This window comes from Rhizobium azibense (assembly GCF_004342325.1).
Taxonomy (GTDB): Bacteria; Pseudomonadota; Alphaproteobacteria; order Rhizobiales; family Rhizobiaceae; genus Rhizobium; species Rhizobium etli_B.
In genome coordinates, this window is record NZ_SMBJ01000004.1 from 505,356 (window position 1) to 561,722 (window position 56,367).

The window sequence follows — 56,367 nt, forward strand, 5'->3', positions numbered from 1 at the left end:
GGGCGGAGAATGCCGAGATCTGGGACAAGGAGGGACGCCGCTACATCGACTTCGCAGCCGGCATCGCAGTGCTCAACACGGGCCACCGCCATCCGCGGGTGATCGCCGCGGTAAAAGATCAACTCGACCACTTCACCCATACCTGCCATCAAGTCGTGCCTTATGAAAGCTACGTGCATCTCGCCGAACGTCTGAACGCGCTGGCGCCCGGAAGCTTTGCCAAGAAGACGATCTTCGTGACGACGGGCGCCGAGGCTGTCGAGAACGCCGTGAAGATAGCGCGTGCCGCCACCGGCCGCTCCGCCGTCATCGCCTTTGGCGGCGGCTTCCATGGCCGCACCTTTATGGGCATGGCGCTGACCGGCAAGGTCGTGCCCTACAAGGTTGGCTTTGGCGCGATGCCGGGCGATGTTTTCCACGTGCCTTTCCCCGTCGAGATGCATGGCGTGTCAACTGAACAGTCGCTTGCCGCCCTGAAGAGGCTTTTCGCCGCCGATGTCGATCCGCAGCGCGTCGCCGCCATCATCATCGAGCCGGTTCAGGGCGAAGGCGGGTTCTATCCTGCACCGGTCGCATTCATGAAGGCGCTACGCGAACTTTGCGACCAGCACGGCATTCTGTTGATTGCCGACGAGGTGCAGACGGGCTTTGCGCGCACGGGCAAGATGTTTGCCATGAACCACCATGAGGTCGCGCCCGACCTGATGACGATAGCAAAAAGCCTTGCCGGCGGCTTTCCCCTGGCTGCCGTCACCGGCCGCGCGGAAGTCATGGATGCACCGGGCCCGGGCGGTCTCGGCGGCACCTATGGCGGCAACCCTCTCGGCATCGCCGCAGCGCACGCCGTGCTCGACGTCATCAAGGACGAGGACCTCTGCAACCGGGCCAACCAGCTCGGCAGCCGCCTGAAGCAACGGCTGGAATCTCTGCGCGACAAGGTGCCGGAAATCGCCGACATCCGCGGCCCGGGCTTCATGAACGCCATCGAGTTCAATGACAAGGTGACAAACCTGCCGAGCGCGGATTTCGCCAACAAGGTCCGCCTGATCGCGCTGGAGAAGGGTCTCATTCTTTTGACCTGCGGCGTGCACGCAAACGTCATTCGCTTCCTTGCCCCGATCACCATCCAGGACAATATCTTCGTCGAAGCGCTCGATATCCTCGAAACCTCGATCCTTCAAGCAAGTGCGGGCAACTAAACCGCCCTTCGGAGTTAATGACATGTCATTCACGACTGCACTGACCAAGCATGTGCCCTTTTCCTCGCCGTTCCTTCGCGACTGCGGATACGTCAAGGGCGAATGGACGAGGGGCGAAGCGACGAAAACCTTCGACGTCTTGAACCCGGCAACAGGCGAAGTGCTCGCCTCGCTGCCGGACATGGGTGCTGCCGACACCCGCAAGGCGATCGAGGCGGCCCATGCGGCGCAACCTGCATGGGCAGCACGTCCTGCAAGGGAGCGTAGCGCCATCCTGCGCAAGTGGTTCGACCTGATGGTCGCCAACGCCGATGAGCTGGCGGCGATCCTGACGGCGGAAATGGGTAAGCCCTTTCCTGAAGCACGCGGCGAGATCCTTTATGCCGCCGCTTATATCGAATGGTATGCAGAGGAAGCCAAGCGCATCTACGGCGAAACGATTCCCGCTCCTTCCAACGACAAGCGCATGATCGTCATCAAGCAGCCGGTCGGAGTCGTCGGCACCATCACGCCCTGGAACTTCCCGGCGGCGATGATCACCCGCAAGATCGCTCCGGCGCTAGCTGTCGGCTGCACGGTCGTGTCGAAACCCGCCGAGCAGACCCCGCTCTCAGCGATCGCGCTCGCAGTTCTTGCCGAACAGGCCGGCGTCCCGGCTGGTGTCTTCAACGTCATTGTCGGCCAAGACGGTCCGGCGATCGGCAAGGAGCTTTGCAGCAACGACAAAGTGCGCAAGATCAGCTTTACCGGTTCGACGGAAGTCGGCCGCATCCTGATGCGCCAGTGCGCCGACCAGATCAAGAAGGTCAGCCTCGAGCTCGGCGGTAACGCACCTTTCATCGTCTTTGACGATGCCGATCTCGATGCCGCCGTCGAAGGTGCGATCGCCTCGAAATATCGCAATGCCGGCCAGACTTGCGTTTGCGCCAATCGACTCTACGTCCAGTCAGGCGTCTACGACGCTTTTGCGGCCAAGCTGGCAGCAAAGGTCGAAGCCATGTCCGTCGGCAACGGCTTCGATGCAGGCGTCACGATCGGACCGCTGATCGACGCGCAAGGCCTTGCGAAGGTCGAAGATCACGTCAGCGACGCGCTTTCCAAGGGCGCCAGGGTGCTGACCGGCGGCAAGCGCATCGCAGGCGCCGGCACCTTCTTTACGCCGACCGTATTGACTGATGTTGCCCGCGGCATGAAGGTAGCGCGTGAAGAGACTTTCGGTCCTGTTGCTCCACTCTTCCGCTTCGATACTGTTGAAGAGGTGATTCAACAGGCGAACGACACCGAATTCGGCCTTGCCGCTTATTTCTTCGCCGGTGATCTTAAGAAGGTCTGGAAGGTTGCCGAAGCGCTGGAATATGGCATGGTCGGTATCAATACCGGCCTGATGTCGACGGAAACGGCGCCTTTCGGTGGTGTCAAGCAGTCCGGGCACGGCCGCGAAGGTTCGCGCCATGGCGTCGACGATTATCTCGAAATGAAATATCTCTGCATCGGCAATCTCTGAGCCCGAAAAGGGCGCCGTGGAGGCGCCCTTTTTACTGCCAGTCAATAATGCGGCGGGCGCGTAATCGCCGGGGCTTCGAGAGCTTGCTCCTCAAGGGACAGAAAGCGTTCCGTCAGCCGGTCGAGCTTGGCGCGCATCTGCTCGACTGCCTTCCATTGCTCCGCGAGTTGATCGGAAAGCTCCTCGATCGTCTGTGCCTGATGGGCGACCATTTCCTCAAGTTTGGTGATTCGACCTGTCTCGTCGGACATCGGTTTTCTCCCGGCAATTCCTGCCTTTCCAAAGCGGAAAAAGATCCTTGCGTCAATGCTTTCGAGGCTTGCAAAAATCGATCCCGAAAGTGAACCGTTTAGTTACTAATAGGGCTTGCCGTCCATGCTCAGGTGGGATAGGCCCTGTTTATTCAGGGAGGAAATCTGATGGATGTAGGAAACGGCTTTCTTCATCCGGACCGGCTCTTTCCGGCCGATCCGGCAACGCGAACCGTCGCGCGCGACCTTTACGAGGCGGTCCGCAATCTGCCGATTGTCAGCCCGCACGGGCACACCGACCCTTCATGGTTTGCCGAGGACAAGCCTTTCGAGGACGCGGCTTCACTGCTTGTCATTCCCGATCACTATCTTTTCCGCATGCTGCACAGTGCAGGCGTCAAGCTCGACGATCTCGGCGTGCCGCGGCTCGACGGCAGGCCGGTCGCAGAAGGCCGGGCCATCTGGCGGGCCTTTTCTGCACAGTATCACCTTTTCCGCGGTACGCCTTCCAGCCTCTGGGTCGATCATGCGATGTCGGCCGTACTTGGCTGTAGCGAGCCGCTGACCCCCGATACCGCCGACAGGCTTTACGACCACATCAACGCACAATTGGCGCTGCCCGAATTCCGCCCGCGCGCGCTTCACAAGCGTTTCGGTATCGAGACGATTGCGACGACAGAAGGCGCGCTCGACCCGCTGACCCATCACCAGAAGATGGCGGCGGAGGGCTGGATCGGCCGTGTGCGCACCACATACCGGCCAGACAGTGTCACCGATCCGGATGCCGTCGGTTTCCGTGCCAATCTCCTTCAATTTGGCGAGATCACCGGCACCGACACTACCCGATGGGATGGAATGGTCGATGCGCACCGGAAGCGCCGCGCCTATTTCCGGCAGTTCGGCGCAACAGCCACGGACCACGGGGTGCCGACGGCCTTTACGGCAGATCTGCCGCTTGCCGACAAGCAGGCGCTGCTCGACAAAGCCCTGAGCGGACCTCTTTCTGGGTCAGATGCCGAGCTTTTCCGTGGCCTGATGATGACGGAGATGGCAGGCCTCTCGGCCGAAGACGGCATGGTGATGCAGATTCATGCCGGCTCCCGCCGAAACACCGACAGCGGACTATTCCAGACGCGCGGCCCGAACATGGGCGCCGACATTCCCACACGCACAGACTGGGTCGGCGGTCTGAACGCCATGCTGTCAAAATACGGCCATGCGCCCGGTCTGAGGGTTTTGCTCTTCACGCTCGACGAGACGACCTATGCCCGCGAACTGGCACCGATGGCCGGGCACTGGGAGTGCCTGATGATCGGTCCACCCTGGTGGTTCCATGACAGCCCGAACGGCATTCGCCGCTATCTTGACCAGGTCGTTGAAACGGCCGGCTTTGCCAATCTCGCCGGCTTCAACGACGATACGCGCGCACTGCTTTCAATCCCCGCCCGCCACGACGTCTGGCGTCGCGAGGTCTGCCGCTTCCTCGCGCAGCTCGCAGCCGAGCACCGGATTTCAAAGAAGGATGCCGAGATCGTCGCGCGCGCGCTTTCCTACGACAATGCGAAGAAGGCATACAAGCTGTGACCAAGCGACTGCAAAACCTGACGGGCCTCGCGCCGACGGCAAAGCTTCCTGCCTATGACCGAAGCAAGCTGAAAAGCGGCATCCTGCATCTCGGCCCGGGGGCCTTCTTCCGCGCGCATTTTGCACCTTTTACCGATGCCGCACTTGCGGCCGCCTACGGCGACTGGGGCATTGAAGTCGCAAGCCTGCGCACCGCCGATGTCGCCGATCACCTGAACGAGCAGAACGGCCTGTATACGATGCTGATCCGCGATACGTCGGCAACGACAGCGCAAGTGATCGGCCCGATCCTGAAGGCCCATGTCGCAACGCGCCAACCGGCAGTGTTGCTTGCTCGCCTGGAAGATCCGGGAATTCGCATCGTCAGCCTGACGGTGACGGAGAAGGCCTATGGCCTGGATACCCTTACCGGCGGCCTCGATCTCAACCATCCAGACATCGCCGCCGATCTTATCCATCCGCATACGCCGCGCGGCGTCGTCGGCTATCTTGTCGAAGGCTTGTCTCGCCGGCGTAAAAAGGGCATCGCGCTCTTCACGCCGCTGAGTTGCGATAACCTGCCGGGCAACGGCGCAGTCCTCAAGCGTCTGGTTCTTGAATTTGCGAGCCGGGTCGACCCTTCGCTGCACGACTGGATCGAACAGACCGTGCCCTTTCCCTCAACGATGGTCGATCGCATCACCCCCGCCAGTACCGATGTTACCTATGCCGATGCCGAGCGCCTGACGGGGCAGCAGGATCTTGCGGCGATCGAGACCGAGCCATTCACGCAATGGGTGATCGAAGACCATTTCGCCAATGGCCGCCCAGCCTGGGAGAAGGCTGGCGTGTTGATGGTCGAGGAAGTCTCGGCCTACGAGAAGATGAAGCTTCGCATGCTGAACGGGGCTCATTCGCTGCTCGCCTATCTTGGATATATAGGTGGCTATGAATACATCCGCGATGTCATGGATGACGCCGGCTTGTCAGCGCTTGCGCGCCGGCACATGAGCGCGGCGGCTGCAACCCTCGATCCCGTTCCAGGAATCAATCTCGAGCACTATGCCGAAGAACTCATAGCACGCTTTCAAAATAAGGCGATCGCGCACCGCACCTATCAGATCGCCATGGACGGGACGCAGAAACTGCCGCAACGTCTCCTGGAGCCGGCAACCGAAGCGCTCGCTCATGGAAGCAAGGCGGAGACTTACGCAATCGCAGTTGCCGCCTGGATGCGCTATGCGCTGGGGATAGACCGGAATGGCAAGACTTACGAGTTACGGGATCCGAGAGCTGGTGAAATCGCAGATATCCTTAGAGATGTCCCGCGAAACGGCGCTGCGGTAGCGACGGCGCTTTTCAGCCTGCCTGGGCTCTTCCCTGCGGGACTGGCCAAAAACGCCGCCTGGACCGAGGACGTGGCGAACAAGCTGGAGATTCTGATCCAGGACAACAGGCTGCCGCTGATCTGAGTGGAGCACGCCGTGTTGGTCCGCCGCCACAGTGCCAGGTCTTTGGCTATCGAAGGCTTCCTGGCTGGCCTCCTGCCAGCAGAACAAGAGTGGCTTGGCAAAATCTCGCAGTACAGCCGCGTATGAAACCCCTATCAGGCCTTGATGCGCTTCATCTCCGGATCATAGAGCGGCTTCAGCGACACAGTGCAGGCAACACGCTCCCTCGCTACGTCCAGTTCATAGGTTCCCGACGAAATGAAATCCCCGGTTACGCCGTCAGGATCGCGGATGTAGCCGTAGCCGATCGGTTTGCCGATCGTGTAGCCGAAGCCGCCGCTGGAAAGCCAGCCGACACGTTTGCCGTTCCGATAAATGGTTTCACGGCCAAGAAGGACTGTCTGCGGATCGTCCGGCACGACGCAGGCGAGCATCTTCTTCACACCCCCTGAAAGCTGGCGCTCGATCGCCTTGCGGCCGCGGAAGTCGACGTTCTTCTTCGTTTTGACTGCCCAGGCGAGCCCCGCCTCGATCGGTGTATGATCCGGGCCAATGTCCGAACCCCAAGCACGATAGCCCTTTTCCAGGCGGCAGCTTTCGATGGCACGGTAGCCGGCATTGACGAGACCGAAACCGCTGCCAGCCGCCATCAGGGCATCATAGACTGTCGTTGCATATTCGACAGGGACATGGAGTTCGTAGCCCAGTTCGCCCACATAGGTGATCCGCAACGCCCTGACGGGGCAGCCGACGATGCCGATGGTCCTTACCCGGCTGAACGGGAAGGCGGCATTGGACACATCAGTGGTCGTGACTTTCTCAAGGATAGCGCGGGAATTTGGCCCCATCAGGGAAAGCACCGAGTATGCCGACGTCACATCGACAAGCTCGGCCCGCATATCTTCCGGAATATTGCGGGCGATCCAGTCGAAATCGTGAGTGGCAAAGCCGGTCCCGGTAACGATGTAGAATTCGTTTTCGGCAATGCGGGCAACGGTGACATCGCATTCGATGCCGCCCTTGTCATTCAGCATCTGCGTGTAGGTGAGCGTTCCTGGAGGTTTGGCGACATCATTCGAGGCGATCCACGAAAGAGCAGCCTCCGCATCCCTCCCCTTCAGAACAAACTTTGCGAAAGATGTCTGATCGAAGATCACAGCCGCCTCTCGCACGGCATTGTGCTCGCGGCCAACGGCATCGAACCAGTTCTGTCGCCCGTAGGTGTAGACGTCCTTTGGCTCCTCGTCGGCAAAGAGGTCGGCAAACCAGTTCGGACGCTCCCAGCCTAGCTTTTCGCCGAAGCAGGCGCCCTGAGCCTTGAGGCGGTCGTAAAGCGGCGACTTGCGGCACGGGCGGCCGCTCGAATGCTCTTCAAAGGGCCAAGCCATCGCATAATGCTTGCCGTAGGCCTCCAGCGTGCGAGTACGCACCCAGTCGGTGTCGAAGTGGGGGCGGCCGAAGCGGCGGATGTCGACCGGCCAGAGATCGTAAGGCGGCTCACCTTTTGCGACCCACTCGGCAAGCGCCATGCCGGCACCACCGCCGGAGGCAATGCCGAAAGCGTTGAAGCCGGCGCCGACGAAGAAATTCCTCAGCTCCGGCGCTTCGCCAAGAATGAAATTGCCATCGGGCGTGAAACTCTCAGGTCCGTTGAGGAGCTGCTTGACACCCGCTTTCTGCAAGCCTGGAACCCGTTCGAGGGCCTGCTCCATGATCTGCTCGAAGTGATCGAAATTGCTGTCGAGCAGCGTGTAGTGGAAACCTTCCGGAATGCCGTTCACCGCCCATGGAACCGGATTGGGTTCATAGCCGCCCATGACGAGCCCGCCAACTTCTTCCTTGTAGTAGGTCAAGCGATCCGGATCGCGCAGGGTCGGCAGATTGGAAGGCACGCCGAAGGATTCGGTGATGATGTACTGATGCTCGACGGAGACAAGCGGCACGTTGACGCCGAAACGAGCAGCGAAAGCCCGGGTCCACTGGCCGGCGCAGACGATGGCGCGTTCGCATTCGATGCGGCCCCTTTCGGTGATGACGGCGCGAATCTTTCCTTGGTCGATTTCGAGATCGAGGGCTTCCGTATCCTCGTAAATCGACACGCCCGACATCCGGGCGCCTTTCGCCAGCGCCTGCGTGATGTCGGAAGGATTGGCCTGGCCGTCGGTCGGCAGATAGGCTGCGCCGACAAGATCGTCGATCGTCATCAGCGGCCAGAGTTCGAAGGCTTCCTGCGGAGTGAGCAATCGCATGTCGAGACCGAAAGATTGCGCAGTCGTTGCCTGGCGCTTCACTTCCGTCCAGCGCTCTTCATTGCAGGCAAGCCGCAATCCGCCGTTCATCTTCCAGCCGGTGCCAAGACCGGTTTCGGCTTCAAGTCTCTTGTAAAGATCGACGGAATAGCCAAGCAGCTGGGTGATGTTGGCGCTGGTGCGCAGCTGGCCGACGAGGCCCGCCGCATGGAAGGTCGTTCCGGAGGTAAGCTTCTTTCGCTCGAGCAGCACCGTATCAGTCCAGCCGAGCTTGCCCAGATGATAGGCGGTCGAGCAACCGATTATGCCGCCGCCGATGATCACGGCTTTCGCCGTCTTCGGTAATTCCTTCGCCATATCACCGGTCCTGTTCAAATGCCCTGTGAGCACGCTCGAAACGCGCGATGTTTTCGGCTGTGTAGGCCGCATAATTGAAATCGATGGTCGAATGGATCTCGGAAACCATGCTCCAAAGCGTTTCGCGCAGCAAAGATGCACATTTCATGGCGCTATAGCGCTGAAAGAGGTCCCGCGTCAGCGGCCGGCCGAAATAGGTTTCCAGCATTTGCCGCTCGGCACCTTCCTCAAACTCGTTGTTCGAGGCGAGGCCGCCGAGATCAAAGAGCGGCGTGTTGAAACCAGCATAGTCCCAATCGATCAGCCAGAGACGCTTGCCGTCATCAAGGAAGTTTGCGGCGAGAAGGTCGTTATGGCAGAAGGCGATATCGAAAGGTCCGGCCGTCTGCTCGAGGATTTCGGCCTTCTCGAGCAGCGCGGGAAGCATCGGTGTATAGCCGCTTTCCGCTGCAACCAGCGTGGCCGCATAATCGCGGATGACATGGAAGACCCAGAAGATCATCGCCTGGCCACGGAAATGAAGGGCGACGTCATGATGGCAGGCGCGAACCAGTGGCACGATGCGTGCGAGCATTTGCGCATCCTGGATGTCTTGCGCCGTCAGAGGCCGCGCGTCGATGAAATCGAGGACGAGCACGCCGGGCTCATGGTGGATGACCGCAGGCGACAGTCCGGCGGCGTGGGCTGCCTGGCTGGCCGCAAGCTCGTTCTGACGGCTGATATGATGAACCGGTATATCGGCGCCGAGGCGCACGACGCGGCGCGACATGCGGTCGGTTACGAGATAATTTCGGTTGGTAATGCCGCCGGCAATCGGTGCGATTTCGATCGGGCCTTGCCAGATGCCAAGTGCATGAATCCGATCTTCAGGCGTCACGCTTACCCCCTCGCAACCCACCTGCAAAGGATGGGCCAGAGCAGGCTTGGCTGTCAAGCAGAGCAGGCTTTATATCGTGGCGCCCGAAGCATCGAAAACATGACAGCGCGCAGGGTCGAAGGACGCCGTCACATTCGTGCCGCCCGCCACCTTCTGCTGGCCGTCCAGGGCCACCGTCAGGTGCTGGCCGTCCGGCGTCGCCGTATAGAGCATGGTGGCGCCGCCAAGGTTTTCGACCAGGTCGACGTCGACGGTTGCAAGTGCGATGCCACCATCGACCACCGACAAGTGTTCGGGACGAATGCCGAACGTTACCTCCTGACCGGGAGAACCTTTCAAGCGGCGTGGCAGGCGGATTGAGCTGCCGCAGACATTGATCGTCGTGTCACCGTCATTGACCCGCTCGATCTTCGCCTTCAGGAAGTTCATCTTCGGACTTCCGATGAAGCCTGCGACGAAGCGATTTGCCGGATTGTTGTAAAGGTCGAGCGGAGCGCCGACCTGCTCGATGCGACCCGAATTCAGTACCACGATCTTGTCCGCCATGGTCATGGCTTCGACCTGATCGTGGGTCACATAGATCATCGTGTTGCCGAGATTGCGGTGCAGGCGGGAAATTTCGACGCGCATCTGAACGCGCAGTTCTGCATCGAGGTTCGACAGCGGCTCGTCGAAGAGAAAGATTCGTGGCTCGCGCACGATGGCCCGGCCGATCGCGACGCGCTGGCGCTGACCGCCGGACAAGGCCTTCGGCTTGCGCTCCAGGAGCTTCTCGATCTGCAGGATTTCAGCGGCACGGCGCACCTTCGGCTCGATCTCAGCCTTCTTGTAGCCGGCTGTCTCCAGACCAAAGGCGAGGTTCTTGTAGACCGACATATGCGGATAGAGCGCATAGGACTGGAAGACCATGGCGATGCCGCGCTTGGCAGGTGCAACTTCGTTCATGCGCTCGTTGTCGAGCAGCAGGCCGCCGCCTGAAATCTCCTCGAGGCCGGCGATCATGCGCAACAGCGTGGACTTGCCGCAGCCCGACGGGCCGACGAAGACCACGAACTCGCCGGGATCGATCGTGAGGTCGATGCCATGAATGACATCCAGCGACCCGTAGCGCTTTTCGACCTTCTGAAGAACGACACTTGTTGCCATCTTCTAACCCTCTCCTGGTCCGTTATCTCGTTTTTGCACGCCAGTCGGCGTATTTCGGGCTGTCGCGACCAATGGGCAGCGCTATGTCTGCGCCGCTATCGGACGATTGATAGATTGCTGTTACCAATTCCAGCGCCCGCCGCGCATCGGCGCTGGTGACCGGCAGCGGGCCTTTCCCGCTGAGGTAATCATGAAATCGGGCCATTTGCGTGTTGAACCGCGGCGCAACCGGTCGCCAGTCGCCAACCGCAGCGTCGATCCTTGCCTGCACTTCGTCATTGGCGGCGATGATCTGCCACGGCCCCTTGCCCGGCGCGTACGGATCGTGGTTGCTTTCGAAAGTGACGTTCTCGAAATGCAGCCGCAGCCGGCTGATCTGCTGTTGCGATCCCAGCGTGCAGGACAGTGAAACGAAGGCGCCGTTCTGCATCAGAAGGCTGACGGAGGCGCAATCTTCCACCTCGATGTCATTGACCCGGGTGGCAACCCTGCCAAAGACGCGGGCGGCCGGGCCGGCGAGGTGGAAGAGCATATCGTGCAGGTGCAGCGCATGGGTTACGAGTACGCCGCCGAGTTCTGTCGCCCATTTGCCGCGCCAGGGAACCGCGTAATATTCGGGCTTGCGCAGCCAGAAGGTCTCGACGGCCCCCATGTAGAACTTGCCGGCTATGCCTGCGTCGATGATATATTTCGCCTTCTGGATTCCGTCGCCATAGCGATATTGAAAAATCGGCATCAGGGTGCCCTTGGCACGTCTTTCGGCCTCCACGATCTCATCGACGGCGGCAAGGGAGCCGGTGAGCGGTTTTTCGCAGACGACATGCTTGCCCGCCGCAAGAGCTGCCACGACCTGTTCGCGATGAATGCCGGGCGGCGTGCAGATATCGATGATGTCGATCTCCTCGTCGGCCAGAAGCTCCGTAAAGGAGGTCGTGCGCTTCACGATCCCAAACTCGTCGCCGACGGCTTTCAGGCGCTCCTCATTGAGATCGCAGATGGCTGCGATCCTGAACTTGTCCGGATGCGGGAGATAGCCCTCGACGATGTGAGAACGGCCGATACCGCAGCCGACGATGGCAACAGTCTTGATGCTCATATCGCTTTCCATCCGCATCAGCGCTTCATGCCGGTCGTGGCGATGCCTTCGATCAGCAGGCGCTGGAAGAAGAGGAAGAAGAAGAAGACGGGCACGAGCGAGAGCGTCGACATGGCGAATAGGCCACCCCAATCCGACGCACTGGTCGAGTCGACGAAGGTTCGTAGACCGAGTTGGATCGTGTAAGTGTTCATGTCATTCAGGTAGATCAGCGGACCGAAGAAATCGTCCCAGGTCCAGATGAACGAGAATATTGCGGCCGTCGCCAATACTGGCAGCGATAACGGCAGCATGATCTTCCAATAGATGCGCCAAGCGCTGCAGCCGTCCATCATCGCGGCCTCGTCCAGTTCGCGCGGAATGCCCCGGAAAAACTGCACCATGAGGAAGATGAAAAAGGCGTCGCTTGCCAGGAACTTTGGCACCACCAGCGGCAGGATGGTATTGACCCAGCCGAGGTTCAGGAAGAGCACGTATTGCGGGATCAGCGTCACGTGATAGGGAATCATCAGCGTGCCGAGCATGATCGCGAACCAGAAGTTCCGGCCAGCAAAGCGCAGGCGTGCAAAGGCGAAGGCAGCGAGAGAGCAGGCAATGACGTTGCCCACCACCGTCAGCACCGAGATCACCAGCGAGTTCCAGAAGAAGCGACCAAAGCTGACGTCGAGGCCGACCCACCCACGAAGATAGGATGAGAAATCGATGGACGACGGAAAAATCGAGGTCGACGTGAAGATCTCGTTTTCCGGTCGCACCGAAGCCGAAACCATCCAAAGCAACGGATAGAGCATCAGGAGCGAGCCGCCGATCAGCAGGGCATGCACCAGGACCGAGCCAGGCAGGCTGCGCTTGTTGACGTCAGAGGGCGGCTGCGGGGCGGTGACAATGCCAGTCATCTCAGTCATCGTAGTGCACCCAGTAACGCGAGGACAGGAACGAGAAGGCGGTGAAGATCGCGATAATGATCACTAGGATCCAGGCAAGCGCCGAGGCATAGCCCATGCGGAAGTTCCCGAAGGCTTCCTGGTAGAGATAGAGCGTATAGAACAGCGTCGAGTTGATCGGGCCGCCGGTGCCGCCGGAGATGATGAAGGCGGGCGTGAAAGCCTTGAAAGCGTCGATCGTCTGCACGACAGCATTGAAGAAGATGACCGGCGTCAGAAGCGGCAGCGTGATCTTGTAGAACTGTCTAAATTTCGAGGCGCCGTCGAGACTGGCGGCCTCGTACATGTCCTGCGGGATCTGACGCAGGCCGGCAAGGAAGATGATCATCGGCGAGCCGAACTGCCAGACGCTGAGCGCAACCAGCGTATAGATTGAATAGTTCGGATGCGAAATCCAGCTCGGCCCCTGAATGCCAAATTGTGCAAGTGCTGCATTGACCAGGCCGTCACCGGCAAAAAGCTGGCGCCAGAGGACGGCGATCGCCACGCTCGCGCCGAGCAGCGAAGGCAGATAAAAGATAGCGCGATAGATCGGTAGGCCTTGGATGCCCCGGTTCAACGCCAGCGCAACCATCAGCGCAAAGGCAAGCTTGAAGGGCACGGCCAACATTACGTAGGTCAGCGTGACCGACATCGCCGAGGCGAATTTCGGATCGGCAGTGGCGATGCGCACGTAGTTTGCCGCGCCCACCCAGCCCGGCGACCTCAACATGTCGAAGTCGGTGAAGGACAGGTAGAGCGACATCAGGGCAGGTCCGAGCGTCAACCCGAAGAAGCCCAGAAGCCAGGGCAGCAGGAAGAGATAGCCTGGTGCATTGGCATTCCACAGCCGCTTGAACCGGCTGTCGGCCACCGCCCCCCGATACCGTTCTACCGTCGCCGCCTCTGCAGACATCGTGCGCATCGCATTATTCATATGGATCAGCCCCGCGCGAGAATGCGCGTAAGTTCGTCCACGAGCTGCTTGGCGCCGTCTGCCGCTGTCAACTGACCGAAACCGACCTGCTCGGAGATGTTTCGAAGCGTGAGCTCACCTTCACCGGCACCCGCAGGCGGCGGTGGCGGCAACTTTCCGGCGAGATCGCCGAGGCCAGAGACGTATTCCAACGGCACCTTCCCGACAGCGTCGAGCTTGGCTGCCACGACCTCACGCATCGCTGCCGATTCCGGAATGCCGCGTTCAACACCCAGCGCCAGCGCAGCCTCAGGATTGGTGACGAAGAAGTTCACGTAATCGACTGCCTGATCGACGACTTTCGACTGAGATGAAACCGAAAAGAACATCGAAGGTTTGCGGTAGTGGCCGCCTTTCGAGTCCTTGGTCACTCGCATGTGGTTTGCCAGGGTGAGCTTGTCCTTGTTCATCTGCTGATATGCCACGAACTGGTTCGAGTGCGCGAAACCAGCGGCAGACTTGCCAAGGGTCAGCGTATTCGTCTCGATGTCGTTCTTGTCCAATGCCTGAATGTCAGGGGGAACGCATGCGCCGCTTTCACGGAACTTGTTCCACATATCAAACCATTCGGAAGCTTCTTCGACGCCAAAGCCAACCTTTGCATCAGCAGTATAAAGCGCCTTTCCGCGTTGGCGGAGATAGTTTTCAAAAAGCGGCTCCCCACCACTGCCATCGGCCATTCCGAACAGGCCCTTACGCTTGCCGGCCTTGGTCAGTTCGGCTGCCATCCTGCCGAACTCCTCCCAGGTCGTTGTCTTCGACGGTAGGTCGATGCCCGCTTCCTCGAACGCGGTCGTGTTCAGCATGGTCGCCGCCGAATTCGCACCCAGGCTCACGCCATAGAGATGTCCATCGACGCTGCCGCCCTCGATCTGCGCCTTGTCGAAGTCACTGAGATTAAGCTTCGAGGGCATGTAGGAATCGAGAGGCGCAAGTGCGCCGCGGTGTGCATACTCGACGATGTAACGGTAATCCATCTGGATAACATCGGGGGCATTCTTGCCAGCGACCTGCGTTGCAAGTCGAGGCCAGTAATCACCCCAGCCGAGAAATTCGCCGGTAATCGATGTACCTGGATTCTTCGCCTTGTAGAGCTCCGACACCTTGTTGGTGCGGTCTGCACGTGGCTGGGATCCCCACCACAGCAGGCGCAGGCGTTTATCCTGCGCAAAGGCGCCTGAACCAAATGCCGAAAGCGAAAGAAGCGTTGCCCCGCCCGCCATGAAGTTACGTCTGCTTACGCGTAGTGTCATCTGTTTTTCTCCTCCCTTGGGGAGCGCCTCCACACGCTCCTTGCTGGTTTCTCTTGCAACAAATAACTAATTGGTTACAAGCTATGGACAAGCATCGGGCCTGTCAAGCGGTGATAATTTCGCGAGGTTCTCCTCCGGGATTGTCGCTTTTACAATCTCGCACCGAAGCCTTATGAGCGCAACAGAGCGTCTGGGGAGATGAGCGGATGGATAATAGCGGCGAGACCGGTGAAAAGAAGAAAGCCAGGCGGGTGGCCGGTGGACGCGTATTGCAGCGCGACCCCGAAAGAACCAAGGCCGCGATCCTGGAAGCCGCGACCCGCGAGTTCGCCGAAAACGGCATGGGCGGGGCGCGCGTCGACGCGATTGCAGAGCGAGCCGGCACCAATAAGCGCATGCTCTATCACTATTTTGGCGACAAGGAGCAGCTCTACCTGCGTGTGCTGGAGGAGGCTTATGTCGACATCCGTACAGCGGAGCGTGCCCTGCATATCGGCGACCGCAGCCCCGAAGAAGGAATCGGCGAGCTGGCTCTCTTCACCTGGCGCTACTTCCTCAAGCATCCGGAGTTTCTCAGCCTTCTCGGCACGGAGAACCTGCACCGAGCCCGCTGGCTTCGCCAGTCCGTCCGGCTCAAGGAACTGCATTCTCACCTGATCGGTGAGCTTGCGCGGGTTCTCGAGCGCGGCAAGAAGGAGGGCGTCTTCATCGAAAACGCCGATCCCCTTCACGTCTATCTGACGATCGCATCTCTCGGATATTTCTACCTTTCGAACCAGCATACGCTCTCGACGATCTTCGGGCGCGAACTGATTGAGCCCTCAAATCTCGACAGCTGGGAAAAGCATATCGTCCACGTGACACTCGCCTCGATCAGGCGCTGAAAAACTCAAAATTGGATTTGACTATTGACAGCCCCGCTTGCGATCTGCCATCAAGTAACCGTTTAGTTACTGGCTTGGGAGGGCCGGGCAACCCCCACTCCCGCCGTTCGATAATTTGGCAGGGAGAAATAAGATGGCTCGTCTGGGGATCATTTTGCACGGCGTCACAGGCCGCATGGGCTACAATCAGCACCTGGTGCGATCGATCCTGGCCATCCGCGACCAGGGCGGATTGTTCCTGAAATCCGGCGAGCGGCTGGAGATCGACCCCATTATCGTCGGCCGCAACCGCGACAAGATGGAAGAGCTGGCGAAGAAGCACAACATCAAGCGCTGGTCGACAGATCTGGACGGAGCGCTCGCCAACCCCGACGACCAGATTTTCTTCGATGCCGGAACGACCTTGATGCGCGCCGAGCTGCTTTCCAAGGCACTCGATGCGGGCAAGCACGTCTATTGCGAAAAGCCGATCTCCGACGACCTGCAAGTGGCCGTCGACCTTGCGAGGAAAGCACGAGCCTCCGGGCTCAAACACGGCGTCGTGCAGGACAAACTCTTCCTGCCGGGTCTGCGCAAGCTGGCGCTGCTGCGCGATTCCGGTTTCTTCGGCAAGATTCTCTCGGTGCGCGGTGAGTTCGGCTATTGGGTCTTCGAAGGCGATTGGGGCGTTCCGGCGCAGCGGCCATCCTGGAACTACCGCAAGGGCGATGGTGGCGGCATTATCCTCGACATGCTCTGCCACTGGCGCTACGTGCTCGACAATCTTTTCGGCGAGGTGAAGGCCGTTTCCTGCCTCGGCGCAACGCATATCGGGAGCCGCGTCGACGAGCAGGGCAAGACCTACGACTGCGATACGGATGATGCGGCTTATGCGACCTTCGAGCTTGAAGGCGGCGTGATCGCGCAGATCAATTCGTCCTGGGCCGTGCGCGTGCGCCGCGACGATCTCGTGACCTTCCAGGTGGACGGCACGCACGGTTCTGCCGTCGCCGGTCTTACGAAATGCTGGACGCAGCATCGCGTCAATACGCCGAAGCCGGTCTGGAATCCGGACCAGCCGCAAACGATCGACTTCTATCAGACCTGGGACGAAGTGCCGGACACACAGTCATTCGACAACGGCTTTAAGGTGCAGTGGGAAATGTTCCTGCGCCACGTCGCCGAAGACGCCCCATGGCCCTACGGCCTGGAGGCAGGCGCCAAGGGCGTCCAGCTTGCCGAACTCGGCCTGAAATCTTGGGCCGAGCGCCGCTGGCTCGACGTTCCGGCATTGGAATTCTGATATGCAGACGGTCAATCTTCCCCTCGACGGCAGGATCGCCCCCTATACGCTGACCGGAACGCCGATCGAGATCGAGAAGCGCGACGCGAAAGACTTTCCGCGCGTGGTCTTTGCCGCTGCCCATGTCGTCGCCGACCCGCTGGCGGACAACGATCCATGGTTGACGCCCGCCATCGACTGGGAACGGACGCTCGCCTTCCGCCACCGCCTTTGGGACCTCGGTCTCGGGGTGGCCGAAGCGATGGATACGGCACAGCGCGGTATGGGACTTGGCTGGCCGGAAGCTCGCGATCTCATTCGCCGGGCGCTTTCCGAAGCGCGAACGCGCAAGGATGCGCTGATTTCCTGCGGCGCCGGTACCGATCATCTGGCTCCCGGTCCCGACGTGACGATCGACACGATCATCAAGGCCTACGAAGAACAGATCGAAGCCGTCGAAGCAGAAGGCGGGCGCATCATCCTGATGGCAAGCCGGGCGCTTGCGGCTGCTGCGAACGGGCCGGACGATTATATCCGCGTCTATGACCGCATCCTGCGGCAGGTGAAAGAACCGGTCGTCATTCACTGGCTGGGCGAGATGTTCGACCCGGCGCTGGAAGGGTATTGGGGCGATCGCGATCACATCAAGGCCATGTCCACCTGCCTGCAAGTGATCGAAGCCAATTCCGCAAAGGTCGACGGCATCAAGGTGTCCCTGCTTTCCAAGGAAAAGGAAATTGCAATGCGCCGGCAACTGCCGAAGGGCGTGCGCATGTATACCGGTGACGACTTCAATTATGCGGAACTGATAGCCGGCGACGAACAGGGACACTCCGACGCCCTGCTCGGCATCTTCGATGCGATTGCTCCGGCCGCCTCCGCCGCTATGGAAGCACTGGGCCGCAAGAGCAACCGCGAGTTCTTCGACTTGCTCGAGCCGACCGTTCCGCTTTCACGTCACATCTTCAAGGCGCCGACGCGCTTCTACAAGACCGGCGTCGTCTTCCTTGCCTATCTCAACGGCCTGCAGGATCACTTCACGATGATCGGCGGGCAGCAGAGCACGCGTTCTCTGACGCATCTCGCGGAGCTTTTCCGGCTGGCGGACAAGGCGCGCGTTCTTGCCGATCCCGATATGGCGGTCAACCGAATGAAGCGGGTGCTCGCCGTCCATGGCCTTTACTGACGCCGATCGGCAGCGGGAGGAATTCATATGCAGATCGAAGGACTTTCGATCAATCTTGCGACGATCCGCGAACAATGCGGCTTTGCCGAAGCCGTTGATGTCTGCCTGAAGCACGGCATCACCAGGATCGCACCCTGGCGGGAGCAGGTCGCGAAAATCGGGCTCGCCGAGGCCGTTCGCATCGTCAAATCGAACGGGTTGAAGCTGACCGGCCTTTGCCGCGGCGGTTTCTTTCCGGCGGCAACCCATGCGGGATGGCAGGGGAACCTCGACGACAATCGGCGCGCAATCGATGAGGCTGCCGCACTCGGCGCCGATTGCCTCGTGCTCGTCGTCGGCGGGCTGCCGGGCAGTTCCAAGGACATTGGCCAAGCGCGCCAGATGGTGTCCGACGGTATCGCTGCGGTATCGCCGCATGCAGAAGCCGCCGGCATACCGTTGGCAATCGAACCCCTGCATCCGATGTATGCGGCGGACCGGGCCTGCGTGAACACACTCGCTCACGCGCTCGATATATGTGAGCAGCTGGGCGAAAACGTCGGCGTTGCAATCGACGTCTACCATGTCTGGTGGGATCCGGATCTCGCCAAGCAGATCGTGCGCGCCGGAAAGATGAATCGCATCTTCGCCCATCATATCTGCGACTGGCTGACGCCGACCAAGGACATGCTAACCGACCGCGGCATGATGGGCGATGGCGTGATAGATCTCAAAGGCATCCGGCGCATGATCGAGGCGGCAGGCTTCGTCGGCGCGCAGGAGGTCGAAATCTTCTCGGCAGAGAATTGGTGGAAACGACCAGCGGACGAGGTCATCGCGACCTGCGTCGAGCGCTACCATAGCTGCTGCCAAGCATGATTTTATAAGTTTCAGCAGGCATGAGGAGGATCATTCGATGGAGAAGCGCCGTTTTGCACTGATCGGGACAGGAAATCGCGGAACCACCATGTGGGGCAAGGAACTGCTGGCCGGTTGGCGCGAACATGTCGATCTCGTCGCGATCGTCGAAAAGAACTGTCTTCGCGGCGAGCGCGCCCGCACGATGATCGGCAGCAATGCGCCGATTTACGAGGATATCGATGCGATGCTGGCCGAGGTCAAACCGGACCTCGTCATCGTCTGCACACCGGATCACACGCATGATGCGATCGTCGTGCGAGCATTGGAGGCCGGGATCGACGTCATCACCGAGAAACCGATGACAACCGCAGTCGACAAGATCCGCCAGATCATCGATGCCGAGAAACGTACCGGCAGGCGCGTCGACGTGTCATTCAACTACCGCTATGCGCCGACCGCAGCCAGAATCAAGGAATTGCTCGATTCCGGCGAGATCGGCCGGGTCAGTTCGGTCGATTTCCACTGGTACTTGAACACGAAACACGGCGCCGACTATTTCCGCCGCTGGCACGCCTATACCGAAAATTCCGGCAGCCTGTTCGTTCACAAGGCGACGCACCATTTCGATCTACTGAACTGGTATCTCGACAGCGATCCCGAAGCCGTTACTTCCTTCGCCGACCTACAGAACTACGGCCGCAAAGGCCCCTTCCGCGGCCCACGCTGCAAGCTCTGTCCGCACACCCATGAATGCGACTACTTTCTCGATCTGGAGGCAGATCCCTTCCTAGACACACTCTACGAGGAACCTTCGAAGATTGACGGATATTATCGCGACGGCTGCGTCTTCCGCGAAGATATCGACATTCCGGACACGATGGTCGTCAGCATCCGCTATCGAAACAACGTGCATGTCTCCTATTCCCTGAACACCTTCCAGCCGATCGAAGGCCACCATCTGGCATTCAACGGCACCAAGGGCCGGATCGAAATCCGCCAGTACGAGGCCCAGCCCTGGGAGGTGAAGAAAGAGGATGAGATCCTGCTGATCCGGAACTTCCCCAATGGCAAGGAGGCGGTCGAGCGTATCATCGTGCCGCATTCCGCCGGCGGCCATTACGGCGGGGACGACCGGATGCGCAATATGATCTTCAAGCCCGACATGCAAGACAAGCTTCATCAGCGTGCGGGAACGCGTGCCGGGGCCATGTCGGTGCTCTGCGGCATTGCAGCGCTTCAAAGTTCCCGCACCGGCAAGGTCGTCAATCTCGCCGATCTGATGCCTGAACTTGCCAATGACGGCTCACCGAATTCCCGCAGGGCTGAATAAGCTCAGGCCATCTTTTCGAGATCTGCAAGGGTGACGCCGTAACGAAGCGTCTCGCCCTTTAAGAAACGTTCGATCTCGTCCACCGCCATTTCACCGAGGCGCATCCGCTCCAGTCCGACGGCACCTGCGATATGAGGCGTCAGAAACAGATTCGGCAGATCGTAAAAGGCCGACGACGGTTCGGGGATTTCCGGGTCCGTCACGTCGATAATGGCATCGATGCGGCCGGTTGCAAGCGTCGCCAAAAGCGCAGTTTCGTCGATGATTGCGCCCCTAGCCGTGTTGATGAGCGTTGCGCCGTCCTTCATCAAAGCCAGCCTGCGCGCATCGATCATATGTCGCGTGGAAGGCAGGGACGGCGCGTGAAGCGAAACGATGTCGGAAATCCTCATGAGGGTATCGAGATCGACCTTCTCTGCTCCAAGCCCTTGGGCTTGGGCCATGCCGATCGTCGGATCGAAAAGGACAAGCTGGTAGTCGAAAGGCTCCAGCAACTCGATGACGCGACGGCCGATCCGCGACGCCCCAATGATGCCGACTACACGCCGGTAGTTGCCGATCGCCAGACGCTGCATCGGATAGGTGCGGTCACGATTGCGGTCGGCCACGTAACGGTCGCGAAAGCGGAAAATCTGTTTGCCGGCAAAGAGAATGGCTGCGAGCGTAAACTCCGCGACCGGTGTGGCATTGGCTTCCGCGGCATGGCTGACCGCAATTCCGGCCCTGAAAATCTCTTCACCGATAATGCCTTTGACGGTGCCGGCCGCATGGGCAACGATCTTCAAACGCCTCGCTGTGGCAAGCACCTCGCCGCCCACCAGCGGCGCCCCCCAGCCGGTGATGAGGATTTCAGTCTCCGGCAGCACGCGCCGGGCGCGCTCGTCAGAAAAATTCTGCAGCGGCTCGCGGTCAAGCAAGCTGCCGATGACGTCCAGGCGTTGAAGCACCGCATCCGAGATGACATATTCGGTGCGCCCCGGATCCATGGCAAGCGCTATGCCAGGACGCCTCATGGCATCTGTCCCGGCGCGACAATGGCGCTGACCGTCACGCCGTATTCCTTCACCTGCTTTTCCAAATCTCCAATATCCGGAACGACAGGACGCTTCATCCAAATTCCGGAAACAGCTTGCGGATCATTGACCGCGAGCACGGCCGTTACCAGCACGGTCTCCCCTGCAGGGATTTCGCCGCGCAACTGCGGCACCAAGGTCTTTGCAACAATGACGTTCGTATTCGGCAGGGCTTTCTGCGCAAGGCCGGCGCGCGTCACGGTCGAGCCAAGATCGGCAATGCCGGAAAAATCACTCTCGCCGATCACATGCGCGGCGCCTGTTTCGGCCGAAAGCGTATCGAGATCGAAATCCCGTTTGGCGATCGCGAAGCCGCCTTCGGAGGTCTGCAGCGCCCGCGGCGAATGGATCCTGTGAACGCGGACATGCCAAGGCGCTGCCGGCACGAGCCATGTTTCGACCGAGACATCCTGGAATGGCGACCACTTCGAATAGAGCACATTGCCGGCAATCCTGGCTTCCGCATTCGTTTCACGAACCCGGTAATGCAATCCGTCGTCACTGAAAGCCAGAGCCGAATCAAAAGCGCCGCCGGCGAAATTGCGCTCGTCGGCTTCAACACTGAATCCGTAGCGGGCTGAATATGCGAATTTTGCGTATTTCTCCGATCCAAAACGCATCTGCAAATTTTCCTGGCCGGAAGAAAGCGCCACGACATCGCCGTCCGCCCGCATCAAGACCATGCCCGGGTGGCGCTGCGGAGAGACTGCGATTGCTTCCGGCACCTTTTCCTTTGCCGTCCAGAACGGATGATCTGCTGGAATTGCAAGCGGCAAGAAGGCCTTGAAAGCCCAATAAGGCGAACCTGCAGAATTATAGCTCTCCGACATCAGCAGATTGGGATAGCCGAAACCGATTGACAGGATACCGTCCCGGTTCGTCATCGGCTTGTCCCTCCACCAGCGCAGATGCTGAAGGCAAAGATGCTTCACTTCGCCCCAGGGCAAGGCTTCGAGGTCGGCAAAGGCAAGTGCCGACCAGAAACCTGCGCAGGCGAAGCGGTATGTCAGGCTGCGGCCGAAGGGGACCGCGGCACCATCGGCTGCAAACCAAGCCCTGAAATCCTTGGCAAAGAGCGCTGCCCGTTCGCGGTAGCGCTTGGCATAATCATCATCGACCAGCTTCGAATAAATCAGGCCGTAAAAGTGCATCGCGAAGGGAATGTAGTGGTCGACACGACGAACATTGCCGTCGCGATACCAGCCATCGCCGATATAGAAGCCCTCAAGCTCTTCCAGATATTGTCGAGTAAGGCTGCGATCGAAATCCGCGCCCAATCGGTCAAGCGCGATATCGACGAAGATGCGGAAGAACTTCCAGTTGTTGTCGGCGTAATCGAACTGGCGCGCGTGTTTGAAATAGGCGATGACATTGTTGCGGGCACGCGCATCAAGTGGCTCCCAGATCTTTTCTGCAACAAGCGCCAGCGCAAAACCGAGCGCGGCAAGCTCCACCATGCGCTGGTCGCGGCCGTGGACCGTGCCCCAATATTCCGGATGCTCCGGATCCGTTCCAGTGGCGAGGCCTTCGGCGAAACGGTTCCAATGCTCGAACCGGCCATTTCCCGCACCCAATGGAGCAAGGCCCCACAGAGGCCGGGCGAAGCCTTCAAGATCGGCCGCGGCACGATCGAAATGCGCGCCGGCGCCGTCAAGCCGAACGCGGGCATTGCCCTTCGAAAAAAAGGGCAGCAGTGGATCGAAAAGATCGCGAAGCGCCCGCTCCATGTCCTTGCGGGTTTCGAGTGGATTGCATGCAAGCGGATTGGCGCTGGCCGGATCATAGGTCATCGGAATAATCACTCATGAGGTTGCAACATCAGATACGGTGCCCCCGGCAACCGGGACCACCCCGTGGCATACATGACGGGCGGGAGCCGCCCGGTCGCGAAAACGGGATATCATCAGGCCGATCGCCTCCCGGCCAAGGGCCGCGCGGTCGACGCGCATGGTGGAAAGCGGCGGATTGGTCATCAATGCGCAGGGCAAATCGTCAAACCCGACGATCGCGAAGTCTTCCGGCACCCGAAAGCCCGCTTCCGTGACGGCTTCCAAGACACCGACTGCGATAAAATCGTTCATGCAGAAGGCGGCAGTGAAACCGGCGTTCTCCGCAAGGATCGCCGCCGTCAGCTCATGCGCCTCGCGACTGGCGCTGCCGTGAAAGGTCATCGGCACAAGTCGGCCTTCGGCATCCGGAACCGAGGTTATCGCCGCGTCGAAACCGCGAACACGCTCGCGGATCGTATGGCGGTGGGAGCCGGTCAGATGGAGGATGCGGCGGTGGCCAGCCTTCAGCAGCCGCTGGGCGGCCTGGAAGGCTCCAAAGAAATTCGAAGGCGAGACGCCGTCGAGGCGGAGCTGAGGATCCGTCCCGTTGACGAGGACGACCGGAACCTTCTCTTCGTCGATCCAGCTGCGCAACGCCGCACTCGGATCGATGCCGACGAGAAAGAGGCCCTCGGCACGCGCCGACTTCAAATGGTCCCGGATGACCTCGGGTGTTGCGCGGTCTTCACGGATGAGGCGAACCTCGAAAGACATGCCGTGCTCGGCTGCTGCCGAACGCAGACCGTCGACGATGGACTCGTAGAAAACGCTCAGTCCGCCCGTGACGCCATCGCTGGCTATCATCGCAAGTCCGCCCGGAACCGCTTCGGCAGCAGACCTCACCTGGTATCCGTGCTCGGCCGCCACCTTCAGAATATGCTCGCGCACGCTCTCGCTTATGCCTGGCTCGTTGGCAAGCACCCGCGAGACCGTTGAAACGGAGACACCTGCCAAGGCGGCGATGTCGGCCTGGCGCGGCCGTTTTGGTTTGATTTCGTTCATAACTCAAATATATGCAAATCGTGCAAATTTGCAATATCAACATAATTTGTTGCAAACGGAAATTATTTGCGTAATCTAGCCCGTGACATGCTCGAGAACCGTTGGAGGACGGCACGGGCAGGCGACAAAGGAGGATCATCATGCAGATCAATCGACGTTCATTTCTGATGGGCTCGGCCGGTGTGGCTACGGGCCTTGCCTTCGGCGCGGCCAGTGCCATCCCGGCCTTTGCGGAAGACGCGCAACTGCGTGCCATGTGGTGGGGTTCTAACGACCGCGCCAAGCGTACACTGGAGGTCGCAAAGCTCTATCAGACCAAGAACCCGGGCGTCACGATCGTGGGCGAGTCGCTCAGCGGCGACGGCTACTGGACGAAGCTCGCGACGCAAATGGCTGGCCGCGCGATCGCTGATGTGTTCCAGCTCGAGCCCAGCACAATCTCCGATTACTCCAAGCGTGGCGCATGCATGCCGCTCGACGAATTCGTTCCCTCGGCCCTCAAGGTCGACAGCTTCGGCAAGGATATGCTGAAGCTGACGACCGTCGACAACAAGCTCTACGGCATCGGCCTCGGCCTGAACTCCTTTGCGCTCTTTTTCGATCAGACCATCTTTGAAAAGGCTGGGCTTCCCGTGCCGACGCCGGACCTCACCTGGGACGAATATGCCAAACTGGCCGTCGAGCTTACAAAAGCAGCTGGCAAGGACAATTACTGGGGCGGTCCTTACGGGGCACGCTATGCCTACGTCTTCGATGCCTGGCTGCGCCAGCGCGGCAAGAGCCTTTACGCCAATGGCACTCTGGGCTTCGACGTCGAAGATGCCAAGGAGTGGTACAGCTTCTGGGAGGACCTGCGCAAGAAAGGTGGCACGGTCGCGGCCGATATCCAGACGCTCGACCAGAATACCATCGACACCAATTGCCTGGCGCTTGGCAAATCGGCAATCGGCATGGCCTATTCAAACCAGCTCGTCGGCTATCAGCTGATCTCGAAGAACAAACTGGCGATCACCATGCTGCCGCGAGAAAGCAAGGGTGGCCCCTCCGGCCATTACTACCGTCCCGCGCTTATCTGGAGCATTGGTGCGACGACGAAGAACGGCGAAGCGGCCGCCAAGTTCATCGACTTCTTCGTCAACGACATCGACGCCGGCAAGATCCTCGGTGTGGAGCGTGGCGTACCAATGTCGGCGACCGTCCGCGAGGCGATCCTGCCGAACCTTAACCCGACGGAGCAGGACACCGTCAAGTACGTCAATCTTCTTAAGGATCAGGTCGGCGATTACCCGGCACCTGCCCCGCTTGGCGCGACGGAATTCGACCAGCGCGTTCTTCGGCCCCTCGCCGACGAGCTCGCGTTCGAACGAACGACGCCCGCCGATGCCGCCGCTCGCTTGGTGGAACAAGGCAAGGCAACGATCAGAAGCTGAATCGAAGTCTCCTCCCGGAAGGCCCCGACCTCGTTAACCGACCCCTGAAGGTTGATTTCCAACTTCCAGGGGTCGGTTGAGCGTTGCGGGCTTTTCGACGAGGCGGCGGGTGCGGGCGCAAGCCGAACTGATTTTCCAACTTCCGGATCCGCCGATCGGCTGGGCGCGCCGAGACTAAGGGCGACCGATAAGCGGGCGCCCCCGAATGCTAGGGATGTGCGGGTTTGCCCTGCTCCAGCCTCTCTGTCGGGATCCGGAACCATGCCACGTAGAGTGCTGGAAGGAAAAGAAGCGTCAGTGCAGTACCGACGACAATGCCCCCCATCATGGCGTAGGCCATGGGACCCCAGAAGACTTCGCGGGAGATCGGAATGAGCGCGAGGGTCGCGGCCGCCGCCGTCAGCATGATCGGACGCATGCGGTGCTCCGTCGCCTCGATGACGGCGCGCCATGGAGGCACGCCTTCGCTGCGAAGCTGTTCGATCTGCACGACAAGTATGACAGAGTTGCGGATGAGGATCCCAATCAGCGCAAGCACGCCAAGAATTGCGACGAATCCCATGGGCGCGTTACTGGCAAGCAGTGCTATCACCACACCGATGAGTGCCGTCGGAGCCACTGCGAACACCAGGAACAACCTGCTGAAGCTTTGCAACTGGATCATGAGGATCGTCGCCATGGCAAACAACATCAGCGGCGCAACCGCAGCGATCGGCCCTTGCGCCTTCGCGCTTTCCTCGACGGAACCGCCATTGGCGATGCTGTAGCCGGCTGGAAGGCTCTTGCGGAACGCATCGACCTTGGGCTGCAGTTCGGTGACGATCGTCGCTGGCTGTGTCGGCCCGACGACGGCAGCCTTGAGGGTGATTGTCGGGGTGCGCGTGCGACGCCAGATGGTCGGCTGCTCCAGCTCGTAGCGGAAATTGGCAACTGCCGAGAGCGGTACCGATTTTCCGTTTGAGCCAGGCAGCTGAAGGTTCTGCAGCGTCTCGATGGAACCACGCTCCGAGGTTTGGGCCCTGCCGATCACGTCGATGAGATAGATGTTGTCCCTGATCTGCGTGGCCGACGATCCCTCCACGATCCCGTTAAGGGTCGTTGCAATGTCTTGCGACGATACGCCAAGTTGCCGCGCCTTGTCCTGCAGAACATCGACCTTCACCACACGCGACGGTTCATTCCAGTCAAAGGTCATGTTGGAGAGCAGTGGATGCTGGCCGACGATGCCGGCAAATTGCTGGGCGATATCGCGAACCTTCTGGATATCCGGCCCGCTGATGCGATATTGCACAGGCTTGCCGACCGGAGGCCCGATGTCGAGGAGCTTTACGAAGGCATCGGTTCCGGGGAAGGTTTTCGTCAGATAGTCCTGCAGTTCGCTCTTGACCTTGTCGCGAACATCAAGCCCCTTGGTCACGATGATCGTCTGCCCGAACGACACGTCGGGCGTCTGGACATCGAAGGACAGGATGAAGCGGGGAGCACCTTGTCCGACATAGCTCGTCCAGTGCTCTATATCCTTGTTGTTCGCGAGCATCTCCTGCTCGAACTTGGCCATCTGCCTGTTCGTCTCGGAGATCGAACTGTTGTGCGGCAAGTTCCAGTCGACGATCAGTTCAGGTCTGTCCGAGGAAGGGAAGAACTGCTGCTGCACAAGACCCATTCCACCGATGGAGAGCGCGAAAGCAACGACTGTCGCGCCGATCGTCATCCAACGCCACCGCATCGAAAGGTTCAAAAGCCAGGAAAAAGCTCTCGCCAGCCGGCCTTTCCGATCATGATGCGACTTCATCGTCTTCGGAAGGATGCTCACCCCTAAAAGTGGCGTGAACAAAACGGCGACGATCCATGAGACCAGGAGCGAGACGGCAATCACGACGAAAAGCGTGAAGGTAAATTCGCCCGCGGCACTGTTGTTCAAGCCGATGGGAATGAAGCCGGCGACCGTTACGAGCGTGCCCGTGAGCATCGGGAAGGCCGTAGACGTGTAGACGTGTGTTGCTGCCTTTTTCAGATCGTCTCCTGCCTCCAGCCGGGCAACCATCATCTCGACGGCAATCATCGCATCGTCGACAAGAAGGCCAAGTGCAATAATCAACGCGCCGAGCGAGATACGCTGCAGCGAAATGCCCGAATAGGCCATTACGAGGAACGTGATCGCCAACACGAGAGGGATCGAGATTGCAACGACCAGACCCGCGCGAACGCCAAGGCTGATGAAACTGATCGCAAGAACGATGACAACCGCCTCGAACAGGGCGCGCGTGAAGCCCGAGACTGCCTCGTCCACCACCTCGGGCTGATCGGAAACGCGTTGAACATCAACGCCGATCGGCAAATCGGTCACGACTCGCTCCATCTGCAGGTCGAGTGCCTTGCCGAATTCGAGCAGATTTGCCCCGGTCTTCATGCCGATGGCGAGACCGATCGCGGGCTGGCCATTGTATCTGAACAGTGATGACGGAGGATCGACATAGCCGCGCTTGATCGTGGCAACATCGGTCAGCGGAAAGAATCGGTCGTTAACACGCAGATTGATCGACCTCAGGCTTTCCTCAGACGTAAACTGACCGCCCACACGCAAGGCGATACGCTCGGGGCCGGCGTCGACGAAGCCCGACTGAGTGACGGCGTTCTGCGCCTGCAGCGTATCGATCACCGATTGCTGGTCGATACCAAGGGCCGCAATCTTTCGGGTCGAGAATTCAAGGTAGATCGCTTCGTCTTGCGCGCCGATAATGTCCACCTTTCCCACATTGGGAACGGTCAAAACCTTTGCGCGGGCGGATTCGACAAGGTCGCGAAGCTGGCGCTGCGTGAGTCCGTCGCTGGTGAACGCGTAGATATTGCCGAAAACGTCGCCGAAGCGGTCGTTGAAAAATGGCCCGACGACGCCGCTCGGAAAATCGCCTTTTATGTCGTCGATCATGTTGCGCACGCGCATCCAGGTCGGATTGACATCCCTGGCCTTAGTGGTCGGCAACAGTTCCACGAAAATCGTTGTCCGTCCGGCAACCGTCTCGCTGCGGGTGTAGTCAAGCGATTCCAGCTCTTCGAGCTTCTTCTCGATACGGTCGGTAACCTGCTTGGTCACTTCCTCGGCGGATGCACCTGGCCATTGCGCCTGGATGAGCATCGTCTTGATGGTAAACGCAGGGTCTTCTTCACGGCCGAGACCGATGTAGGAAAACGCGCCCGCAAGAATGAAAACGATCATGAAATACCAGACGAGCGAACGGTGCTCGAGCGCCCAGTCAGAAAGATTGAACTGCTTCACGGGTTCTCCCCTTGATCCACCCTGACAGCCTGGCCGTCGGTAAGCTTGTGTACACCGGCAACGACGACGCGTTCGCCCGGATTGACGCCTTCAGCGACGCGAATGTTGCCTCCTTCGGCAACGTCGGCGTCCATCTTGATCGCTCGCATGGAGACCTTGCCGGCCGTCGTATCGACGACCCATACATTGGGTTTCCCATCCTTCACCAGCACCGCGGACGACGGGAGCAGGATCAGTGGCTTAGCGGCAATGGTCGCAGTTGCCGTCACGACCGAGCCCAGGCGAAAAGCCGCCGGCGGATTGACGAGCGTTATCTTCGTTCGGCGTGTACGGGTCGTCGTCTCGGCTTCGGGTGCGATTTCTCTCACGACACCGCTAGCGCGAATGGTTGGGTCCAGCTGAAGGGAGATCTCGAAGGGTGATCCCACCTTGAGGCCGTCGAAGCTCGCATCCGGTATGTCAATGACCGCATCCCGATGATCGGGACGGGCAATGGAGGCGATGCTCTGGCCGGCGGCGACCACCTGGCCCACTTCCGCAGAGGTGGCCGTCACAACGCCATCGAATTCTGCGCGCAGTTGTGCATAGCTCAATTGTTCTTCAGCCTTGTCCAGATTGGCCTGGGCCTTTGCAACGGCAGCAACGGCGCTGCGCCGCCCCAGTTGAGCCTCTTCGAAAGCGGCCTCGCTTCCAGACCTCGTTTCGGTCAGGCTCCTTTGCCGCTCTTCCGTGGAAACCGCATTTGTCAGCTGTGCCTGCGCATTGGAAAGCTCGGACTGCGCGCTTCTGAGCGCAAGCTCCAGAGCCAGCGGATCAATGGCGGCAACGACGTCACCCTTCTTGACGATATCGCCGACGCTGACCTTGCGGGCTATAACCCGTCCGAGGACGCGAAATCCAAGTTCGGTCTCGATCCTGGCCTCGACTGTGCCTGGCAGGCTCAAGGACGAAGCGGCTGTTGATTTGGCGACAACGGAAAGAACGGGGCGGGGCGGTTGCTCAGGCGCTTCATCCTGCCTCTGACAAGACGACAGCAGCAATGCGCCGAGGAGCAGCAGCCCGGGTGTTGCACGGATACTCATTTCGCGGCTTCCTTGTCATATGAGACGATCTCGTTGGGCCGTAGAAATTTGGTGCCATCGGATACGACGATTTCACCTGGAGACACGCCCGCGCGTACGGCAAACCGGCCGGTACCGTAGCCGGAAACTTCAACCGGCCGTATGGACACGCTGAACGACGACGGGTCCACGACCCAAACGGCAGGCTGGCCGCCCTTCGAGGCCATTGCCGACCAGGGCAGCTCGATTGCATCCTGAGGGATGGAACGGAAGGTGCCGACGACCGGAGCGCCAAGCGGCATGTCCGGCGCCCCTTCGAGACCCACCTTCACCCTGATCGTTCCGGTCGATGGGTCGATGGTTGGCGAGATCTCGCGTACGGCCGCATCGACTTTCCGGGATGGAGTAGAAAGCAGGCCAACCGTAACCTTGTCCTCAAGCTTTCGTCCGAGGTAGAGGGATTCAAAGACGTTGAAGACTGCGTCGCGCGGTCCTTCATGGGCAAGCGTGAATATCCGTTGCGCGGCCTGCGCGACCTGGCCGATTTCGGCGTTCCGCGCCGTGATCACGCCATCGGCATCGGCGCGCAGCTCCGTGTAAGAGAAAGCGTCGCGTGCCGTGTCGAGCTGGGCTTGCGCCGATTTCACGCTTCCTTCGGCCCTCAGCAGCGCCTCCTGGGCCTGATCGAGCGCTGCACGGGTCGTGACCTGAGCCTTGAAGAGATTCTGCTGCCGATCGAAAGCCAACTGGGCTTGCGTCTGCTGGGCTTGAGCTGACTGCAGGTTGGCTGTGGCGACATCCAGATCGGCCTTCTGTTCCTCAGCGTCGATGCGGGCAAGCACCTGCCCTGCCTTTACGAATGCGCCGACATCGACATGGCGCTCGACGATCCGCCCGCTGACCCTGAAGGACAGGTCGCTCTGCACACGGGCGCTGACCTCGCCGGTGATGAAATTGATGTCGCCAGTCGGCGCAGCCTTCACGACGACAATCTGCACCCTCTTGGGCTTCACCTCATTCGTGGCCTGCTTCTCGCATGACGAAAGCGCAACTGCGCCTGTGGCCAGGAAGGCGGCGACAAGGATAGCTCTCATGAATTGACCTCTTGCATCGGTTCGCGCGATCGTTATAATTGACTGACTAATTAGTCAATAGAAATCTTCCGGCGCCGTGACTGCCTGTTGCCGCGCCCCGGAACGACGAGCAGCGCTCATAGGTGAGATATGCCTGATATGAAGAAACTGACGCGTGCAGAGCAGAAAGCTCGCCGCCCTGCACAGATTCTCGATGCGGCCTTTGAGGAGTTCGTGGAACGTGGCTACGTGGCCACACGCGTTGAAGACATCGCTGACAGAGTCGGAGTGACGAAGGGCACGATTTACGTCTATTTCGAAACCAAAGAGCAGCTTTTTGAAGCAATGATCAGGCACATCTCCGTGCCGTTCGAAGATCTCCTGGCGAGCGCGCATAAGCTAAGCGGAACATGTTCGGAGCGGCTTGAGAGCCTGATAGCGCTGCTCTACGATCATATCGTCGAGAACCGCAGATTGCGGGAGCTGATGAGGTTTGTCATTTCGGAGGGATCACGGTTTCCGCAAGTCGTCGATCGGCACCACGAAGAGTTCATCGACCCACTCAACGCTTATCTGCAATCTCTTATCGATGAAGGTGTAAAACACGGGGAGTTCCGGTCGGCGCCAGCGGCATTCGCCGACGCGGTAGTGGCCCCTGCCATCGCCATGCTGATTTTCACGCTTATCTTCAATGATCGAAGAGTTCTGGATAAGACGACTTACTTCGAAGCGCATGTCGATCTCATTTTGCATGGCCTGGTGGCTTGAACGCTTCATTCGCCCGGGCAAACTTCGGGGCTGCCGCTTCGTCCTGTGACGTTCTCGGCGAATGGTCGCCGCTCGTCCACGTCTCCAGAACGATTGCTTTCGCGCTCCGACCGAGGCGCAGACTGCGCCACCGCCACGATCACGCCATTATGACCGCCCGCCTGGCCGACATCGAACCGAAGACATGGTGGCGGCTGTCGACGGCACCTGGTTCTAAGCCTCTCGCTCTCTCCGTTCTCCGGCCGTTGCAAATACCGCGCTGGCGTCGCTGACAATTTCCACATGGGAATATGCCGCCTGCCCCGCGGCCGCGGCGTCCGCTCGCATGATCGCGGCAACGATCCGGCCGTGCTCCTCATAGGATTTCGCCAGACGCCCGGGCAGACGGAACTGCGCCCGCCGAAAAGGCGCGAGGCGCGCCCGCGTCTGGGTCACCATTTCGAAGACATGATCGTTATGCGCGCCGCGATATAGCCGGGTGTGAAATTCGGTGTTGTGGGCCGAATATTCTTCTTCCGCGCCGGCATGCACCAGCCTCATCGATCCTCGATGCATCAACTCAAGCGCGCGCCGCTCGTCGACCGTCATACGGTCGGCCGAAAGCCTTGCGCAAATCGCTTCGAGTTCCGCCATCGCCTCGAACATCGAGTGCAGATAAGCCTCTGTGACATTGGTAACGACAGCACTGCGGTTTGGCTCGCGCACGACCAAACCCATGGCGCCCAGCTCACGCAACGCCTCGCGCACCGGCGTGCGCGACACATCGAAACGAGCAGCGAGCGAGACCTCGTCCAACTTCGCACCCGGCAGGATTTCCCCTGTGACGATCATGTCGGAAATCGCCCGCACCATCTGCTCGACAGTGGTTCCGGTGCGGATCACTTCTCTACGCCTAGCCTGCTTCACCATGCGAATCTACTTACTTGAACACTTTGCATACAGATGCAGATCGGGGCCCCATAAGTCAAATTCTGTGGCGAAAATATTGTTAAGTTTTCACTTTCAGATGAAGAAGCCCTGGGGCTGTCACCGGCATACGGCACCAATTCGCAAGAATATTGAGCAGCATTAACTTACTGATTATTTTTTATGCTTCGGTGCGATCAATCTGTATGCACTTTTCAAGGATCGATTATCTGTTATGACGATACATGTTTTAAATCAATGCTTTGCGTTCTGGCATACGCATTGCATGCACTTTCTTGTACTCGTTCGCAACCGGCCCAACGCCGCAAGGAGCATCCTGATGACCAAACTCCTTTCCCTGAACCGCCGCAATTTCCTTCAGGCTTCCGCTGCCGGCGTGCTCGCCGGTGCCATGCCAGGCCTGATGAGCTCCTCCGCCGCAGCCCAAGCCGCTCTTACCGTCGGCTTCATCTATGTCGGCCCCAAGGACGACTACGGCTACAACCAGGCCCACGCGGAAGGCGCCGCCGTCATCAAGGCAATGCCGGGCGTGACACTGGTCGAAGAAGAGAATGTGCCCGAGACCGTCGACGTCCAGAAGACGATGGAATCCATGATTAACCTCGACGGCGCGACCGTGCTTTTCCCGACCTCCTTCGGCTACTTCGATCCCCACATGCTGGCCATGGCGGCCAAATACCCCGACATCCAGTTCCGTCACTGCGGCGGGCTTTGGCAGGACGGCAAGCACCCGGCCAATACCGGCTCCTATTTCGGCTATATCTTCCAAGGCCAGTATCTGAACGGCATCGCCGCTGGTCATGCGACAAAAAGCAAGAAGATCGGCTTCATCGCCGCAAAGCCGATCCCGCAGGTCCTGCAGAATATCAACGCCTTCCTGCTAGGGGCGCGCACAGTCGATCCCACCATCACCTGCCAAGTGATCTTCACTGGCGAATGGTCGCTCGCCGTCAAGGAAGCCGAAGCCACCAACGCGCTGGTCGACCAGGGCGCCGATGTCATCACCTGCCACGTCGACAGCCCAAAGGTGGTCGTAGAGACCGGCTCCGGCCGAGGTGCCTTCATCTGCGGTTATCACGCCAATCAAGGCCCGCTCGCCCCCGAAAAATACCTCACCGGCGCGGAATGGGCCTGGGGCAATGTTTACAGCGACTTCGTCAAGAGGGCGCAGGCCGGCGAAAAGCTTGGCAACTTCGTGCGTGGCGGTCTGAAGGACGGCTTCGTGAAAATGAGCGCGCTCGGTCCGGGCGTGTCCGAGGCAGGCCGAAAGGCCTTCGAGGCCACGCAGGCGAACATGATGAAGGGTGGCTTCTCGGTCTTCAAGGGACCGTTGAAGGATAACAAGGGCGATATCGTCGTGGCTGCCGACAAGAGCTACGCCGAAGACGCCATCGAGCTCGAAAGCATGAATTATCTGGTCGAGGGCGTCGTCGGGTCCACAGCGTAAACCGCAAAGGGAGAAGCGCCATGACCATCGAGGCCAACGATCCCGCAATGGCCATCGCTACCGAAAAACCGGCTTCCCTGCGTCCCGGACTCGAATGGATCGCTCGGCGCGCCGAGCCGATGGTCATCGGCCTCGCAGCCATCCTGATCGGTCTTGCAATCTTCTCCCTCTTCATCCTGGCGGTCGGCAAGTCGCCGGCCACCCTCTTCCAACTGATGTATACCGGCGGCTTCGGCAGCTGGTTCTCGGTTCAGAACAGCCTCAGCCGCGCCGCACCCCTTCTCCTGACGGCGCTCTGCGTCGCCCTGCCCGCCCGTCTCGGCCTCGTCATCATCGGCGGGGAAGGAGCGGTCGTGCTGGGCGGCGTTGCTGCCGCAGCCATGGCTCTGCCGCTCGCCGGAACAGCTCCGGTTTTCCTCAGTCTTGTTCTGATGGCAATCGCTGCCATGGTGGCCGGCGGTATCTGGATCGGCCTTGCCGGTTTCCTGCGCCACTACCGTGGCGTCAACGAAACCATCTCGTCGCTCTTGCTCTCCTATATCGCTATTGCGCTGATGAACCAATTTGTCGAAGGGCCGCTGCGCGATCCCGCAAGCCTCAACAAGCCGTCGACCAAGCCGCTGCCGGCCGAATACATGCTCGGCAATATTCCCGGCATGGATGTGCACTGGGGTCTGGTCGTCGGCGCTCTCGCCTGCATCATTTCCTGGGTGCTGATCGAAGCGACCAGCTACGGATTTGCGGCCCGCATCGCCGGCGGCAACGTGCGCGCCGCGCAGATCCAGGGCTTGGCCGTCGGCAAGCTGATCGTCGGATTTACCGCGCTTGCCGGCAGTTTCGCCGGTCTGGCGGGCATGATCGAAGTGGCGGCGGTACAGGGAAGTGCCAACGCTTCGCTGGCGGCCGGCTACGGTTATACCGGCATCCTTGTCGCCTTCCTCGCCCGCCACAACCCGCTGGCGATCATCCCCGTCGCCATCCTGCTCGGCGGCATCGATGCATCCGGCGGATTGATCCAGCGCCGTATGGGGTTGCCGGATGCGACGGTGCTGGTGCTCCAGGGAACCCTCTTCATCGTCATTCTTTTTTGCGAGACCTTCTACGGACGGTTCAAGATCTTCAATCCCGATCTTTGGAAGAGGAGCCGGTGATGGAGGAAGCAGCGATCGGTATCTGGGGCGTTCCACTGGCGATCTTCGCCGGCGCCATACGTGTCTCGACCCCATTCATCTTCGTGAGCCTCGGAGAGACGATCACCGAACGCTCGGGGCGTATCAACTTGGGGCTCGAGGGGACCCTCGTCTTCGGCGCGATGACGGCTTATGCGGTGGCAGTGATCACCGGTTCGCCGACCCTCGGCGTGCTCGCCGCCATAGTGGCGGGCGCGATCTTCGGGCTGATCCATGGCTGGATCTGCAAGTTCCCGAAGGTCAACGACATCGCCATCGGCATCGCCATGATGCAGTTCGGTCTCGGGCTCGCCTTCTTCCTCGGCAAGTCCTTCATACAGCCGGTGGCGCCGAAACTTCCCTCGATTTCGCTCGGCGGCTGGGCAAACTCTCCGCAGATCCAGGCCGCACTCAACATCAATGTGCTGTTTTTCCTTGGCGCAGCGCTGGCACTCTTCCTGTTCTGGGGGTTCAAGAACACCCGTATCGGCCTGATCCTGCGCGTCGTCGGCGACAGCACCGACGCGGCCCGGGCCATGGGCATCGACCCGGACCGGGTTCGCTTGCTGGCGACGGCCGCGGGCGGCGCTCTGGCGGCGATCGGCGGCGCGTATCTTTCGCTCTACTACCCCGGCTCGTGGAACGAAGGCATATCGTCGGGCCAGGGCCTGATGGCGGTCGCACTGGTCATATTCGCGCGCTGGAACCCGATCGGCTGCTTCCTGGCCGCGCTTCTTTTCGGCGGTGCCGGGGCGCTCGGCCCGGCGCTGCAATCGGTCGGCGTCACACAAGGCTACTACCTCTTCTACGCCGCGCCTTACGTGCTCACCCTCATCATCCTGATCGCCACGTCCTCGCCCACCCGCTCGCTCGCCGGTGCGCCGGGTGCGCTGTCGCTCACGAAATAACGGAGCTTTCCGATGAACGGGCTTGGCGGTCTCAACAAATCCGAATACGGCGTCGGCATCGGCCTCGTACAACTTCAGTTGCCGGTGACAGTCACCAGAGCCGACCTTGCACGCCAGACTCAGGTGATCGTCGAACTGGTTGCCAAGGCGCGGCGCAACCAGCCGGGCATGGATCTGGTCGTCTTTCCCGAATACGCCCTGCATGGCCTGTCGATGGACATCAATCCGGAGATCATGTGCACGCTCGACGGGCCGGAAATCGCGGCCTTCAAGCAGGCCTGCCGCGACAATCGGATCTGGGGCTGCTTTTCAATCATGGAGCTCAATGCAGGTGGGATGCCCTACAATTCCGGCATCGTCATCGACGAACAGGGCGAGCTCAAGCTTTATTACCGCAAGATGCATCCCTGGGTGCCGGTCGAGCCTTGGGAGCCCGGTAATTTGGGCATTCCCGTCATCAATGGTCCGAAAGGTGCCAAGCTCGCGCTCATCATCTGCCATGATGGCATGTTCCCGGAGATGGCGCGCGAATGCGCCTACAAGGGCGCCGAGATCATGATCCGCACGGCCGGTTACACGGCGCCGATCCGCGAAGCCTGGCGTTTTACCAACCAGGCCAACGCCTTCTGCAACCTGATGGTTACCGCGAATGTGTGCATGTGCGGCTCTGACGGCACGTTCGATTCCATGGGCGAAGGCATGATCTGCAATTTCGACGGCACGATCATCGCCCACGGGACCTCCAGCCGGCCCAACGAGATCATCACCGCTGAGGTGCGTCCTGACCTGGTGCGGGAGGCACGGCTCGGCTGGGGCGTGGAGAACAACATCTACCAGTTTGGCCATCGCGGCTATGTAGCAGTCGCCAGTGGCGCGCAGGATGGGCCCTACACCTACATGCACGACCTTGTCGCTGGAAAATACCGCCTGCCGTGGGAAGACGAAATAAAGGTCAAGGACGGCCGGTCCTGTGGTTTTGACGAGCCGACGCGCCGGTACGGCGAAGCCCTCAAACCTGCCGCGCAATAGGAGAGATAATGATGGACGCGATGGTCGAAACCAAAGGGCATTTTATCGACGCCGATCCGTATCCGTGGCCCTACAACGGCGCCTTGAGGCCCGACAACACGGCCCTCATCATCATCGACATGCAGACGGATTTCTGCGGCAAGGGTGGCTATGTCGACCACATGGGATACGATCTGTCGCTGGTGCAGGCGCCGATCGAACCCATCAAACACGTGCTTGCCGCCATGCGGGCCAAGGGCTACCACATCATCCACACCCGCGAGGGCCATCGTCCCGACCTCGCCGATCTGCCGCCCAACAAACGCTGGCGCTCACAGCGGATCGGCGCCGGCATCGGTGATCCCGGCCCCTGCGGCCGCATCCTGACGCGTGGGGAGCCCGGCTGGGACATCATCCCCGAACTCTACCCGATCGACGGCGAGACGATCATCGACAAGCCTGGAAAAGGCTCGTTCTGTGCCACCGACCTCGAACTCATCCTCAATCAGAAGCGCATCGACAACATCATCCTCACGGGAATCACCACCGATGTCTGCGTCTCGACGACGATGCGCGAGGCCAACGATCGCGGCTACGAATGCCTGCTTCTTGAGGACTGCTGCGGTGCGACCGACTACGGAAACCACCTCGCCGCCATCAAGATGGTGAAGATGCAAGGGGGCGTCTTCGGCTCCGTCTCCAATTCCCAAACATTTGCGAGTCAGCTGCCATGAGCATCGTTCGCGACACGCCCCTCCCCAAGGCCGGCAGGGCGGTCGGCATCGATACGCTCGGCATGACGATGCGCTTCGGCTCGTTTACCGCGCTCGACAACGTCTCGATCACCGTGCCGGCCGGCTCTTTTCACGCGCTCCTCGGCGAAAACGGCGCCGGCAAGTCGACGCTCGTCAAATGCATCATGGGCTTCTATCACGCGACATCCGGCTCGCTGTCGGTCGACGGCCACGAGGTGGCAATCGCCTCACCCAAGGATGCCGCGACTTATGGGCTGGGCATGGTCTACCAGCATTTCACACTGGTTCCCTCTCTGACTGGCGCAGAAAACCTGGTCATCAGCCGTACCGAGGTACCCGCGGTGATCAACTGGGCGAGGGAACGCCAGGATCTGGCGATTTTCATGGAACGCATGCCGTTCAAGATTGCGCTCGACAGGCCGGTGAGCGAGCTTGCCGCCGGCGAAAAACAGAAGCTCGAAATCGTCAAGCAGCTCTATCTCGGACGCTCCTTTCTCGTGCTCGACGAGCCGACCTCCGTGCTGACCCCCGCTGAAGCCGACGAGATGCTCGCCATCGTGCGCGGCATGACCGAAAGCGGCGCACTCACCGTGCTGATGATCTCCCACAAGTTCCACGAGGTGAGGAAATTCGCCGACGCCTGTTCGATCTTGCGTCGCGGCAGGCTGGTCGGCACCGGGAAGGTGGATGAACTGTCGACCGCCGAGATGGCGGCGATGATGATCGGCGACGTCAAGCTCGCCGAGCTCGACAGTCGTCTGCCGGTGGCGGCATCGGCAAGACCCGTGCTGACCTTAAGCCAGGTGAAAGCCCCGGACCGGTCCGGCCTGAAGACGATCGAAATCGACGAGCTTATCGTCCGCTCCGGCGAGATCGTCGGCATTGCCGGCATTTCAGGCAACGGTCAGAAAGAGCTGACAGAAATTCTTGCTGGCCAGCGCCCGACCGATACCGGCCAGGTCATGGTCAATGGCAAGGTATACGGCGCTACCCGCGAGGAGACCCGAGACAATAAGGTGCGTTTCATCCCTGAAGAGCCGTTGCAGAATGCGTGCGCGCCGAAAATGACCGTCAGCGAGAACCTTGCCTTCCGCAGCTTCGACCTGAAGCCGGACGGCAAGGACGCGATCTGGCTGAACAGGGGCAGCATGAAGAAGCGTGCGTCGGCACTGATCTCCGACTTCAAAGTCAAGACGGCCTCTTCCTCCTCGCCGATCGCAGCGCTATCGGGCGGCAACGTGCAGCGTGCAGTGCTGGCCCGCGAACTGACCGGCGATGTCGATCTGCTCATCGTCTCGAATCCCTGTTTCGGACTTGATTTCTCGGCCGTCGCCGAAATCCGCGCCCGCATCATGAAGGCCCGCAATGCCGGAGCCGCCGTTCTTCTTCTTTCCGAGGATCTCGACGAGCTCCTCGAGATGTCGGACCGCATCGTGGTACTGTCGGAGGGCAAGTTCGTCTACGAGACGCCGGCGCGTACGGCCGATATCGGCATCATCGGCGCGCATATGGCGGGGCATCACTGATGGTCGCAATCAAGGCAGAACCCTTTCCCTTTGCCGTCAAGCCGGGCGCGCTGGCGCTGATCGTCATCGACATGCAGCGCGATTTCGCCGAGCCCGGCGGCTTCGGCGCGTGCCTCGGCAATGATGTCAGCCGCATCACCAAGATCGTGCCGGACGTGAAACGTCTGCTCGAAGGTTTTCGCGCGGCCCGCCTGCCGGTCATCCATACGATGGAATGCCACCGGCCGGATCTCTCAGACCTGCCGCCGGCCAAACGCGACCGCGGCAATCCCTCGCTCAGGATCGGCGACGTAGGCCCGATGGGCCGCATCTTAATCTGTGGCGAACCCGGCACTTCAATTCTTCCGCAAGTGGCACCCATCGACGGGGAAGTGGTGATCGAAAAGCCTGGCAAGGGGGCCTTCTACGCCACCGAACTCGGCGACGTGCTGAAGGAAGGCGGCATCAAGCAGCTCGTGTTTGCAGGCGTCACGACCGAAGTCTGTGTCCAGACGACTATGCGCGAGGCAAATGACCGTGGCTATGAATGCCTGCTCGCCGAGGAGGCGACGGAGAGCTATTTTCCCGAATTCAAGGCCGCCGCAATGGCAATGATCCGCGCCCAGGGCGCGATCGTCGGCTGGACTGCCCATGTCGACGACATCCTGGAAAGTATTGCCCATGCCTGAAACGACCCGCGAACTGCTTACATCGGAGGGTTGGAAGGATCTGGAATTCGTCCGCTTCCGCGATGGAGTCTCCATTCACTGGATCAGACCTTTCCAAGGCGACCAGCCGGGCGTGGCCCTCCTGAAGTACGCGGCCGGCGCCTCGGTACCGCGCCACCGGCATGAGGGGCTTGAAACCATCCTGGTACTCGACGGCGTACAATCCGACGAGACCGGCGATTACGGCCGCGGCAGCTATCTCGTCAACGCGCCAGATACCGAACACTCCGTCTGGAGCGAGACGGGCTGCGTCGTACTGATCCAATGGGATCGCCCCGTAAGAATACTGGAAGAGGAAAGGGTATGAACTGGGCGATACCGGCATCTTCATTCGCCTCGCTGAAAAGATACAATTTTGGCCGAGGCGACCAAACTCGAAGCCTTCATCCGGCAAATCCCTGGCTCATTGGCCCATACGAGCACGCGCTGATGCTTGAGCCGCCCGGATCAGTCCTTGATACTGGGAATCCTTGTCAGGATACCAGGGCATCTGTCCTATATCGGCGAAACCTGGGATCGTTTCCATATGCTGCACCATGCGCCGGCGCATCGCCTCGTCTGGCAAGGGGCCGTACATGGCCTGGACATTGTCCTCGGCATGCTCCGGATTCGAAGTACCACATAGCACTGTGGTGACGGCTGGATGGGCCATGACCCACTTCAGGAAGAACTGCGCCCAGGTCGCGGCGTCGAATTCCCGAGCGAAGTCCGGCAGCGGGCGACCTTCGACCACTTTCATCAGGCGCGCCTTTTCGAGCGGAAGGTTGATGAGGACGCCAACCCCGCGGTCTGAAGCAGCCGGCAGCAGGCGCCGCTCGGCGCTGCGGTTGAAGATCGAATAGTTCGTCTGAATGAAATCGACACCGCCACGCTCGACAAGATCGGCGAGCTGATCCTGCGCGCCGGTTTCATGGTGGGTCACGCCGACGTACCGAATGCGACCTTCCTTCTTCCAGGCCTGCATCAACGGAATGACGACAGGTGCGTTGACGATGCTGTGGCACTGCATGAGGTCGATTGTGTCGCGCCAGATGCGCAGCCTCGACTGCTCGAGACTTGCAACAGCGTGGCTCTCGTCGCCGAGATATTCGCCGGTCGACCAGATTTTGTTGGCGACGAAAATCTCGGATGCCTCTGGTGTACCCGCAAGGAACGCGCCAACGGAGACTTCCGCCGACCCGTAGAGGGGCGACGTGTCGACGACCCGACCACCACCCGCGACGTAGCGTCGAAAGACCTCGCCAAGGTTGCTGCGATCATCGCCTGGGCGGGCGTCGAAGGTCAGGAAGGTGCCGAGACCAAGTGTCGTGAGGGTCTGCTCCGTTCTCGGAATTGTTCGCGTTCGTGCAGATGCGGTGGGGGCCGTCGTGGCTTGCACGCTCGCTTGGCCTTGGGCCAGGGTCCCACCGGAAATGAACGGTGTTGCAGCCAGTATTGTGGCCCCGGTGCCTAGAGTACCGATGAAGCCGCGCCGGCTGAAACCGGAATCCTGCTGTTCGCTCATGCAATAGTCTCCTCTTTTGTAAGTTTGCCCGATGCACGGACTTCGGCGCATCGCCGGCTGGGCGATCGAACCACCTCCCTCCGGGCGGTATTGTTCGTGGCTGGCGGTGTCAGGCGACGCCCCGTTGGCGCGCACGGCAGGTCACTGCCGCTGAAATACCCATGTCTCAGACCACGAAGTCGAAGCGCGCGAACTGGCCGTCGCCCGCGGGGCTGATCGTCATGAGCAGCGTCTCATCGAAGATCCGATCGCGCACGTTGCCCGGCTCGCCCGGAAAGAAGAGCTGCGTCGTAAGCACATCTCCGCCCGGCCGTTGGACTCTGAAATGGAAGTGTCGCGTGCGTCCCGGATACAGCGCCGGCACGACGCTGTTGAACCACCAGCGTCCCTGCTCGTCAGCGAACTGATGTCCCCGCAGACGGAAACCCTGACGATCGTACTCGCCGTTTTCATCCGCTTGCCAGATCTCGACAAGGCTACGCGGTATGGGGCGACAGCGATCATCGAGGACGTAGCCGGCGACGGTGATGCGCTCACCGCGGGGCGCCTCCAGATAGAGATCCTGCTTCAGCGGTGAGTTCGGCTTGAAGAACGGGCCGGCCTCGCGAGCCGGCGTCGGTTCATCTCCGTCGGCGCAGGCGCGTGTCAGCGGCAGCAGCGGCGCCTCCTGGCCGAAAGCCGTGGCTCCGGCCAGCGGCACGAGCGGCATGGCGAGAAAACCCGATAGAAGTGCGCGCCTTGATGACGTCATTGCAGGGCCTCCATGCTTCACCGGATTAGAACTGCCAATTGACCGGAACCCAGGCATAGCCGGCGTCCGTCTTGAGCATTCGGCCAAGGCCCGGGAACGGGTAGTGGAAGCCGAGAACGAGGAGCCGGTCTGCCGCCGCCATGTCGAAGATGCGGCGGCGGGATGCGAGCGCGGTGTCTTTGTCGCGATCTGGCCCAGGCACCCAGGGCCGGTCGACATTGACGATCGGGTGGTAGGCGAGATCGGCGGTCAGCAGGAGCTGGTCGTTCCCGGATTGAACAAGGAAGTTCGCCATGCCGGGGGTGTGGCCGAATGCCGGAAGCGTGCTCAGCCCGGGGACGATCTCCGCGCCGGCTTCATACAACTCGATCTCGTCGATGACGGGTTCGATGCTCCGCTTGATGGCCGCTGCGAAATTGCTGCGGAAGTCCTCAGGCACCGGCATATAGGAAAGGTCTGGATTGTTACGGACGAAGAAGTCCCAATCGGCCCGAGGCGCAAAGACGCTCGCCCGCGGAAACGCCTTGCCGCCATCCGCGGTTCGAAGATTGCCGACATGGTCGGGATGCGTGTGCGAGACAACCACAACGTCGATGTCCTCGGGCCGCAAACCAACGCCGGCCAGGTTCTCGAATATGCGGCCGCCTTGCGGACCCATGGTCTGGCCGGCTCCGGCCTCGAGGAGGATCCGCCTGCCATTCGTCTCGATAAGCAGCGTGTTGAGATTCAGCGTCATACGTTCGGTCGGCAGGAAGGCACGTCTCAGAACATCCTGCAGTTCCGCCTCCGGCGCATTGCTGGCGTAGACCCGCGGAGGGCCACCGATCAGCCCGTCGCTCAACACGGTCGCTGAGATGTCGCCGACGCGAAAGCGGTAATGGCCGACATTTCCGCCCTGAATTCCGGGCGACGCGACGGGAGCAGCCTGTACAAAGGCCGTGCCGGTCGGCAAGGCCAGTCCCGCCACGGCCGACGCGGCTGTCAGCATGATCTTCCTGCGATTCAGTGTGATTTCACCCATAGTTCTGATCCCGTTCAAATACATGCTCGCGCGTTGGCGGGGCCGCGATGACCGTTGGCGCCGCCTCGCGGCATGTTCTCTAGGGATGACACAGATCGGGCGCTCGGATAAGCTAATCAAAACGAATCAACTTATTAAGTAGGACTTTGCAATGCGGCCACTGCGCCTTGACAGCTTGGAGATCTTTGAAGACGTCGTACGCTGTGGCGGCTTTCGAGCCGCCGCGCTTGGCAGGGGCGTTTCTTCGTCCGCCATCAGTCAATCGATCAGCGTCCTTGAGGAAGCGCTGGGCATCCGGCTGCTGAACCGAACGACACGCAGCGTCGCGCCGACTGAAGCGGGCGAGAAGCTTCTGGAGCGTCTAAGGCCCGCCCTTTACGACATCAGGACAGCGATCGACGATCTCAACCAGCTTCGCGATCGCCCATCCGGCACCGTGCGCATCAATGCACCGGGTCCGGCCGCCGATCACATCCTGTGCCCTTTGGCCTTTGAGTTCATGAAGATCTATCCCGACGTCAACGTCGAGATCGTCAGCGACGCTGCGATTATCGATATCGTGGAGCAGGGTTTCGATGCTGGTGTGCGCTTCGGGAATCAACTTGCCCAGGATATGATCGCCATGCCCCTCGGCCCCGCCCTGCGATATGCGATCGTGGCCTCGCCCGATTATCTTCGCAGCCGCGGTCGACCCGGCTCACCGCGCGATCTCTTGCAGCACGACTGTATTCGTCGCCGTTTCCCCGGCGGAACCATGGTGACGTGGAAATTTGAAAGGGAAGGCGAGGAAGTGGAAATCACCCCGAAAGGTCGGTTGACACTGAGTTCAGCGCATCAAGAGCGCCAGGCCGCGCTTGCGGGATCGGGCATCGCTCACCTGTTTGAGGATTATGTTCGTGATGATGTCGAACAAGGCAGAGTTATCGAATTGCTCAGCGACTGGAAACAGAAGCTGCCGAGTTGGTACCTGTATTATCCGAGCCGGCGGCATACGAGCGCAGCCGTGCGGGCTTTCCTCGGATACATCCGTAACCAGTGATCCTCCTCACGTCGCCGCGATGGTTGCTGCACTTAACCGTGCACAAGATAACCCACTAGCGTCGGAAAGGTGCTCACAGGCCCTCCCCTTCCTCGTCGCTTGGCTGCAGCGATATCCGGCGTTTCCTGCTCCCTCAATGAAGGCCGTATGCCTGCGAATAGAGCACATTTTGCTGACAATTTCCCGCAGTTTCAGAAGCCTGATTCTCTGCCGCAGGGCTTTGACCCAGCAAATTCCGGCCGTTTCACTGCAACGGTACGGACACGTTTCCAGTCCATCCCGTCAACGAGGGCAAGGAGCTGCGCGTGATTGAGATGCACACGGACAGGCCCGATCTTTGGCCAAACGAACCGATTTTTTTCCAGACGCTTCGAATAGAGGCACACACCGGAACCATCCCACCAAGCGATCTTAATTCTGTCTGCTCTCTTGGCGCGAAAGACATAGAGCGCTCCGCTGAATGGATCGTTGCCAGCATCGCGCACCAGCGACAGAAGGCTATCGGGACCTTTGCGGAAGTCCACCGGGTGGCTTGCAAGAAACACCTTCGAACCGGCCGGGATCATGCGGAGCGCACCGCACGGATCACCCGAACAAGATGAGCCTCATCGGTCTCGGCAGCTGTGCGGATTACCGCATCACCGATGATGATGTCGACCCCGGAATAATTGCTGGATGATGGTGTCGGTAAGAGACCGGCGGTTTCATTCGCCGGCAAAGCCGCGGCTCACAGCCGGGCATTGCGTCGCCATGTAAATGATTGTGACGGATCAACGCCGATGCGCCGGGCTATCGCCGAAACGCTCGGGCCCGGCTGCATCGTCTTAGCGACCGCCTGCGCCTTGAACTCGTCCGACCATTGCCGCCGGACTTGCCTCGGCGCACCTTCCAGAGGACTGGCGACAGCTTCAGTCAATTGGAAAGTTCTATGTTCAGACATGGGAGCAGACATAGAAGTTCACGCCCGAGTTCATTCATAAGCATCCGGCGAATTCAGCAGTATCAATAAATCCACCAAAGTGCCTTCGTGCCTTCGCCAGATGGGATGGATTCACCGCTAAAAGCCCTGCTGCGGGGATGCTTCTCAGCCGCATCGACGGCCGCGAGGCGGCGCGCCACCACGTCCTGATTTAGCCGCATTGCAGAGTTTGGGGGAGTGTTTGACCGAGGGCCAGGTCGGCTCGTCGCTTCCAGGGGAGACCACGCGTTTTCCGGCCGCCAGAACGCACAAAGCCCGCCGTGTGGCGGGCTTTTTGTGTATCTGGTTGCGGGGGCCTGATGGCACGGAGACTTGTCATTTCGCATTGGTCGCGGCACCTCAAGCGGGAATCAAACCTGCTACAGGAAATCGCGAGGGCCGATACATGCTGATGAACGAGGCCTTGATCGGTCTAAAGCAGCGAACCGGGCCAAGCTGGTAAAGGTCCGTCGTTCAGGGACCGGACGGGCACTTCAGCAAGGATCCGAACCGGCCGTTCTATTCCGCAACCGCGTCCCTGAGCCAAGTACGGAAGGATCGGAAGCTGTGGGATCGAAGTTTCGGCTCGGCGAACAGGAAGAAATAGTGCTCATGCACCATGTTTTTCTCGAACAGAGCGATAAGCTGGCCTTCCGCCAGTTCCCGTTTCACCAGCCTTTGGCGGACGATGGCAATGCCGAGCCCTTCGACGGCGGCCGTCGGCTCGAGACCGGAACTCTCCATGTCGATGAAGCGCGCATGGGCGAATATCCTTGGCGAGCGGGGGCCGAGCCAGCGTTCCCAGTTGCGGGTGAATTCGGCCGAGCGCAAAAGCGTATGATGCTCGAGATCATCGGGGGTTTCGAGTTTCGGCGCCCGGCGCAGGTAAGAGGGGCTGCAGACCGGCGTCAGGTCGGCATCGCCGAGAATTTCGCAGAGGACGCCCTTGCGATCGATTGCCTCGCCGACGTGGATTGTGCCGTCGACGCTATCGATGTCCTGCGCGCCGGTAACGAATTTCACGACAATATCGGGGTTGCGGGCATAGAGCGTGCCAAGCGCCGGCATGATGCACTTCTGTAAAAAGACGCGCGGGCTGCCGATGACCAGCGGCCGTCGCTCGATACCGACGGCGAGATCGCTCGTCACGCCGCGGATCGTATCGAGCGAGGCATGAATCTTCGTCCAATAGACTTCGCCGGCCGGCGTAAACGCGATGCGCCGATGCACCCGCTCAAAAAGCTCGCACCCCAGAAAGGCTTCGAGATTCTGGATCTGCCGGCTCACAGCGCCGGCTGTCAGACAGAGTTCGTTCGCCGCCTTGACGATACTCATATGACGCCCGACCGCATCGAAAACAGGCAGCGAGGTCATCGGCGGCAGGCTGCGCCCAGGTCTCTGTGCCATCTTTGCCTCCCCTCGGTTTCCCATAACTTTTCGTTGAGAAAAACTCAATACAGAGGAAATAAAATCGATTTTTTGCCAAGTGGCGCGGCGCTACGGTCACCTCCAGAAAAAATGGGAGGAGAACCATGAAACGTCTGTCACTGGCAAGCCTGGCTTCGGCGCTTGCAACTGCCACCACGCTCGCCGCCGTCCCGGCCTCGGCCGAACAACTGCGCGTCGGGCTGGCCGCGATCGCGACCTCGGTCGATCCACATTTCCACCGCGCCGGCTACAATTTCGACCTTCGCGAAAACGTCTCGGATGCGCTCGTCTATAACAACGGCGTCAGCGGCAGCGTCGAGCCGCGTCTGGCGCAATCCTGGCGCATCGAAGGCGACACGAAATGGGTCATCACCCTCGAGCCGAAGGCCAAGTTCGATGACGGCAATCCGCTCGGAGCCGACGATGTGATCTATTCGCTCTGCCGGGTGCGCAACGTTCCCAACAGCCCCGGCCTCTTCTCGAGCTTCATCGCCACGATCTCCGGCATCAAGGATCTGGGCGACGGCAAGATCGAAATCAGCACCAAGAAATCCGATCCGAATCTTCTGCGCAGCCTCAGCAATATCGGCATTGTCGAAAACCCGACCGGCCGCACGCTGACCTATGACGACACGACCTGCGGCAACGACAACTGGCTGGATACGGCCGGCTTCAACAACGGCGGCATCTCACCGGGTATCGGTCACTACAAGGTCAAGAAATTCACGCCGGACGTCGAAATCACGCTGGAGCGGAACGAGCAATACTACGGAACGCCGGCCGCCTATGATTCCGTTCTGGTCAAATCCCTGCCCGACAACAGCGCCCGCATCGCAGCCTTGCTCGGCGGCTCGGTGGACGTCATCAATGCCGTGCCGATCAACAGCATCGACAGCATCCAGTCCTCCGACAAGCTGCATCTTTCCTCCATGCCGTCGACGCTCCTGATCTTCCTGCTGCCCGACCAAGGCCAGGAGCCGACCCCGAAAGTCTCCGGCACCGATGGCAAGAACCCCTTCCTTGATCCGCGCGTGCGCCGTGCGCTAAACCTTGCCATCAACCGCGACGAGATCGCCGAGACGATCATGGGCGGCATGGCGCAGCCGGCGAGCCAGATCGTCGTCGACGGCATATTCGGCCACAATCCGACCATCGAGCCGTTCCCATATGATCCGCAAGAGGCGAAGCGCCTGCTCGCCGAAGCCGGTTATCCGAACGGCTTTTCGCTGACGCTGAACGCACCGAGCGACCGCTACGTCAACGGCGCGCAGGTGGCTCAGGCGGTCACGGCGATGCTGTCGCAAGTCGGCCTCAACGTGACGCTCGAGACCTTCCCTCTCAGCATCTACTTCACCAAGGCGAGCGCCTACGAATACAGTTTCTATCTCGCCGGTGCAGCCGCCGATACCGGCGAAGGCCTCAGCCAGATGATCAATGCCGTCGGCACCCGCAACCCGGATCGCGGCTGGGGCGGCGCCAATCGCGGCCGCTATTCCGGCCCGGAGACCGACAAGTTCCTGGAAGAGGCACAGTCGATGCTCGACGACGCCAAGCGCGAGGAATTGCTCCGCGCCGCCGTCGCCCAGGCGCGCAAGGACGAGGCTTTGGTGCCGCTCTATCACGAGTTCGGCGTCTGGGGCGTGCGCAACGGCGTGCATTTCGACGCCAATGCCAACCTGACGAACATTTTCTACACCGCACGTCCCGAATAAACGCGGCGACCTGGCGAGGCGGTTCCCTTCCGCCTCGCCCTTTCCTCACGAAAGTTGAAAGCCAGATGGGTACTGAATTCAACGACGTGCTCGCGTCGCAATACGACTATCGGGGATTGCGGGAAGCCTTCGCGGCGCCGGCGCTCTACCAGGCCTTCCTCGATGTCGAGAAGGCCGTGGCGCTCGCCCAGGGCGAACTCGGCATGATCCCGGCGGCCTCCGCCAAGGTTATCGCTGATCACTGCCGCTACCAATGTCTCGACATGCGGCGGCTGGAAGAGGCCTACCGCACGACCCGGCACCCGCTGATGCCGCTCATCAACGATCTCGTGAGGCTCTGCGGGCCCGAGCACGGCGGCTATGTCCATTGGGGCATCACCACGCAGAACGTCATCCAGACCGGCCTGCTGCTGGTCGCCAAGCGCGCCCAGACGGTGCTTGACGGACTGCTTGCCGATATCCTGCGTCATCTCGGCCGTCATGCCCGCGACCATGCCAATACGGTCATGGCGGGGCGCACCCATTACCGCCATGCCGTGCCGATCACCTTCGGCTTCAAGGTCGCCGTGTGGATCGAGGAATTCCTGCAGGCGGCGGAGCGGCTGAAGGAAGCCGAAAAGCGGGCCTTCGTCGTCATGACAGGCGGCGCCGTCGGCTGCTTTTCGGCGCTCGGCCGGGAAGGTCCCGCCGTCCAGTCACGGGCCGCGGCCCTCCTCGGCATGGGCGAGATGGCTATCCCCTCACGGGCGATCCGCACGCATATGTGCGATTATGTCAACGCGCTCAGCCTGACGGCCTCCGTCTGCCACAAGATCGCCGAGGAGGTCTATCAGAGCACCTCGGAAGAATATGGCGAGTTGCACGAGGGCCGCATCGACGGCACCATCGGCTCCTCCACCATGCCGCAGAAGATCAATCCGATCCTCTGCTACGGCATCGTCGCCAACAGCAACCGGCTCTATTCCTGCGCCGGAATGCTGATGGCGACGGCGCACCGGCCCTTCGAGTCGGACGGGAGCGCCAACCAGATGTTCGAGGACGGACTGGTCGAGGTCGTCGGCGCCATTTCCGAAATCCTCGTGCGAACCGAACTCCTGGTGCGCGATCTGCGGGTCGATATGACGCGAATGCGGGCCAATCTCGACCTGTCGCATGGTGCGATCTTCGGCGAGTATGTCATGATGCAGCTCGGCAGGACGCTCGGCAAGCACAAGGGACACGAACTGGTGCATGACGCGGCGATCGCCGCCGCCGACGGCAGGGCGCCGTTCCTGCAAGAGCTCGCGCATCTGCCTGATGGCGCCGCCCTCGCGTCCGATATCGAAAGCCGGCTCGAACAGGGCAATATCGGCGGCATCTGCGCCGAATACGCGCTGCATTTTGGATCGCTGGCCGCTGATATCACGGAGGCGATCCCGACAGCCGAAGAACGCAACATCAACGTCTATCTGAAGGCCGCCCGCTGATGCTCTCCTTCGTGCTGCAACGCCTGCTGCAAAGCGTGATCGTCGTCCTCATCCTGTCGATCGTGCTCTTCGTCGGGGTCTGGATGATCGGCAATCCCGCCGACATCCTGATCTCCTCGGAAGCCTCGGAGGCCGACAGGCTGGCGGCGATCGCCGCGCTCGGCCTCGACAAGCCGCTCTGGCAGCAATATCTAGTCTTCCTGGGCAACGCCGTGCAAGGAGACTGGGGCGCCTCCTTCGTCTACAAGGAGCCGGCGATCAGCATCATCCTGCAGCGCCTGCCGGCGAGCCTGGAGCTCGGTGCGGTCGCCTTCCTCATCGCCGTCACGGTTTCCGTGCCCGCCGGACTTTATTCGGGGCTGCGGCCGCAATCGCCGGTCGGTCGCGGCGTCATGGCCTTCTCGCTGATCGGCGTCAGCATTCCGACCTTCTGGCAGGGCATGCTGCTGATCGTCGCCTTCGGCATCGCGTTGCCGATCCTGCCGGTCGGCGACAGGGGCCAGGTCGCCACCCATCTCGGCATCACCAGTAGTCTCTGGACACTCGACGGCTGGTCGCACATCGTCATGCCGGCGTTCAGCCTGGCACTCCTGAAGATGTCGCTGCTGATGCGCGTCACCCGCGCCGCGACGATGGAGATCTCCCGCCTCGACTTCGTCAAGTTCGCCTATGCCAAGGGCGTGCGCACCCGCAAGGTGATCGTCGGCCATATCCTGCGCAACGCGCTTGTGCCGCTAATAACCGTCACCGGCATCGAGCTTGGCAACCTGCTGGCCTATGGCGTCATCACCGAAACGGTCTTCTCCTGGCCGGGGCTCGGCAAACTTCTCATCAACTCCATCAAGGTTCTCGACCGGCCGCTGATCGTCGCGCAGCTCACCTATACGGCGCTGCTCTTCATCGCCATCAACTTCATCGTCGACGTCCTGCATATGGCGATCGATCCGCGCGTCAAATCCGTCCTGGGGCAACGCACATGAGCACCATCGGTTTCAGGGATTTCGCGGGCCGCTTCGCCGAAAGCCGCGCCGCCGTCGTCAGCCTTCTCGTCTGTCTCGCCTTCGTGTTCTGCGCGCTCTTTGCACCGCTGATCTCGCCGACCGACCCCTACGACCTGACCAAGCTGCAGCTTTCAAACGCGCTGAAGCCCGCCGGTTCGAAAAGCGTGCTGTCCGGCGAGGAAGTCCGCGCCACCGTCCGCGTCGAAGGCGCCACGACCTCGGTCCAGCCCGCCGCCGCGGCGCAGGCCCGCCAGACGATCGCCCCCGCCTCCTGCGGCGAGAACTGTCTCGATGTCGGCGTGGAACCGGTAGGAACGCCGCTCGCCAGCCTGCAGATCCGCAACCTGCCCGCCGGCGTCACTGTCGTGGGCGCCAAGAAGCACATCGTCCAGCCCTGGTGGACCGTCACCGATCCCAAGGACGGCAAGGTCCGCCTCAGCGGCACGCTTCCGGCGAATTTCACGTTTGTCGCCATCGCCAAGTCGGCGGACCAGGAAACCGGCTTCGTCTTCCACCTGGGAACCGACAGCTTCGGCCGCGACATGCTCTCGGCGACCCTCTACGGCATCCGCATCAGCGTCTTTGTCGGCCTCGTGGCGGCCGGTGCCGCCCTGGTGGTCGGTACCGGGCTCGGCCTGCTGTCAGCCTGGCGGGGCGGGTTGACGGACGCCATCATCATGCGGGCCGTCGATTTCATGCTCGGCCTGCCGGCGCTCCTCGTCGGCCTCGCGATCCTCGCCATCCTCGGCAACGGCGTCAGCAAGGTGGTGCTCGCCATCGTTATCGTGCAATGGTCCTACTATGCCCGCACGGCGCGCTCCTTCGCCATGAGCGAGCTCGGCAAGGAATATGTCGAGGCGGCGCGATGCCTGCGTCTTTCGCCGACCCGCATCATGCTGCGCCATGTGCTGCCGAACTGCATGCCGCAGATCATCGTACTCTTCACGCTGAACATCGCCGCCGCCATCTCGCTGGAATCGTCGCTGAGCTTCCTCGGCGTCGGCCTGCCGCTGACCCGTCCCTCGCTCGGCATGCTGATCGCCAGCGGCTACGAGTTCATCTTTTCGCACAAGTACTGGATCAGCATCTATCCGGGTGTCGCTCTCCTGGTGATGATCGTCGCCATGAACCTGCTCGGCGACCGGCTACGCGATCTCAACAACCCGCGGCTCGACCGCTAGAGGAGCCGGAGATGGCGGAACCCTTCTTTCAGGTCAACGGCCTCAATACATGGTTTTTCACCCGCCAGGGTGTGATCAGGTCGGTGCGCGACATTTCCTTCGACCTTCGCCGCGGCGAGGTGCTTGGCATCGTCGGCGAATCCGGCTCGGGCAAGTCGGTGACCGGCATGTCGATCATGGGCCAGATCGACGAGCCCGGCCGCATCGTCTCCGGCTCGATCGCCCTCGATGGCGAGGAACTGACGGCGCTCTCCTTCGACGCGATGCGCGCCTATCGCGGCCGCAGGATCGCCATGGTCTTCCAGAACCCGCTGATGACGCTGGATCCCCTGATGCGAGTGCGCGACCAGATGTACGAGGCGATCTGCGAGCACGAAAGCGTCTCCCGCGCGGAGATGCACGACCGCTGCGTCAACGCGCTGAAGGCCGTCGGCATCCCCTCGCCCGAGGAGCGGCTGAACGCCTATCCGCATGAGATGTCCGGCGGGATGCGCCAGCGCGTCGTCATCGCCACCGCGCTCTTGATGAACCCTGACATGATTATCGCCGACGAGCCGACGACGGCGCTCGACGTCACCATCCAGGCGCAGATCATCTATCATATCCGCCGGCAGATCGACGAACGCGGCCTCGGCATGATCTGGATCACCCATGATCTTTCGACGCTTTCCGAGCTCGCCGACCGGATCATGGTCATGTATGCCGGGGCAATGATGGAAATCGGCACGACCGAGGAGATCATCGGAGGCGCCCGCCATCCCTATACGCGCAAACTTCTCGATTCCGTGCCCTCGCGCAACGTTCCGGGCGAGAAGCTGAAGCAGATCCCCGGCAACATGCCCTCGCTGCTTGCACTCGGGAAGGGCTGTCCCTTCGCGAGCCGCTGCGAGCGGGCGACCGCGGTCTGCGACGAGCCGGTGCCGGCAACCGCGGCATCCGCCACGCATAGCATATGGTGCTACCACCCATTCGAGGACTAAAGGCGTGAACGAGACCATTTTCGAAGCGAAGAACCTGTCACGCAGCTTCACGGCGGGTCGAAGCGCCCTGCAGAAGCTGACGGGCAGGTTCACCAACACCCATCCGCCCGCCATACTCCGCGCCGTCGATAATGTCTCGCTGTCGCTGAAGGCCGGCGAGACGCTCGGCGTCGTCGGCGAATCCGGCTGCGGGAAATCGACGCTGGCGCGCATGATCGCCGGTATCTTGCCGGTCTCCTCCGGCGAACGGCGCTTCCGCGGCGAACCCTATGAGAGCTTCCTCGCCCGCAAACGCGACGCGCTGAAGATCCAGATGGTCTTCCAGGACCCGCTCTCCTCGCTCAATCCGCGCCTGCGGGTGGACGATATCGTCGGCGAGGCCGCGGTGCTCCACGGGCTGGTGCCGCGCTCCGGAATGCGCGACTACGTGACCCGCATCCTCGGACGCGTCGGCCTGCCGGCCGACAGCATCAACCGCTATCCGCATCAGTTTTCCGGTGGCCAGCGCCAGCGCGTCGGCATTGCCCGGGCGCTCGCCGTCAAGCCGCAGATGCTGATCTGCGACGAGGCGGTGGCCGCCCTCGACGTCTCCGTGCAGGCGCAGATCATCAACCTGCTGATGGACATCAAGCGCGACAGCGGCCTGGCGATGATCTTCATCAGCCACGACCTCGGCGTCATCCGCCATCTCTGCGACCGCGTCGCGGTCATGTATCTCGGCCGCGTCGTCGAGCTTGGCGAGACCGAACAGCTCTTCGCGGCCCCGACGCATCCTTATACGCGCATGCTGCTCGACGGCATGCCCAAGATTTCGCTGCGGCGACGTACGTTCATGCCGATCAAAGGCGAGATACCCTCGCCGCTCAACCCGCCCCCGGGATGCTATTTCCATCCCCGCTGTCCAATCGCAACGGAACATTGCAGCCGGACGCGGCCGGAGCTGCGCGAGATCACGCCGGCGCACGCCCATGCATGCCTGAATGCCGAGGCCCGATAGTCACGTACGAGGTGCTCCTGTTCGGGAAACCAAACCGAATCCTTCGGATGAAGGGATCGCCATTGCTTGAGTCCGAACGAAAGCCGACCGTCGTGTCGGCAGCATTCGATCGACGCTCTCCTCATATTGACGGCATCGGCCGGTCGGCCCGGATACTGACTTCAATGCCGTTCGGGTAGGGTCGAGGCGCCGGTTCGGCCGCTGATCTGGCTTTCGATCGACTTCGTCAACGGGGTTTCGATATCTCCGGTGTGCTTGGTCGTGACTGTTTCGATCAACACAATCGAACATTCCTCCTCGGCCACCGGATTGTGGAGCACACCGCGCGGAACAACACACATCTCACCGGGATTGAGGACCGTCTCCTTGCCCCCTTCGAACTCAATTTTGAGCTGACCACTAATGACGAGGAACAGTTCGTCCTCGTTGTCATGCTTATGCCAGGCGATCTGCCCAAGAACCTTTGCAACCTTGACATATTGATCGTTTACTTGCGCAACGACCCTGGGCGACCAATGCTCGGTAACCCCTTGCAGCTCTGTTTCAAAATTCACGACCGCTACCACTTGCATCTCCTTGGAGTGAACAACCGTGTTCATTCCATGTTTTGGTCCGCAGATATTGAACGATTGTGCAAATGGCGGCGAAACCGAAGCCTCCGGGTAATAGCAGTCAGACTGTCTGAGTTGACTGGATGCCCCCCGCGACGAAGCGGCGCGCCGGTCGGAATTTCGCAATTCGCGCTCCGCCCTTTCGAGCGCGCTGGCGTTCAGCACCTTGCGCAGCAGGGCGACCGCCACCGCCCGCATGCGCAGATTGTACCAGACTGCCGGTCCGTCACCCGGGAATTTCATAGATATCCAGTTTTTCATAAAGCTGCTGCAGACGGTTCTGGACGCTGCGCAGGGACAGCTTTTTGCGCTGGGCGATCGCCTTGTCCGTCAGGCCGAGGGCCACATCCACGAGAATCTCGTATTCCGCGTCGCTGAGGCCATGCCCATTGCCCAGGTTCTTCTGCTGAATGCCCCGCACCTCCCCCACGGTCTGAACCGCGCCGGGTTTTGCCGGAGGCTCCAACTCCTGAGAAAGTGGAGCCGATATGAGCAAGACAACAAACAAATTTTCACCAGAAGTCCGCGCCCGAGCAGTTCGGATGGTTTTGGATCACCAAGGCGCATATTCCTCGCGATGGGCAACGGTTTGCTCGATCGCTGCCAAGATCGGCTGCACGGCGCAGACGCTCAATGAATAGGTGAAGAAGGCCGAAGTGGACGATGGTTCCCGGCCTGGGCTCCCAAGCGAAGTGACCGAGAAGATGAAGGCTCTTGAGCGGGAGAACTGCGAGCTTTGTCAGACCAACGAGATACTGCGCAAAGCGTCTGCATATTTCGCCCAGGCGGAGCCCGACGCCCACTGAAGCGATGATCTCCTTCATCGATGAACACCGTTCGGTGCTCGGGGTCGAGCCGATCTGCAAACTGCTGCCGATTGCCACGTCCACCTATTACGAGACCCTCGCCAAACGCATGGACATGGATCGCGTGTCGGCTCGCGCTCGCAACGACATGGCGATGAAGGTCGAGATGCGCCGCGTATTCGAGGCGAACTTCCGCGTCTATGGCGTTCGCAAGGTCTGGCGGCAATTGAAGCGTGAAGGCTTCGATATAGCCCGCTGTACGGTCGCTCGGCTTATGAGGTCGATGAGCCTTCGGGGTGTCATCCGAGGCAAACCGATCCGCACGACGTTCGCCGACAAGACGGCTCCGAGAATCCTTGGGCGTTGCCCAAAACGTAGTCCAGAACGCACAAAGCCCGCCGTGTGGCGGGCTTTTTGTGTATCTGGTTGCGGGGGCAGGATTTGAACCTGCGGCCTTCAGGTTATGAGCCTGACGAGCTACCGGGCTGCTCCACCCCGCGTTATTTTTGAGCGGAAGGGACCGCGTTATTGGGCCGGTGTTTTGGCCGATTGTGTTGAGAAGATTTAGAATGTTGCGTTTAGCAGACCTGGCGGCGACCGACTCTC

General features: G+C 60.6%; 48 protein-coding genes, 1 tRNA gene, 2 pseudogenes and 1 other annotated feature (1 of these 52 cut by a window edge). Of the genes and pseudogenes, 27 read left to right on the plus strand and 24 right to left on the minus strand.

Features of this window, described 5'->3' with window-relative positions; genetic code table 11:
* Positions 1-1,199, plus strand: partial view of a 4-aminobutyrate--2-oxoglutarate transaminase gene (locus tag EV130_RS12955; protein WP_132660494.1) — the 3' portion only. Its footprint begins 82 nt before the window's first position; only the last 1,199 of its 1,281 coding nucleotides appear in the window; the start codon falls outside the window, past its left edge; its stop codon occupies positions 1,197-1,199.
* Positions 1,200-1,221: 22 nt separating this feature from the next.
* Entirely contained in the window at positions 1,222-2,703 is a 1,482-nt protein-coding gene (locus tag EV130_RS12960) for an NAD-dependent succinate-semialdehyde dehydrogenase (protein WP_074059730.1), read from the plus strand.
* A gap of 41 nt (positions 2,704-2,744) precedes the next feature.
* On the opposite strand, the gene EV130_RS12965 is transcribed toward EV130_RS12960, so the two are convergent.
* Positions 2,745-2,954, minus strand: coding sequence for a SlyX family protein (locus tag EV130_RS12965; RefSeq protein ID WP_074059729.1), 210 nt, complete (start codon positions 2,952-2,954; stop codon positions 2,745-2,747).
* A gap of 168 nt (positions 2,955-3,122) precedes the next feature.
* Here EV130_RS12965 and uxaC point away from each other — a divergent pair, with 168 nt between their 5' ends.
* Together uxaC and EV130_RS12975 are read left to right on the plus strand one after the other, a co-directional pair.
* Complete coding sequence (gene uxaC / locus EV130_RS12970) at positions 3,123-4,538, plus strand: glucuronate isomerase (RefSeq protein ID WP_074059728.1); 1,416 nt, start codon at positions 3,123-3,125, stop codon at positions 4,536-4,538.
* Positions 4,535-5,989, plus strand: coding sequence for a mannitol dehydrogenase family protein (locus EV130_RS12975; protein WP_132660496.1), 1,455 nt, complete (start codon positions 4,535-4,537; stop codon positions 5,987-5,989). The genes uxaC and EV130_RS12975 overlap by 4 nt, the downstream gene beginning before the upstream one ends.
* 134 nt (positions 5,990-6,123) lie before the next feature.
* On the opposite strand, the gene EV130_RS12980 is transcribed toward EV130_RS12975, so the two are convergent.
* The 7 genes from EV130_RS12980 to EV130_RS13010 form a co-directional block, all read right to left on the minus strand.
* Positions 6,124-8,574, minus strand: a complete 2,451-nt coding sequence (locus EV130_RS12980; RefSeq protein ID WP_074059726.1) for a GcvT family protein — start codon at positions 8,572-8,574, stop codon at positions 6,124-6,126.
* Position 8,575: 1 nt separating this feature from the next.
* Positions 8,576-9,451 carry a phosphotransferase gene (locus EV130_RS12985; RefSeq protein ID WP_132660498.1) on the minus strand — a complete coding sequence of 292 codons (876 nt, stop codon included), beginning with the start codon at positions 9,449-9,451 and terminating at the stop codon, positions 8,576-8,578.
* A gap of 69 nt (positions 9,452-9,520) precedes the next feature.
* On the minus strand, positions 9,521-10,597 hold the full coding sequence (locus EV130_RS12990) for an ABC transporter ATP-binding protein (protein ID WP_074059724.1): 1,077 nt from the start codon (positions 10,595-10,597) through the stop codon (positions 9,521-9,523).
* A 22-nt stretch (positions 10,598-10,619) separates the two neighbouring features.
* Positions 10,620-11,693, minus strand: coding sequence for a Gfo/Idh/MocA family protein (locus EV130_RS12995; RefSeq protein ID WP_074062996.1), 1,074 nt, complete (start codon positions 11,691-11,693; stop codon positions 10,620-10,622).
* Between the two features lie 17 nt (positions 11,694-11,710).
* The gene (locus EV130_RS13000) at positions 11,711-12,589 is read right to left on the minus strand and encodes a carbohydrate ABC transporter permease (protein ID WP_165918523.1); all 879 of its coding nucleotides are present in this window, start codon (positions 12,587-12,589) and stop codon (positions 11,711-11,713) included.
* A 1-nt stretch (position 12,590) separates the two neighbouring features.
* Positions 12,591-13,553, minus strand: a complete 963-nt coding sequence (locus tag EV130_RS13005) for a carbohydrate ABC transporter permease (RefSeq protein WP_074059722.1) — start codon at positions 13,551-13,553, stop codon at positions 12,591-12,593.
* A gap of 5 nt (positions 13,554-13,558) precedes the next feature.
* Positions 13,559-14,845, minus strand: coding sequence for an ABC transporter substrate-binding protein (locus tag EV130_RS13010; RefSeq protein WP_074059721.1), 1,287 nt, complete (start codon positions 14,843-14,845; stop codon positions 13,559-13,561).
* 206 nt (positions 14,846-15,051) lie between these two features.
* On the opposite strand from EV130_RS13010, the gene EV130_RS13015 reads away from it, so the two are divergent.
* From EV130_RS13015 to EV130_RS13035, 5 genes are all read left to right on the plus strand, one after another.
* A complete protein-coding gene (locus EV130_RS13015; protein ID WP_074059720.1) occupies positions 15,052-15,729 on the plus strand; it encodes a TetR/AcrR family transcriptional regulator in 678 nt (225 codons plus the stop codon).
* Positions 15,730-15,862: 133 nt separating this feature from the next.
* The gene (locus EV130_RS13020; RefSeq protein WP_074059719.1) at positions 15,863-17,011 is read left to right on the plus strand and encodes a Gfo/Idh/MocA family protein; all 1,149 of its coding nucleotides are present in this window, start codon (positions 15,863-15,865) and stop codon (positions 17,009-17,011) included.
* 1 nt (position 17,012) lies between these two features.
* Positions 17,013-18,176, plus strand: coding sequence for a dihydrodipicolinate synthase family protein (locus EV130_RS13025; protein ID WP_074059718.1), 1,164 nt, complete (start codon positions 17,013-17,015; stop codon positions 18,174-18,176).
* A gap of 27 nt (positions 18,177-18,203) precedes the next feature.
* Entirely contained in the window at positions 18,204-19,034 is an 831-nt protein-coding gene (locus tag EV130_RS13030) for a sugar phosphate isomerase/epimerase family protein (protein ID WP_074059717.1), read from the plus strand.
* Positions 19,035-19,071: 37 nt separating this feature from the next.
* On the plus strand, positions 19,072-20,346 hold the full coding sequence (locus tag EV130_RS13035; protein WP_074059716.1) for a Gfo/Idh/MocA family protein: 1,275 nt from the start codon (positions 19,072-19,074) through the stop codon (positions 20,344-20,346).
* A 2-nt stretch (positions 20,347-20,348) separates the two neighbouring features.
* On the opposite strand, the gene EV130_RS13040 is transcribed toward EV130_RS13035, so the two are convergent.
* From EV130_RS13040 to EV130_RS13050, 3 genes are read right to left on the minus strand one after another with little or no spacing between them, the layout of a single operon-like run.
* Complete coding sequence (locus EV130_RS13040; protein WP_074059715.1) at positions 20,349-21,359, minus strand: hydroxyacid dehydrogenase; 1,011 nt, start codon at positions 21,357-21,359, stop codon at positions 20,349-20,351.
* The gene (locus EV130_RS13045; protein ID WP_132660500.1) at positions 21,356-23,209 is read right to left on the minus strand and encodes a DUF2264 domain-containing protein; all 1,854 of its coding nucleotides are present in this window, start codon (positions 23,207-23,209) and stop codon (positions 21,356-21,358) included. Before EV130_RS13045 ends, EV130_RS13040 begins: the two co-directional genes overlap by 4 nt.
* 12 nt (positions 23,210-23,221) lie before the next feature.
* A complete protein-coding gene (locus tag EV130_RS13050; RefSeq protein WP_074059714.1) occupies positions 23,222-24,250 on the minus strand; it encodes a LacI family DNA-binding transcriptional regulator in 1,029 nt (342 codons plus the stop codon).
* Positions 24,251-24,390: 140 nt separating this feature from the next.
* Between EV130_RS13050 and EV130_RS13055 the strand changes: the two genes are divergently transcribed.
* Positions 24,391-25,680 (plus strand): ABC transporter substrate-binding protein, encoded by a 1,290-nt coding sequence (locus EV130_RS13055; RefSeq protein WP_074059713.1) that lies wholly within the window; start codon positions 24,391-24,393, stop codon positions 25,678-25,680.
* A gap of 208 nt (positions 25,681-25,888) precedes the next feature.
* Here EV130_RS13055 and EV130_RS13060 read toward each other — a convergent pair whose 3' ends face one another.
* Genes EV130_RS13060 through EV130_RS13070 form a run of 3 tightly spaced genes read right to left on the minus strand, consistent with a single transcriptional unit; the run spans position 25,889 to position 31,112 of the window.
* Positions 25,889-28,957, minus strand: coding sequence for an efflux RND transporter permease subunit (locus EV130_RS13060; protein WP_074059712.1), 3,069 nt, complete (start codon positions 28,955-28,957; stop codon positions 25,889-25,891).
* Entirely contained in the window at positions 28,954-30,039 is a 1,086-nt protein-coding gene (locus EV130_RS13065; RefSeq protein ID WP_074059711.1) for an efflux RND transporter periplasmic adaptor subunit, read from the minus strand. The genes EV130_RS13060 and EV130_RS13065 overlap by 4 nt, the downstream gene beginning before the upstream one ends.
* The gene (locus tag EV130_RS13070; protein ID WP_074059710.1) at positions 30,036-31,112 is read right to left on the minus strand and encodes an efflux RND transporter periplasmic adaptor subunit; all 1,077 of its coding nucleotides are present in this window, start codon (positions 31,110-31,112) and stop codon (positions 30,036-30,038) included. Before EV130_RS13070 ends, EV130_RS13065 begins: the two co-directional genes overlap by 4 nt.
* Before the next feature lie 129 nt (positions 31,113-31,241).
* On the opposite strand from EV130_RS13070, the gene EV130_RS13075 reads away from it, so the two are divergent.
* Positions 31,242-31,859 (plus strand): TetR/AcrR family transcriptional regulator, encoded by a 618-nt coding sequence (locus EV130_RS13075; RefSeq protein WP_074059709.1) that lies wholly within the window; start codon positions 31,242-31,244, stop codon positions 31,857-31,859.
* A gap of 213 nt (positions 31,860-32,072) precedes the next feature.
* Here the strand turns inward: EV130_RS13075 and EV130_RS13080 are convergent, their stop codons facing one another.
* Complete coding sequence (locus tag EV130_RS13080) at positions 32,073-32,765, minus strand: GntR family transcriptional regulator (protein ID WP_074062994.1); 693 nt, start codon at positions 32,763-32,765, stop codon at positions 32,073-32,075.
* 340 nt (positions 32,766-33,105) lie between these two features.
* On the opposite strand from EV130_RS13080, the gene EV130_RS13085 reads away from it, so the two are divergent.
* Genes EV130_RS13085 through EV130_RS13120 form a run of 8 tightly spaced genes read left to right on the plus strand, consistent with a single transcriptional unit; the run spans position 33,106 to position 40,613 of the window.
* Positions 33,106-34,233 carry a BMP family ABC transporter substrate-binding protein gene (locus EV130_RS13085; protein WP_074062993.1) on the plus strand — a complete coding sequence of 376 codons (1,128 nt, stop codon included), beginning with the start codon at positions 33,106-33,108 and terminating at the stop codon, positions 34,231-34,233.
* A 20-nt stretch (positions 34,234-34,253) separates the two neighbouring features.
* The gene (locus EV130_RS13090; protein WP_074059708.1) at positions 34,254-35,384 is read left to right on the plus strand and encodes an ABC transporter permease; all 1,131 of its coding nucleotides are present in this window, start codon (positions 34,254-34,256) and stop codon (positions 35,382-35,384) included.
* The gene (locus EV130_RS13095) at positions 35,384-36,310 is read left to right on the plus strand and encodes an ABC transporter permease (protein WP_074059707.1); all 927 of its coding nucleotides are present in this window, start codon (positions 35,384-35,386) and stop codon (positions 36,308-36,310) included. Before EV130_RS13090 ends, EV130_RS13095 begins: the two co-directional genes overlap by 1 nt.
* Before the next feature lie 12 nt (positions 36,311-36,322).
* Entirely contained in the window at positions 36,323-37,339 is a 1,017-nt protein-coding gene (locus tag EV130_RS13100) for a formamidase (protein ID WP_074059706.1), read from the plus strand.
* An 11-nt stretch (positions 37,340-37,350) separates the two neighbouring features.
* Complete coding sequence (gene biuH, locus EV130_RS13105; protein WP_074062992.1) at positions 37,351-38,052, plus strand: biuret amidohydrolase; 702 nt, start codon at positions 37,351-37,353, stop codon at positions 38,050-38,052.
* On the plus strand, positions 38,049-39,599 hold the full coding sequence (locus tag EV130_RS13110) for an ABC transporter ATP-binding protein (RefSeq protein WP_074059705.1): 1,551 nt from the start codon (positions 38,049-38,051) through the stop codon (positions 39,597-39,599). Before biuH ends, EV130_RS13110 begins: the two co-directional genes overlap by 4 nt.
* Entirely contained in the window at positions 39,599-40,267 is a 669-nt protein-coding gene (locus tag EV130_RS13115) for a cysteine hydrolase family protein (RefSeq protein WP_074059704.1), read from the plus strand. The genes EV130_RS13110 and EV130_RS13115 overlap by 1 nt, the downstream gene beginning before the upstream one ends.
* Positions 40,260-40,613 carry a cupin domain-containing protein gene (locus EV130_RS13120; RefSeq protein WP_074059703.1) on the plus strand — a complete coding sequence of 118 codons (354 nt, stop codon included), beginning with the start codon at positions 40,260-40,262 and terminating at the stop codon, positions 40,611-40,613. Before EV130_RS13115 ends, EV130_RS13120 begins: the two co-directional genes overlap by 8 nt.
* Before the next feature lie 96 nt (positions 40,614-40,709).
* Here EV130_RS13120 and EV130_RS13125 read toward each other — a convergent pair whose 3' ends face one another.
* From EV130_RS13125 to EV130_RS13135, 3 genes are all read right to left on the minus strand, one after another.
* Positions 40,710-41,810: an aldo/keto reductase gene (locus EV130_RS13125; RefSeq protein WP_074059702.1), complete on the minus strand. Its 1,101-nt coding sequence runs from the start codon at positions 41,808-41,810 to the stop codon at positions 40,710-40,712.
* Between the two features lie 166 nt (positions 41,811-41,976).
* The gene (locus tag EV130_RS13130; RefSeq protein WP_074059701.1) at positions 41,977-42,561 is read right to left on the minus strand and encodes a dioxygenase family protein; all 585 of its coding nucleotides are present in this window, start codon (positions 42,559-42,561) and stop codon (positions 41,977-41,979) included.
* Positions 42,562-42,586: 25 nt separating this feature from the next.
* Complete coding sequence (locus EV130_RS13135) at positions 42,587-43,549, minus strand: MBL fold metallo-hydrolase (protein WP_132660520.1); 963 nt, start codon at positions 43,547-43,549, stop codon at positions 42,587-42,589.
* A 184-nt stretch (positions 43,550-43,733) separates the two neighbouring features.
* On the opposite strand from EV130_RS13135, the gene EV130_RS13140 reads away from it, so the two are divergent.
* A complete protein-coding gene (locus EV130_RS13140; RefSeq protein WP_074059700.1) occupies positions 43,734-44,621 on the plus strand; it encodes a LysR family transcriptional regulator in 888 nt (295 codons plus the stop codon).
* Positions 44,622-44,812: 191 nt separating this feature from the next.
* Here the strand turns inward: EV130_RS13140 and tnpB are convergent, their stop codons facing one another.
* The 3 genes from tnpB to EV130_RS13155 all read right to left on the minus strand — a co-directional run bounded on the left by tnpB (position 44,813) and on the right by EV130_RS13155 (position 46,986).
* Positions 44,813-45,187, minus strand: coding sequence for an IS66 family insertion sequence element accessory protein TnpB (gene tnpB, locus EV130_RS13145; protein ID WP_132660502.1), 375 nt, complete (start codon positions 45,185-45,187; stop codon positions 44,813-44,815).
* Between the two features lie 161 nt (positions 45,188-45,348).
* Positions 45,349-45,573, minus strand: coding sequence for a transposase (locus tag EV130_RS34215; RefSeq protein WP_074059698.1), 225 nt, complete (start codon positions 45,571-45,573; stop codon positions 45,349-45,351).
* Positions 45,574-46,098: 525 nt separating this feature from the next.
* On the minus strand, positions 46,099-46,986 hold the full coding sequence (locus EV130_RS13155) for a LysR substrate-binding domain-containing protein (RefSeq protein ID WP_165918522.1): 888 nt from the start codon (positions 46,984-46,986) through the stop codon (positions 46,099-46,101).
* A gap of 125 nt (positions 46,987-47,111) precedes the next feature.
* Between EV130_RS13155 and EV130_RS13160 the strand changes: the two genes are divergently transcribed.
* The 6 genes from EV130_RS13160 to EV130_RS13185 all read left to right on the plus strand — a co-directional run bounded on the left by EV130_RS13160 (position 47,112) and on the right by EV130_RS13185 (position 54,344).
* Positions 47,112-48,719 carry an ABC transporter substrate-binding protein gene (locus EV130_RS13160; RefSeq protein ID WP_132551514.1) on the plus strand — a complete coding sequence of 536 codons (1,608 nt, stop codon included), beginning with the start codon at positions 47,112-47,114 and terminating at the stop codon, positions 48,717-48,719.
* Positions 48,720-48,784: 65 nt separating this feature from the next.
* Positions 48,785-50,185 (plus strand): class-II fumarase/aspartase family protein, encoded by a 1,401-nt coding sequence (locus EV130_RS13165; protein ID WP_074059695.1) that lies wholly within the window; start codon positions 48,785-48,787, stop codon positions 50,183-50,185.
* On the plus strand, positions 50,185-51,165 hold the full coding sequence (locus EV130_RS13170; RefSeq protein WP_074059694.1) for an ABC transporter permease: 981 nt from the start codon (positions 50,185-50,187) through the stop codon (positions 51,163-51,165). Before EV130_RS13165 ends, EV130_RS13170 begins: the two co-directional genes overlap by 1 nt.
* Positions 51,162-52,367, plus strand: a complete 1,206-nt coding sequence (locus EV130_RS13175) for an ABC transporter permease (RefSeq protein ID WP_074059693.1) — start codon at positions 51,162-51,164, stop codon at positions 52,365-52,367. Before EV130_RS13170 ends, EV130_RS13175 begins: the two co-directional genes overlap by 4 nt.
* 11 nt (positions 52,368-52,378) lie before the next feature.
* The gene (locus EV130_RS13180; RefSeq protein ID WP_074059692.1) at positions 52,379-53,347 is read left to right on the plus strand and encodes an ABC transporter ATP-binding protein; all 969 of its coding nucleotides are present in this window, start codon (positions 52,379-52,381) and stop codon (positions 53,345-53,347) included.
* A gap of 4 nt (positions 53,348-53,351) precedes the next feature.
* Positions 53,352-54,344, plus strand: a complete 993-nt coding sequence (locus tag EV130_RS13185) for an ABC transporter ATP-binding protein (protein ID WP_074059691.1) — start codon at positions 53,352-53,354, stop codon at positions 54,342-54,344.
* Positions 54,345-54,505: 161 nt separating this feature from the next.
* On the opposite strand, the gene EV130_RS13190 is transcribed toward EV130_RS13185, so the two are convergent.
* Both EV130_RS13190 and EV130_RS13195 read right to left on the minus strand, forming a co-directional pair.
* A complete protein-coding gene (locus EV130_RS13190; RefSeq protein ID WP_425375569.1) occupies positions 54,506-54,943 on the minus strand; it encodes a cupin domain-containing protein in 438 nt (145 codons plus the stop codon).
* Positions 54,944-55,075: 132 nt separating this feature from the next.
* Positions 55,076-55,379: pseudogene (locus EV130_RS13195) on the minus strand (response regulator transcription factor); the annotation flags it as partial.
* A 217-nt stretch (positions 55,380-55,596) separates the two neighbouring features.
* Between EV130_RS13195 and EV130_RS13200 the strand changes: the two are divergent.
* Positions 55,597-56,111 (plus strand): annotated as a pseudogene (locus EV130_RS13200) (IS3 family transposase); the annotation flags it as partial.
* Positions 55,725-55,840 (plus strand) — a sequence feature (AL1L pseudoknot). (Overlaps the previous pseudogene by 116 nt.)
* A 73-nt stretch (positions 56,112-56,184) precedes the next feature.
* Here the strand turns inward: EV130_RS13200 and EV130_RS13205 are convergent.
* Positions 56,185-56,261 (minus strand) — tRNA-Met (locus tag EV130_RS13205).
* Positions 56,262-56,367: the final 106 nt, after the last annotated feature.

Bases quoted from the DNA above. Each gene is read 5' to 3' on its own strand.
- EV130_RS12960 (WP_074059730.1), top strand. From the start codon at position 1,222: ATGTCATTCACGACTGCACTGACCAAGCATGTGCCCTTTTCCTCGCCG.
- EV130_RS12965 (WP_074059729.1), bottom strand. From the start codon at position 2,954: ATGTCCGACGAGACAGGTCGAATCACCAAACTTGAGGAAATGGTCGCC.
- uxaC (WP_074059728.1), top strand. From the start codon at position 3,123: ATGGATGTAGGAAACGGCTTTCTTCATCCGGACCGGCTCTTTCCGGCC.
- EV130_RS12980 (WP_074059726.1), bottom strand. From the start codon at position 8,574: ATGGCGAAGGAATTACCGAAGACGGCGAAAGCCGTGATCATCGGCGGC.
- EV130_RS12990 (WP_074059724.1), bottom strand. From the start codon at position 10,597: ATGGCAACAAGTGTCGTTCTTCAGAAGGTCGAAAAGCGCTACGGGTCG.
- EV130_RS12995 (WP_074062996.1), bottom strand. From the start codon at position 11,693: ATGAGCATCAAGACTGTTGCCATCGTCGGCTGCGGTATCGGCCGTTCT.
- EV130_RS13000 (WP_165918523.1), bottom strand. From the start codon at position 12,589: ATGACTGGCATTGTCACCGCCCCGCAGCCGCCCTCTGACGTCAACAAG.
- EV130_RS13005 (WP_074059722.1), bottom strand. From the start codon at position 13,553: ATGAATAATGCGATGCGCACGATGTCTGCAGAGGCGGCGACGGTAGAA.
- EV130_RS13010 (WP_074059721.1), bottom strand. From the start codon at position 14,845: ATGACACTACGCGTAAGCAGACGTAACTTCATGGCGGGCGGGGCAACG.
- EV130_RS13015 (WP_074059720.1), top strand. From the start codon at position 15,052: ATGGATAATAGCGGCGAGACCGGTGAAAAGAAGAAAGCCAGGCGGGTG.
- EV130_RS13020 (WP_074059719.1), top strand. From the start codon at position 15,863: ATGGCTCGTCTGGGGATCATTTTGCACGGCGTCACAGGCCGCATGGGC.
- EV130_RS13025 (WP_074059718.1), top strand. From the start codon at position 17,013: ATGCAGACGGTCAATCTTCCCCTCGACGGCAGGATCGCCCCCTATACG.
- EV130_RS13030 (WP_074059717.1), top strand. From the start codon at position 18,204: ATGCAGATCGAAGGACTTTCGATCAATCTTGCGACGATCCGCGAACAA.
- EV130_RS13035 (WP_074059716.1), top strand. From the start codon at position 19,072: ATGGAGAAGCGCCGTTTTGCACTGATCGGGACAGGAAATCGCGGAACC.
- EV130_RS13040 (WP_074059715.1), bottom strand. From the start codon at position 21,359: ATGAGGCGTCCTGGCATAGCGCTTGCCATGGATCCGGGGCGCACCGAA.
- EV130_RS13045 (WP_132660500.1), bottom strand. From the start codon at position 23,209: ATGACCTATGATCCGGCCAGCGCCAATCCGCTTGCATGCAATCCACTC.
- EV130_RS13050 (WP_074059714.1), bottom strand. From the start codon at position 24,250: ATGAACGAAATCAAACCAAAACGGCCGCGCCAGGCCGACATCGCCGCC.
- EV130_RS13055 (WP_074059713.1), top strand. From the start codon at position 24,391: ATGCAGATCAATCGACGTTCATTTCTGATGGGCTCGGCCGGTGTGGCT.
- EV130_RS13065 (WP_074059711.1), bottom strand. From the start codon at position 30,039: ATGAGTATCCGTGCAACACCCGGGCTGCTGCTCCTCGGCGCATTGCTG.
- EV130_RS13070 (WP_074059710.1), bottom strand. From the start codon at position 31,112: ATGAGAGCTATCCTTGTCGCCGCCTTCCTGGCCACAGGCGCAGTTGCG.
- EV130_RS13075 (WP_074059709.1), top strand. From the start codon at position 31,242: ATGCCTGATATGAAGAAACTGACGCGTGCAGAGCAGAAAGCTCGCCGC.
- EV130_RS13085 (WP_074062993.1), top strand. From the start codon at position 33,106: ATGACCAAACTCCTTTCCCTGAACCGCCGCAATTTCCTTCAGGCTTCC.
- EV130_RS13090 (WP_074059708.1), top strand. From the start codon at position 34,254: ATGACCATCGAGGCCAACGATCCCGCAATGGCCATCGCTACCGAAAAA.
- EV130_RS13095 (WP_074059707.1), top strand. From the start codon at position 35,384: ATGGAGGAAGCAGCGATCGGTATCTGGGGCGTTCCACTGGCGATCTTC.
- EV130_RS13100 (WP_074059706.1), top strand. From the start codon at position 36,323: ATGAACGGGCTTGGCGGTCTCAACAAATCCGAATACGGCGTCGGCATC.
- biuH (WP_074062992.1), top strand. From the start codon at position 37,351: ATGGACGCGATGGTCGAAACCAAAGGGCATTTTATCGACGCCGATCCG.
- EV130_RS13110 (WP_074059705.1), top strand. From the start codon at position 38,049: ATGAGCATCGTTCGCGACACGCCCCTCCCCAAGGCCGGCAGGGCGGTC.
- EV130_RS13115 (WP_074059704.1), top strand. From the start codon at position 39,599: ATGGTCGCAATCAAGGCAGAACCCTTTCCCTTTGCCGTCAAGCCGGGC.
- EV130_RS13120 (WP_074059703.1), top strand. From the start codon at position 40,260: ATGCCTGAAACGACCCGCGAACTGCTTACATCGGAGGGTTGGAAGGAT.
- EV130_RS13125 (WP_074059702.1), bottom strand. From the start codon at position 41,810: ATGAGCGAACAGCAGGATTCCGGTTTCAGCCGGCGCGGCTTCATCGGT.
- EV130_RS13130 (WP_074059701.1), bottom strand. From the start codon at position 42,561: ATGACGTCATCAAGGCGCGCACTTCTATCGGGTTTTCTCGCCATGCCG.
- EV130_RS13135 (WP_132660520.1), bottom strand. From the start codon at position 43,549: ATGCTGACAGCCGCGTCGGCCGTGGCGGGACTGGCCTTGCCGACCGGC.
- EV130_RS13140 (WP_074059700.1), top strand. From the start codon at position 43,734: ATGCGGCCACTGCGCCTTGACAGCTTGGAGATCTTTGAAGACGTCGTA.
- tnpB (WP_132660502.1), bottom strand. From the start codon at position 45,187: ATGATCCCGGCCGGTTCGAAGGTGTTTCTTGCAAGCCACCCGGTGGAC.
- EV130_RS34215 (WP_074059698.1), bottom strand. From the start codon at position 45,573: ATGTCTGCTCCCATGTCTGAACATAGAACTTTCCAATTGACTGAAGCT.
- EV130_RS13155 (WP_165918522.1), bottom strand. From the start codon at position 46,986: ATGGCACAGAGACCTGGGCGCAGCCTGCCGCCGATGACCTCGCTGCCT.
- EV130_RS13160 (WP_132551514.1), top strand. From the start codon at position 47,112: ATGAAACGTCTGTCACTGGCAAGCCTGGCTTCGGCGCTTGCAACTGCC.
- EV130_RS13165 (WP_074059695.1), top strand. From the start codon at position 48,785: ATGGGTACTGAATTCAACGACGTGCTCGCGTCGCAATACGACTATCGG.
- EV130_RS13170 (WP_074059694.1), top strand. From the start codon at position 50,185: ATGCTCTCCTTCGTGCTGCAACGCCTGCTGCAAAGCGTGATCGTCGTC.
- EV130_RS13175 (WP_074059693.1), top strand. From the start codon at position 51,162: ATGAGCACCATCGGTTTCAGGGATTTCGCGGGCCGCTTCGCCGAAAGC.
- EV130_RS13180 (WP_074059692.1), top strand. From the start codon at position 52,379: ATGGCGGAACCCTTCTTTCAGGTCAACGGCCTCAATACATGGTTTTTC.
- EV130_RS13190 (WP_425375569.1), bottom strand. From the start codon at position 54,943: ATGAACACGGTTGTTCACTCCAAGGAGATGCAAGTGGTAGCGGTCGTG.